The 57,671-nt window shown below is 68.1% G+C and carries 43 protein-coding genes, 3 tRNA genes and 1 pseudogene (2 of these 47 cut by a window edge); 25 read left to right on the top strand and 22 right to left on the bottom strand.

The features are described from left to right. From LCM32_RS07230 to LCM32_RS07220, 3 genes are all read right to left on the bottom strand, one after another. Window positions 1-87, bottom strand: the start of a protein-coding gene (locus LCM32_RS07230; RefSeq protein WP_224820373.1) for a F0F1 ATP synthase subunit epsilon. 375 nt of this gene lie to the left of the window's left edge; the window shows 87 of its 462 coding nt (coding positions 1-87); its start codon is at window positions 85-87; its stop codon lies off the left edge, out of view. Next, window positions 84-1,505: a F0F1 ATP synthase subunit beta gene (atpD, locus tag LCM32_RS07225; RefSeq protein WP_224820372.1), complete on the bottom strand. Its 1,422-nt coding sequence runs from the start codon at window positions 1,503-1,505 to the stop codon at window positions 84-86. Before atpD ends, LCM32_RS07230 begins: the two co-directional genes overlap by 4 nt. Window positions 1,506-1,750: 245 nt before the next feature. Then, window positions 1,751-2,677 carry a c-type cytochrome gene (locus LCM32_RS07220; protein ID WP_224820371.1) on the bottom strand — a complete coding sequence of 309 codons (927 nt, stop codon included), beginning with the start codon at window positions 2,675-2,677 and terminating at the stop codon, window positions 1,751-1,753. Window positions 2,678-2,952: 275 nt separating this feature from the next. Between LCM32_RS07220 and LCM32_RS07215 the strand changes: the two genes are divergently transcribed. Together LCM32_RS07215 and LCM32_RS07210 are read left to right on the top strand one after the other, a co-directional pair. Further along, a complete protein-coding gene (locus LCM32_RS07215; RefSeq protein WP_224820370.1) occupies window positions 2,953-4,050 on the top strand; it encodes an efflux RND transporter periplasmic adaptor subunit in 1,098 nt (365 codons plus the stop codon). Beyond that, window positions 4,047-7,118: an efflux RND transporter permease subunit gene (locus tag LCM32_RS07210; protein ID WP_224820369.1), complete on the top strand. Its 3,072-nt coding sequence runs from the start codon at window positions 4,047-4,049 to the stop codon at window positions 7,116-7,118. Before LCM32_RS07215 ends, LCM32_RS07210 begins: the two co-directional genes overlap by 4 nt. Before the next feature lie 210 nt (window positions 7,119-7,328). On the opposite strand, the gene LCM32_RS07205 is transcribed toward LCM32_RS07210, so the two are convergent. The 6 genes from LCM32_RS07205 to LCM32_RS07180 form a co-directional block, all read right to left on the bottom strand. Next, the gene (locus LCM32_RS07205) at window positions 7,329-8,486 is read right to left on the bottom strand and encodes a cytochrome P450 (protein WP_224820368.1); all 1,158 of its coding nucleotides are present in this window, start codon (window positions 8,484-8,486) and stop codon (window positions 7,329-7,331) included. Continuing rightward, a complete protein-coding gene (locus tag LCM32_RS07200) occupies window positions 8,483-10,882 on the bottom strand; it encodes an AMP-binding protein (protein WP_224820367.1) in 2,400 nt (799 codons plus the stop codon). Before LCM32_RS07200 ends, LCM32_RS07205 begins: the two co-directional genes overlap by 4 nt. Further along, entirely contained in the window at window positions 10,863-12,587 is a 1,725-nt protein-coding gene (locus LCM32_RS07195) for a phytanoyl-CoA dioxygenase family protein (protein WP_224820366.1), read from the bottom strand. Before LCM32_RS07195 ends, LCM32_RS07200 begins: the two co-directional genes overlap by 20 nt. Window positions 12,588-12,590: 3 nt before the next feature. Next, window positions 12,591-12,800, bottom strand: coding sequence for an acyl carrier protein (locus LCM32_RS07190; RefSeq protein ID WP_224820365.1), 210 nt, complete (start codon window positions 12,798-12,800; stop codon window positions 12,591-12,593). Window positions 12,801-12,874: 74 nt separating this feature from the next. Next, window positions 12,875-14,176, bottom strand: coding sequence for a polysaccharide pyruvyl transferase family protein (locus tag LCM32_RS07185; protein WP_224820364.1), 1,302 nt, complete (start codon window positions 14,174-14,176; stop codon window positions 12,875-12,877). Next, window positions 14,173-15,996, bottom strand: a complete 1,824-nt coding sequence (locus tag LCM32_RS07180; protein WP_224820363.1) for a hypothetical protein — start codon at window positions 15,994-15,996, stop codon at window positions 14,173-14,175. Before LCM32_RS07180 ends, LCM32_RS07185 begins: the two co-directional genes overlap by 4 nt. Before the next feature lie 732 nt (window positions 15,997-16,728). On the opposite strand from LCM32_RS07180, the pseudogene LCM32_RS22150 reads away from it, so the two are divergent. The 3 genes and pseudogenes from LCM32_RS22150 to LCM32_RS07165 form a co-directional block, all read left to right on the top strand. Continuing rightward, window positions 16,729-17,019: pseudogene (locus tag LCM32_RS22150) on the top strand (PAN domain-containing protein); the annotation flags it as partial. A 63-nt stretch (window positions 17,020-17,082) separates the two neighbouring features. Beyond that, on the top strand, window positions 17,083-19,011 hold the full coding sequence (locus LCM32_RS07170) for a thiol-activated cytolysin family protein (RefSeq protein WP_224820478.1): 1,929 nt from the start codon (window positions 17,083-17,085) through the stop codon (window positions 19,009-19,011). Beyond that, window positions 19,011-20,672 (top strand): hypothetical protein, encoded by a 1,662-nt coding sequence (locus tag LCM32_RS07165; RefSeq protein ID WP_224820362.1) that lies wholly within the window; start codon window positions 19,011-19,013, stop codon window positions 20,670-20,672. Before LCM32_RS07170 ends, LCM32_RS07165 begins: the two co-directional genes overlap by 1 nt. An 89-nt stretch (window positions 20,673-20,761) precedes the next feature. On the opposite strand, the gene LCM32_RS07160 is transcribed toward LCM32_RS07165, so the two are convergent. Next, window positions 20,762-20,837 (bottom strand) — tRNA-Thr (locus LCM32_RS07160). 236 nt (window positions 20,838-21,073) lie between these two features. Between LCM32_RS07160 and LCM32_RS07155 the strand changes: the two genes are divergently transcribed. Further along, entirely contained in the window at window positions 21,074-21,655 is a 582-nt protein-coding gene (locus tag LCM32_RS07155; RefSeq protein ID WP_224820361.1) for a hypothetical protein, read from the top strand. 76 nt (window positions 21,656-21,731) lie between these two features. Then, window positions 21,732-24,284: a methyl-accepting chemotaxis protein gene (locus tag LCM32_RS07150; RefSeq protein WP_224820360.1), complete on the top strand. Its 2,553-nt coding sequence runs from the start codon at window positions 21,732-21,734 to the stop codon at window positions 24,282-24,284. A 521-nt stretch (window positions 24,285-24,805) separates the two neighbouring features. On the opposite strand, the gene metG is transcribed toward LCM32_RS07150, so the two are convergent. Next, complete coding sequence (gene metG / locus LCM32_RS07145; protein WP_224820359.1) at window positions 24,806-26,518, bottom strand: methionine--tRNA ligase; 1,713 nt, start codon at window positions 26,516-26,518, stop codon at window positions 24,806-24,808. A 168-nt stretch (window positions 26,519-26,686) separates the two neighbouring features. Next, window positions 26,687-27,907, bottom strand: coding sequence for an MFS transporter (locus LCM32_RS07140; RefSeq protein ID WP_224820358.1), 1,221 nt, complete (start codon window positions 27,905-27,907; stop codon window positions 26,687-26,689). A gap of 305 nt (window positions 27,908-28,212) precedes the next feature. Between LCM32_RS07140 and LCM32_RS07135 the strand changes: the two genes are divergently transcribed. Together LCM32_RS07135 and LCM32_RS07130 are read left to right on the top strand one after the other, a co-directional pair. Continuing rightward, on the top strand, window positions 28,213-29,256 hold the full coding sequence (locus tag LCM32_RS07135) for an aldo/keto reductase (protein WP_224820357.1): 1,044 nt from the start codon (window positions 28,213-28,215) through the stop codon (window positions 29,254-29,256). 77 nt (window positions 29,257-29,333) lie between these two features. Further along, on the top strand, window positions 29,334-30,236 hold the full coding sequence (locus LCM32_RS07130) for a DMT family transporter (protein ID WP_224820356.1): 903 nt from the start codon (window positions 29,334-29,336) through the stop codon (window positions 30,234-30,236). Between the two features lie 21 nt (window positions 30,237-30,257). Here LCM32_RS07130 and LCM32_RS07125 read toward each other — a convergent pair whose 3' ends face one another. Next, window positions 30,258-30,950 (bottom strand): NUDIX hydrolase, encoded by a 693-nt coding sequence (locus LCM32_RS07125; RefSeq protein WP_224820355.1) that lies wholly within the window; start codon window positions 30,948-30,950, stop codon window positions 30,258-30,260. Between the two features lie 184 nt (window positions 30,951-31,134). Next, window positions 31,135-31,533, bottom strand: a complete 399-nt coding sequence (locus LCM32_RS07120) for a DUF983 domain-containing protein (protein ID WP_224820477.1) — start codon at window positions 31,531-31,533, stop codon at window positions 31,135-31,137. A 328-nt stretch (window positions 31,534-31,861) separates the two neighbouring features. On the opposite strand from LCM32_RS07120, the gene LCM32_RS07115 reads away from it, so the two are divergent. From LCM32_RS07115 to LCM32_RS07100, 4 genes are all read left to right on the top strand, one after another. Then, window positions 31,862-32,590, top strand: coding sequence for an EF-hand domain-containing protein (locus LCM32_RS07115; protein ID WP_224820354.1), 729 nt, complete (start codon window positions 31,862-31,864; stop codon window positions 32,588-32,590). A gap of 147 nt (window positions 32,591-32,737) precedes the next feature. After that, entirely contained in the window at window positions 32,738-33,337 is a 600-nt protein-coding gene (locus tag LCM32_RS07110; protein WP_224820353.1) for an RNA polymerase sigma factor, read from the top strand. Then, the gene (locus LCM32_RS07105) at window positions 33,330-33,794 is read left to right on the top strand and encodes a hypothetical protein (RefSeq protein WP_224820352.1); all 465 of its coding nucleotides are present in this window, start codon (window positions 33,330-33,332) and stop codon (window positions 33,792-33,794) included. The genes LCM32_RS07110 and LCM32_RS07105 overlap by 8 nt, the downstream gene beginning before the upstream one ends. Window positions 33,795-33,797: 3 nt before the next feature. After that, a complete protein-coding gene (locus tag LCM32_RS07100; RefSeq protein ID WP_224820351.1) occupies window positions 33,798-34,352 on the top strand; it encodes a periplasmic heavy metal sensor in 555 nt (184 codons plus the stop codon). A gap of 260 nt (window positions 34,353-34,612) precedes the next feature. On the opposite strand, the gene LCM32_RS22090 is transcribed toward LCM32_RS07100, so the two are convergent. After that, the gene (locus LCM32_RS22090) at window positions 34,613-36,043 is read right to left on the bottom strand and encodes a diguanylate cyclase (RefSeq protein WP_224820350.1); all 1,431 of its coding nucleotides are present in this window, start codon (window positions 36,041-36,043) and stop codon (window positions 34,613-34,615) included. A gap of 114 nt (window positions 36,044-36,157) precedes the next feature. On the opposite strand from LCM32_RS22090, the gene LCM32_RS07090 reads away from it, so the two are divergent. Then, on the top strand, window positions 36,158-36,436 hold the full coding sequence (locus LCM32_RS07090) for a DUF3572 domain-containing protein (RefSeq protein WP_412070668.1): 279 nt from the start codon (window positions 36,158-36,160) through the stop codon (window positions 36,434-36,436). 137 nt (window positions 36,437-36,573) lie between these two features. Here LCM32_RS07090 and LCM32_RS07085 read toward each other — a convergent pair whose 3' ends face one another. Then, window positions 36,574-37,041, bottom strand: coding sequence for a MarR family winged helix-turn-helix transcriptional regulator (locus tag LCM32_RS07085; RefSeq protein ID WP_224820348.1), 468 nt, complete (start codon window positions 37,039-37,041; stop codon window positions 36,574-36,576). 215 nt (window positions 37,042-37,256) lie between these two features. Here LCM32_RS07085 and LCM32_RS07080 point away from each other — a divergent pair, with 215 nt between their 5' ends. The 4 genes from LCM32_RS07080 (at window position 37,257) to LCM32_RS07065 (ending at window position 41,612) form a co-directional block, all read left to right on the top strand. Next, on the top strand, window positions 37,257-37,949 hold the full coding sequence (locus LCM32_RS07080) for an HAD family hydrolase (RefSeq protein ID WP_224820347.1): 693 nt from the start codon (window positions 37,257-37,259) through the stop codon (window positions 37,947-37,949). Between the two features lie 177 nt (window positions 37,950-38,126). Further along, on the top strand, window positions 38,127-39,923 hold the full coding sequence (locus tag LCM32_RS07075; RefSeq protein WP_224820346.1) for a DUF4153 domain-containing protein: 1,797 nt from the start codon (window positions 38,127-38,129) through the stop codon (window positions 39,921-39,923). 88 nt (window positions 39,924-40,011) lie between these two features. Further along, a complete protein-coding gene (locus LCM32_RS07070) occupies window positions 40,012-40,584 on the top strand; it encodes a heme NO-binding domain-containing protein (protein ID WP_224820345.1) in 573 nt (190 codons plus the stop codon). After that, window positions 40,581-41,612, top strand: a complete 1,032-nt coding sequence (locus LCM32_RS07065) for a GGDEF domain-containing protein (RefSeq protein ID WP_224820344.1) — start codon at window positions 40,581-40,583, stop codon at window positions 41,610-41,612. Before LCM32_RS07070 ends, LCM32_RS07065 begins: the two co-directional genes overlap by 4 nt. 132 nt (window positions 41,613-41,744) lie before the next feature. Here the strand turns inward: LCM32_RS07065 and LCM32_RS07060 are convergent. The 5 genes from LCM32_RS07060 to LCM32_RS07040 all read right to left on the bottom strand — a co-directional run bounded on the left by LCM32_RS07060 (window position 41,745) and on the right by LCM32_RS07040 (window position 48,110). Further along, window positions 41,745-41,819: transfer RNA gene (locus tag LCM32_RS07060), tRNA-Gly, on the bottom strand. A 350-nt stretch (window positions 41,820-42,169) separates the two neighbouring features. Beyond that, window positions 42,170-42,244: transfer RNA gene (locus LCM32_RS07055), tRNA-Gly, on the bottom strand. Window positions 42,245-42,436: 192 nt separating this feature from the next. Next, window positions 42,437-43,039 carry a hypothetical protein gene (locus tag LCM32_RS07050; RefSeq protein ID WP_224820343.1) on the bottom strand — a complete coding sequence of 201 codons (603 nt, stop codon included), beginning with the start codon at window positions 43,037-43,039 and terminating at the stop codon, window positions 42,437-42,439. Window positions 43,040-43,283: 244 nt separating this feature from the next. Next, a complete protein-coding gene (locus LCM32_RS07045; RefSeq protein WP_224820342.1) occupies window positions 43,284-46,727 on the bottom strand; it encodes a pyruvate carboxylase in 3,444 nt (1,147 codons plus the stop codon). A 243-nt stretch (window positions 46,728-46,970) separates the two neighbouring features. Beyond that, window positions 46,971-48,110, bottom strand: a complete 1,140-nt coding sequence (locus LCM32_RS07040; protein ID WP_224820341.1) for an alpha-hydroxy acid oxidase — start codon at window positions 48,108-48,110, stop codon at window positions 46,971-46,973. A 153-nt stretch (window positions 48,111-48,263) separates the two neighbouring features. Between LCM32_RS07040 and LCM32_RS07035 the strand changes: the two genes are divergently transcribed. Both LCM32_RS07035 and LCM32_RS07030 read left to right on the top strand, forming a co-directional pair. Next, the gene (locus LCM32_RS07035) at window positions 48,264-50,630 is read left to right on the top strand and encodes an ATP-dependent helicase (protein ID WP_224820340.1); all 2,367 of its coding nucleotides are present in this window, start codon (window positions 48,264-48,266) and stop codon (window positions 50,628-50,630) included. Between the two features lie 259 nt (window positions 50,631-50,889). Beyond that, window positions 50,890-51,942 (top strand): phosphotriesterase, encoded by a 1,053-nt coding sequence (locus tag LCM32_RS07030; protein ID WP_224820339.1) that lies wholly within the window; start codon window positions 50,890-50,892, stop codon window positions 51,940-51,942. Between the two features lie 986 nt (window positions 51,943-52,928). Here LCM32_RS07030 and LCM32_RS07025 read toward each other — a convergent pair. Next, window positions 52,929-53,144, bottom strand: coding sequence for a DUF1127 domain-containing protein (locus LCM32_RS07025; RefSeq protein ID WP_224820338.1), 216 nt, complete (start codon window positions 53,142-53,144; stop codon window positions 52,929-52,931). Window positions 53,145-53,395: 251 nt separating this feature from the next. Here LCM32_RS07025 and LCM32_RS07020 point away from each other — a divergent pair, with 251 nt between their 5' ends. The 5 genes from LCM32_RS07020 to LCM32_RS07000 form a co-directional block, all read left to right on the top strand. Further along, the gene (locus LCM32_RS07020; RefSeq protein ID WP_224820337.1) at window positions 53,396-54,475 is read left to right on the top strand and encodes an Mrp/NBP35 family ATP-binding protein; all 1,080 of its coding nucleotides are present in this window, start codon (window positions 53,396-53,398) and stop codon (window positions 54,473-54,475) included. 1,231 nt (window positions 54,476-55,706) lie between these two features. After that, window positions 55,707-56,249 (top strand): division/cell wall cluster transcriptional repressor MraZ, encoded by a 543-nt coding sequence (gene mraZ, locus LCM32_RS07015; protein ID WP_224820336.1) that lies wholly within the window; start codon window positions 55,707-55,709, stop codon window positions 56,247-56,249. Between the two features lie 3 nt (window positions 56,250-56,252). Then, window positions 56,253-57,245, top strand: a complete 993-nt coding sequence (gene rsmH / locus LCM32_RS07010; RefSeq protein ID WP_224820335.1) for a 16S rRNA (cytosine(1402)-N(4))-methyltransferase RsmH — start codon at window positions 56,253-56,255, stop codon at window positions 57,243-57,245. Beyond that, window positions 57,242-57,610, top strand: a complete 369-nt coding sequence (locus LCM32_RS07005; RefSeq protein ID WP_224820334.1) for a cell division protein FtsL — start codon at window positions 57,242-57,244, stop codon at window positions 57,608-57,610. The genes rsmH and LCM32_RS07005 overlap by 4 nt, the downstream gene beginning before the upstream one ends. Further along, window positions 57,607-57,671: the start of a peptidoglycan D,D-transpeptidase FtsI family protein gene (locus LCM32_RS07000; protein ID WP_224820333.1), read on the top strand. 1,717 nt of this gene lie beyond the right edge of the window; 65 of the gene's 1,782 nt are visible here — the first part of the coding sequence; its start codon is at window positions 57,607-57,609; its stop codon lies beyond the right edge, outside the window. The genes LCM32_RS07005 and LCM32_RS07000 overlap by 4 nt, the downstream gene beginning before the upstream one ends.

Genomic DNA, 57,671 nt, shown 5'->3' with positions numbered 1-57,671 from the left:
GGCGTCCTCGGCCCGCACCGATAGCACGCCCTCCTCGTCGACGAGGACCTCCATCGGCGTGGTGACGGTGAGGTGCAGCCCGCTCATGCCGCGTCCTTCCCGGCGGCCTGCTTCTCGCGCGCCTCGTCCAGCGTGCCGATCATGTAGAGCGCGCTTTCATCCCAGTCGTCGCACTCTCCGGCGAGGATCGCCTTGCAACCCGCGATCGTGTCCTCCAGCGCGACGGAGCGGCCGGGAATGCCGGTGAAGGCTTCGGTCACCGTGAAGGGCTGGGTCAGGAAGCGCTGCAGGCGGCGGGCCCGCTCGACGATGCGCCGGTCCTCGCTGCCCAGTTCCTCCATGCCGAGGAGGGAAATCACGTCCTGCAGGCCCCGGTAATGTTCGATGGCGCGGCGCACCTCGTTGGCGACGGCCACATGCGCCTCGCCGAGGATCAGCGGGTCGAGCAGGACGGAGGAGGACTCGACCGGGTCGATGGCGGGATACATCCCGTCCGCGGCCATGGCGCGCGACAGCACCACCATGCTGTCCACGTGGGAGGCGATGGTCATCACGGCGGGGTCGGTGAAGTCGTCGGCCGGGACATAGACCGCCTCGATCGCCGTCACCGCGGCATCGCCCGCCGAGGCGATGCGTTCCTGCAGCTCGGCCACCTCGGTCGCCAGCGTCGGCTGGTAGCCCACCCGCGAGGGCAGCCGCCCCAGCAGGCCCGAGACCTCGGCCCCCGCCTGCACGAAGCGGAAGACGTTGTCCATCAGCAGCAGGACATCCTGATGGGCCTCGTCCCGGAAGCTCTCGGCGATGGTCAGGGCGGTGAGGGGCACCCGCCAGCGGGCGCCGGGCGGCTCGTTCATCTGGCCATAGACCAGCACGGTGCGATCCAGCACGCCCGCCGCCGTCATCTCCTGCAGCAGTTCATGCCCCTCGCGGGAGCGTTCGCCCACGCCGGAGAAGACGGAAATGCCGCGGTAGGTGGACACCATGGCGTGGATCAGCTCCATCACCAGCACGGTCTTGCCGACACCGGCCCCGCCGAACATCGCGGCCTTGGAGCCCTTGGCCAGCGGCGTCAGCAGGTCAAAGACCTTGATCCCGGTGTGGAACAGTTCCGCCGTGCCAGACCGGGCCCGGAAGGGCGGCGCGGCGCGGTGGATCGGGCTGCGCTTCACGTCGGCGGGCAGGGCCCCGCCCGCGTCGCCAATACGGCCCGTCACATCCAGCAGACGCCCCAGCACCGCCTCGCCCACGGGCACCTCGACCGGGCCGCCGACCGGCTGCGCCTCGGCGCCCCTACGCAGGCCGTTGGTGGCCTGAAGCGCGATGCCGCGCACGGTATGCGTGTCGAGGTGGGCCTGTATCTCGATCATGACGGCGCTGCCGTCGGGCCCGGCAATCGACACGGCCTCGTTGATCCGGGGCAGCCTCTCCGTGTCGAAACGGACATCCACTACGGCGCCGCGGATCGCGACCACGCGGCCGGTGGTGTCGGGGGTAACAGGTCCCATCCGGTGTCCTCGTAATAGTCAACCGGTTCAGACTAGGGAGATTCGCGAGTGCTGACTTTGCGCCGCATCAATTCCCGCGGACACGAAGCCGTGACGGTGCGTCGTCGCCCGAGGCACGGGGGAGAGTGCCCAAGGATCAATCATCCGGCCACCGGGGCGAGGCGGCAGAGGGGGCAGGCACGGGTACGTGCCCTCGGTGCGGGGCCGGTCTCTCGCCGGCCCCGGCAAGGCTCAAGCGGGCGCGGTCACAGGTCGGGCTTGCCCGGAATCGACCGGAGGTAGAGCACCAGCGCCTCCATGTCCTGCTCCGACAGTCGGCCGAAGTAGCCGTAGGGCATCGGCGGCAGCATCTGCGCCCCGTCGGGCCGCGTGCCGGTGCCGATCATCGTCTTCAGCTCTGCATCGCTGTAGCCCGCCAGCCCGTCCTCGTGGTTGGTCAGGTTCGGCGCGTGGGACACGCCCCATGGCCCGTGGAACTCCATCCCGCCGCGGGCAAAGCCTTCGCCCCAGTCGGGGCCCTGCGGGGTCAGGGGCGAATGGCATTCCATGCAATGCCCCAGCGCGGCGAGGTAGCCGCCATACTCCACCGTCGCCCCGGCGGGCGGCGCGGTAACGGGCGTCTCCAGCGGCGGGCCATAGGCCGGGGGCAGGGGGATGGCATAGGTCGACTGGCCCGGGTCGGCCTCCACCGCCGGGACGGTGCGCAGGTATGCCACGACCGCCGCGAGGTCCTCGTCCGACATGGCCCGGTAGGCGGCAAAGGGCATCGGCGGGCCGATGATGCTGCCGTCGGGGCGGATGCCCTCGCGGATGGCGCGGGCCAGTTCGGCGTCGGACCAGTCCGCGACCCGGCCTGCGGGGGTAATGTTGGGCGCGATGGCGGTGAACATGTCGTTCTTGTCCACCAGCCGGCCCGAGAGGTCCTGTGACATCACCGGGCCTTCGGGGCCCATCGGGGTGTGGCAGTTGCCGCAGCCCATGATCCCCTGCACGAGGGTCGCGCCGCGCTCCGCCGGCGTTTCGGCCCGGGGCGCGGTGGCACTGCCCGCCACGGCGAGGGCCGCCAGCCCGAGCAGCGCGGCAAGCGGTGCGGCGGTCGGGGCTGGTTTGCTGCCCGCCCGGTCTGCGCCAAGGCTCCGACGGGCGGTCTGCGGTCTGAGAAAATCTGTCATCTGAGGGAACTCCGGAACTGGCGACTGAGGCGTTGGCTGGTCCGGGCCGAACTGCTGACCCGCAGGGATCGTAGCAGTGGCATCTAAATTGGGATAGCGGATATGTCTTTTGTCCGTTTCTCCGTGGGGTTGTGCGCCGGGGCCGGGCCGGCCGCCAACTTCCGGGCGCAGGTGATCACGAAATGTCATGCCGGGCAGTCATCTTCGTTTCTTCACTTGCCGGAATTCAGGGCTGTATTCATTCTGCCGCACGGGGAGATACTGAAAGGCATTTGATGAAGCTGTTGCGCATCCTTCTGGGCGTCGTTCTGCTGGCGGGGGCCTCCTACGCCGGGTTCAAGCTGACGGACCAGATGCAGGCGGCCACCTCCCCTGCGGCCCAGGGGCCGCGCGGCCCCCGTGGCCCCGTGCGGGTGATCACCGAACCCGTGCAGCAGCAGACTTTCGTCGAGACGATCGAGGCCGTGGGCTCGGCCCGCGCGCGCCAGTCCGTGACGCTGCAACCCTCTGCCGGGGGGCGGATCGTGCAGGTCCATATCACCCCGGGGCAGGAGGTGCGCCGGGGCGACCTGCTGCTGGAACTGGAAGATGCCGAGGCCCACGCCAGCCTCGCCGCCGCCGAGGCGACCGTCTCGGAGGCGCAGGCCGCCTTCGACCGCCAGCAGCGGCTGGAGCAGAGCGGCAGCAGTTCCGAGGCCGCGCTTCAGGCCGCCCGCGCCACCTTGCTGCGCGCGCAGGCGGAACGCGACCTTGCCCTTGTCACGCTGTCGGACCGCGGGCTCACCGCGCCCTTCGACGGGGTCGTGGGCCTGACTGATGTCTCGCCGGGCCAGATCGTGACCACCGCGACGGAGATCGCCACGCTGGACGATCTCTCGGTGGTCGAAGTGGCCTTCAACGTGCCGGAACGCTACCTGTCGCGGCTCGCGCCGGGGCAGGCGGTCAGCTTCACCACGCCGGCCTGGGCCGAGCAAGCCTTCGAAGGTCGGATCTCGGCGCTCGACACGCGGGTCGATCCCTCGACCCGCTCGATCGCGCTGCGCGCCGAGGTGCCCAACGGTGACCGCCGCCTGCGGCCGGGCATGTTCATGCAGGCCTCGCTGGAGCTGTCGCGCCGCGACGGGCTGGCGGTGCCGGAACGCGCGCTGACCTCTGCCGGCACGCAAAGCTTCATCCACGTGGTCGATGGCGACGTCGCGCGCCGGATCGAGGTGGTGACCGGCATGCAGCGCGGCACGCTGATCGAGGTTACCGGCGACGTGGCCGAGGGGATGCCCGTCATCGTCACCAACCTGCACAGCGTCAGCGACGGCACCGAGGTGGTGGCCGCCGAGGGGATGCAGGCCGCCAGCCTGACCCGCGTGTCGCCGTGAGCCTGCCCGATCTCTCCATCCGCCGCCCGGTTCTGGCCACGGTGCTGAACCTGCTGATCGTGCTGCTGGGGGCCGTCGCCCTGTCGCGGCTGCCGGTGCGCGAATTGCCCCAGACCGAGGCCACGCGGATCACCGTCAGCGTCAGCTATACCGGCGCCTCGCCCGACGTGGTCGACAGTCAGGTCGCCAGCGTCGTCGAGGGGGCGCTCGCCGGGGTCAGCGGCCTGCAGAGCATGGATACCGAGAGCGAGCGCGGCCGCGCCCGCACGGTGCTGGTCTTCGATCCCTCCCGCGATATCGAGAGCGCCGCGAACGATGTGCGCACCGCCGTGGACCGCGCGGCCCGCGACCTGCCGGACGGGGCCGACGCCCCCGTGGTGCGCAAGAACGACGATCAGGGCGACCCGGTGCTGCGGCTCTCCCTCTCGTCCAGCAACATGACCCCGCTGGAGCTGTCGGATTATGCCGACCGCTACATCACCGACCGGCTCGCCCGGCTGCCCGGCGTGGCCAATGCCGCGCTCTACGGCGAGCGGGCGCCCGCGATGCGCATCTGGCTGGACGCCGGGCTGATGGCGGCCCATGGCGTGACCACGGGCGACATCACCTCGGCGCTGCAATCCAACAACATCGAGCTGCCCGCAGGCGAGATCGAGACCGGCGCGCGGCAACTGCAGCTGCTGGCGCGGACCCGGATGACCTCTGCCGCCGAATTCGCCCAGCTGGTGATCCGCGATGGCGGCGAGCGTCCGCTGCGCCTCGGCGACGTGGCCCGGATCGAGCCGGGCCCCTCCAGCAACGAAAGCCTCAACCGCGCCAATGGCGTGACCGGCCTTGGCATCGGTATCCAGCCGCAGGCACAGGCCAATACCGTCTCCATTTCCAAGGCGGTGAAGGCCGAGCTGGACACCATGCGCCCGCTGCTGCCCGCGGGGATGCGGCTGGAGGTGACCTCGGACGAAGCGCTCTTCATCGAGACGACGCTGAACGAGGTCGGGCAGGTCTTCATGGAGGCGGTGCTGCTGGTGACGGCGGTGATCTTCCTCTTCCTCGGCTCTGCGCGGCTCTCCATGGTGCCGGTGGTCACGATCCCGGTGTCGATCCTCGGCGCGGCGCTGGTGATGTCCCTGCTGGGCTTCTCGCTGAACATCCTGACGCTCTTTGCGATGATCCTCGCCATCGGCCTCGTGGTGGATGACGCCATCGTCGTGCTGGAGAATATCCAGCGCCACCGCGCCATGGGCGAGAGCCGGTCCGAGGCCGCCCGGCGCGGCGCCAATCAGGTGAACTTCGCCGTCATCGCCACCACCGCCGTGCTGATCGCGGTCTTCCTGCCGGTCAGCTTCATGGAGGGCCAGATCGGCCAGCTGTTCGCCGAATTCGGCATCGTGCTGGCGGTGGCGGTGTCCGTGTCGGGCTTCGTGGCGCTGACGCTGTCGCCGATGCTGGCGGCGCGGATGATGCCGAGCGACGACCGGCCCAACCTGCTGACCCGCGTCGTGGATGCGGTCATCCATCAGGTCGAGCGCGGGTATCGCGCGGGCCTGCGCGCCGTTCTGAAGGCGCCGGAGATCCTGCTGGCCTTCGCGGGCTTCATCGTGGCGGGCTCCGTCGCGCTCTACCTCGCGCTGCCCAAGGAGGTGACCCCGCCCGAGGATCGCGGCCAGTTCCGCATCTACGTGACCGCCCCGCAGGGGGCGAGCCTCGACTACACCGACACCGCCGTGCGCGAGGTCGAGGCGCTGCTCGATCCGCTGCGCGAACAGGGTGTCGTGGTCAATGTCACCTCCATCGTCGGGCTTTGGGGAGAGCTGCGCCGCGCGCTGCTTTTCGTGAACCTCGTGCCATGGGACCAGCGGGATCAGAGCGTGACCGAGGTCATGGCCGGGCTGCGCGGGCCGCTGTCGCGGATCACCGAGGTCCAGACCGGGATGCGCCCCTCCGGCGGTCTTGGCATCGGCAGCGGGCGCGGCGGGCTGCAGTTCATGCTGGGCGCCCCCGACATCGACCGCGCCGCGGAATGGGCGCAGGAGCTGGCCGTCACGTTGGAGCCCGATCCCGACCTCTCCAACGTCGAGGTGGGCTATGCCGCGAACCAGCCCGGGGCCACGCTGACCGTGGACCGGCTGCGCGCGCAGGACCTTGGCCTTGATGCCGAGACGGTCTCCTCCACCCTGCAGACGCTGGTCGCCTCGCGGACCGTGGGGGAATACACCTCAGACGGGCGGCAGTATCCGGTCGTGCTTCAGGCCGCGCCCGAGGACCGGGACAACCCCGCTGACCTGATGTCGATCCTGCTGCGCAACAGCCGCGGCGACCTGATCCCGCTGTCCTCCGTCGCCACGATCGAAACCGCCGCCACCGTGCCCTCGATCGAGCGCTACGACCGCGTGCATTCCGTCTCGATGGAGGCGGACCTGCCGGCGGGGGCGGACCTTGCGCAGGTCATGGGCCGGGTGGAAAGCGCCGTGGCGGCGCTGCCCGCCGGCGCCACCATTGCCTGGACCGGGCAGGCGGCGGACTTCATCCGCGCCTCGGGCGGGATGACGATGGTCTTCGGCATGGCCATGGCGATCGTCTTCCTCGTGCTGGCGGCGCAGTTTGAAAGCTTCCGCACCCCGCTGGTGATCATGCTGACGGTGCCGCTGGGGCTGGGAGGCGCGGTGCTGACCCTCTGGCTGACCGGGCAGAGCGTGAACATCTTCAGCCAGGTGGGCCTCGTCCTGCTGGTGGGGCTGATGGCCAAGAACGGCATCCTGATGGTGGAATTCTCCAACCAGCTGCGCGAGGAGGGCCATTCCCTGCGCGAAGCGGCCATCGAGGGCGCGGTGACCCGGCTGCGGCCCGTGACCATGACCACGATTGCCACCGTTCTGGGTGCGGTCCCGCTGGCCACCGCCGCAGGCGCGGGCGCCGAGAGCCGGCAGGCCATCGGCCTCGTCATCACGGGCGGGCTCAGCTTTGCCTTCGTGCTGACGCTCTTCGTGACGCCGGTGATCTACATGCTGGTCGAGGGTTTCCTGCCACGGCGGCAGGAGACGGAGGCGGCGACCCAGCCTGCGGAATGATCCGCGCGCGATACCGCTGGCAAAGTCTAACGGGCCCCTGTCTACGAGGGCGCGCACCAAGGGGGCCACAGTGAGTCTGCCTCGCGCCACGGCGCGACGGTGGCGGAATTTGCGTGGCATCGCAGGTGTGCTTGGCGCCGTCGCTACTTCGTCTGATGCCCGGGTCCCCGCGCCCGATGGTCTGACGCCCGGCTGCGAGGCACCCGCGGATCAGCCAAGTGGATGCAGACGCACCGGGGCGGTCTGGTAGCGCGGCCCGATGGCCGTGCGGGCGATGCTGACCTCGCCCACGACCTCGATCCGGCACAGCTCCAGCTGCAGGCGCAGGGCGGTCTCCAGCAGGATCAGGCTGAACCCGGCCGCGGGGCATCGGTGCGGACCGGTGCCGAAGGTGATCTCGCTGCGCAGGGCGCGCTCCGGGTCCAGCACGTCGGGCCTGTCGAAACGGGCCGGGTCGCGATTGGCGCGGGCGATCGAACAGGTGTAGAGCGCGCCCTGCGCGATCTCCTCGCCCCGGGGCAGGGTGAGGTCGTCCTTGGCACGGCCCGGCGCGGTCCGGTCCAGCGCGCCGAAGTGGCGCAGGCTCTCGTGGATGTAATCGCAGATCCGGATCTGGCCCGCCGTCAGCCGCGCCGCAAGGGCCGGGTGTTCGGCCAGGTGGAGCTGCGCGTAGGTCAGGCTGTTGGCCGGCACGAGGAGCGGCGGGATCAGTGACTGCGCCATCAGGAGCAGCGAACTTTGCGGGCTCATCCCCTCCAGCGGTTCGACGGGGACACTGTCGATGATCGGCCGCAGGCCCTCGATCTGGGCGGCGATGGACTGAAAATCCTGCAGCCGCATGTCATCCCGCTGCGCGGTGGCGAAGAGCGCGGACACCGGCTTGAAGACCTGTTCCATCTGCGCCGCATCGAGGCCGATCGCATCGGCGATCACGGCCTTGAGGAAGGGCAGCGAGAGATCGTGGTAAAGATCGCCCCCGCCGCGTTCCATCAGGCCGGTCAGGCGCCGCCGGTATTCGGTCGCCAGCCTCTCCTGCGGCCACAGGCGGCCGAGCCGGGCCAGTATGTGCACCGCCCGGCGGCGTTTCACCGCGTGATCCGCGCCGGTCGAGAGGAAGGGGCTGCTGCTGAGCAGGTCGAGAAGCAGCCCGTGCGGCTGATCGGTGACAGAGAGCATGCGTGCAATCTGTGTCGCCGTCGGCCCGCGGGCAGAGCGCGCCTTGCGCAGGTCCTCGCGCACGCCGTCGTAGCTGGCGATCAGCCGGGTGCGGCCTGCCACGAGGGTCTCGGGGCAGGCGGCGGCCCGTGGCCCTGCCCGTGGCTCGGTCGGGGCGGCGGCCCCGTGGATCGGAGGTGCGGCGCGGGTCATGAGCCGTAGATGATCTCATGCCCGCGGCGCAGGATATGCGCATGGCGGCGCAGCGCCTCGGGCGCCATCAGCTTCTCGGGGCCGACCTCCAGTTCGTAGCGGTCGTGGCTCTTGCCGCAGACGAGCGTCGCTGTCCCGCGGCGCCCGTCCCGCTGGCCATTCCCGGCGGGGATGAACCGCATGGCAAAACCGATCCTGTCGCCGCCGCTGCGGTTCGGCTCTGATCCATGCAGCACGAGGGAATGGTGGATCGACATCTGCCCCGGTGCCAGTTCCAGCGCGACGGTCTGCTCCGGCGCGATCTCGGCGCGGGCGACTTCCTTGCGGCCCAGCATGTTCAGCGCGTCCTCCGGGTGGTCATGCGGCACGACGCTGCGGTGCGTGCCCGGCGCGACCAGCACGCAGCCATTCGCCCGCGTGCTGGGGGTGAGCGCAAGCCAGGCGGTCACCGCCTCGGGGGTTTCCAGCCCCCAGTGGGTGCTGTCCTGATGCCACGAGACATGCAGGTCCCGCGCCGAGGGCTTCCAGATCATGCTGGTCCCGAAGCAGAGCACGTCGGGCCCGAGGATACGGCGCACCGGGTCCACCACGGCGGGCGCATGCACGAGGTCCCAGAGTTCTGGCACCAGCAGGTGCGGCTTGGCCCGCAGGACCGGCGGAAGCTCCCCGCGCAGCCGCGCGAGGCGCTGCACGACGCCAAGCACCTCATCGGTGGCCTCCGGCGTCATCACGGTGAGGGGAGAGATGACGCCCGCCTCGGCAAAGCTCTCCGGGTCGGGGGAGACGCGGGCGGGGGCGCGTCCGGTGGGGGCGGCGGTGGCCCTGATGAGGTCTCGCACGGCAAATCTCCTGATCTTGCCACTGGTCGTGCGTGGCAGTTTCCATGGGGCGAAGGGATGCAGGCTCACCTGCAGGCCGAAGGCCGCGGCCAGACGCGCGGCGACGGCGCGGGTGATCTCGTCCTCTGCGCCGGGTACGAGGCGGCGGCTGTCGATCTCGATCGCGAGGGCGACATCGGCAGAGGGGGTCCCGGCAGGGGTCTCGGGTGCGGGCACGGCGGCGGCGGCGGTGATCCGGGGATCGGTGGCGCGGGCCTCGGCCTCGATCTCGGCCGGGCCGATCGTGCCGCCGCGCAGGGCAAGCGTGTCCTTCAGCCGGTCGAGGATCTGCAGCTGTCCGTCCTCGATCCGCCCAAGGTCCCCGGTGGGCACCATCCGGTGCCCGCCGGCGTCGATGACCTCTTCCGGAAACGGCGCGTGATCCTGCGTCGCTCCGCGCCACAGGCCGATCGCCACATGGGGGCCACCGACAAGGACCTCGCCGGTGCCGGGCACCGGGCTCAGTGGCGTCGGGCGCAGGGTGAGCCGGACCCCTGGGACGGCGCTGCCACAGGTGGCATGGCGCCCGGCGGGCAGGGCAGGGCCCGCGGAGCACAGCAGCGTCGCCTCGGCCAGCCCGTAGCAGGAGACGAGGGCAGAGCGCCGGAACCCGGCCGGCGCGAGGGCCGTGGAAAAGGCCTCGACCGTGCTCATCCGCGTCGGCTCGGCTCCGATGAAGGCACTGGAGAGGGCCGAAAGGTCGAGACCCTCACAGAGGGCGGGGCTGAGCCTGCGCAGGCTGAGCGCATAGCCGAAATCCGGGGCGGCCGTGTAGTTGGCGCGATGGTCGCTGAGCGCCTTCAGCCAGCGGTAGGGACGGCGCAGGAAGGCGTTGGGGGGCATCTGCACCATGGTTGCCCCGGCAAAGAGCGGCGTCAGCAGCGTGCCGAAAAGCCCCATGTCGTGGCTGTGGGGCAGCCACGTCACGGTGACGGTGCCGGGCCCGGCGCCGGAACAGTCGCGGATCATGGCAAGGTTGGCGGCGACATTGGCATGGGACAGGACGATGCCGCGCGGTTCGGCGGTGGAGCCGGAGGAAAACTGGATGACTGCCGGGGCATCGGGCGCGGGGCCGTCGGGCGACCCGCTGTCGCGGGCCTCGGCCAGCAGCTCCGCGACCGTGAGGCAGGGCACACCGGCGCGGCGCAGGGCCGGGTGCTGCGCCACCGAGGGGGCACAGAGGATCGCCGCCGGGCGCAGCGCTGCAAGCGCGCTTTCGACCCGGCGCAGGGGCCCGGCACCCACGGGCATCGGCAAGGGCGTGGCGATCGCACCGGCGCGGAAGAGCCCCAGAAGTGCTACAGGCAGTTCCGGCCCGGGGTCGAGCAGCAGCGCCACGGGACGGCCCGTCAACCCGCGCCGGGCAAGGGCACGGGCCAGCTGCAGGCCCTGCGCCGCAAGTGCGCCATAGCTCAGCCGCGCGCCGACCTCCTCGCCGTTGGGCAGGAAGCGCAGGGCCTCTGCCCCGGGGGCGGCGTCGGCCGCCTGAAGGATGCGGTCATGTATCAGCAGTGTCATGGGCCTCTGCCGTGCTGCTGGCCGCGTGTTCGTCGATCTCGCGCCGGATGATCGTGTTGAACTTGCGCAGGATCGTCCCGTGCCGGCGCAGGGCCTCCGGGTCCATCAGGCTGCGCGGGGCCTGCTCCATGACGAAGCCGCCGAGGTCGCGCCCGTTCACGAGGGTGGCATAGCTCTGGTCGTTCTTCAGGCCCTTCAGGTCACCGGCGATGTAACGGATCGCAAAGCCCATCCGGCGCAGGCTGCCGGTGTTGGGGCGCGAGCCGTGGATGAGCCGCTGGTGGTGGATCGACATCTCGCCGGGCTGAAGCGGCACGTCGACCACCGTCGCCTCGTCGACCGCGTCGCAGAGCACCTCTCCGCCGCCCAGCATGTTGGCGGGGTCCTGTGCATCGCGGTGGCGCATCTGCGCCCCATGGCTGCCGGGCACGACACGCAGGCAGCCGTTCTCCCCGATGGAGGGGGTGAACGCGATCCAGGCGGTGAGGGCATCGGGGCGTTCCAGCCCCCAGTAGGTCGAATCCTGATGCCAGTGCACGTGGTCGGCGGTCCCGGGGGCCTTGTCGAAGAAGCTGCTGCCCCAGCACAGGACATCCTCGCCCAGCAGGGCGGTTACGGGGCCGACGATGTCGGGATGATGCACGAGGTCCCAGAGTTCGGGGATCAGCAGGTGCGCCTTCATGTTGAGCGCAGGCGGCAGGCGGCCGCCCCGGGCGGCGCCCAGCTTGTCCACGAGGGCGCGCAGGGCATCGACGCGGGCGGTGTCGAGGATGCGCAGCGGCGCGATGTAGCCGTCGCGGGCGTAGCGCTGGCGCAGGGTGTCGGGGTTGGGCTGTTGCATGGGCTTGCTGGCCTTTCTGCGCTGGATATGTCCGATGTCGCGCACCGGCTGGAACGGGACGCCCCGCAGGCGGTAGTAGCTGCGGCTGGCCTCTTTCACGCCCTGCGCGGCCTGCACCTGATCCGAGGTGGAGACGCCGCCGTGGAACTGGTGGAAGGTGCCTTCGCCCACCAGCCGCACCAGCTGCGTGCCGGGATGGGCGCAGGCCCGCACCAGCATGTCGGGATTGGCGAATTCCCCGCCGGGGGCCGAGAAGGCGGGGTCGTAGCCACCAAGCGCCTGCCACAGCGCGGCGGGCAGGAAGAGCGCATTGCTTTCCAGCAGCGGCGCGGTCGGCTGTGGCTGGGTTTCGCAGACGGCGATGTCGAAGAGGTCATAGCCGTTGTCGGGCCAGCCGATGGACGCAAGCAGCGCATCCTCGACCGCCTGATCGTAGCCGATCTGCGAGGCCATGTACTGCCGCTGCGGCCCCAGCTGCCAGTTCAGCGGCGCGATCACCGGCATCGGATGACGTGCCGCTGCATCCGTCACGGCCTGAAGCAGGCCGGGCGAAGCCAGCCGCGCGCCATCGATCCAGACCCCGATCAGGGGCGCCCGGGCGAGGGCGAGGCCCGCGTTGATCGCGGCGACGGGCGAGGGCTGGGGCGCCTCCATCGTCAGCACGGTCAGGTCGAGGCCGAGGGCGGCTTGATCCGCGGCCGCGACCGGCGGGGTGGAGCCATTGTCCACCACGATCACCTGAAGCCGCGCCGGGGTGCCGCGCCACTGCTGGTAGCTCTCGGAGAGCGACAGCAGCGTGCGCGGCAACTCGCGCTGCATCTGGTGCGCGACGATGACGACGCAGAGATCGCGGGACGCGGTCAAGGTTCAGTCCTTGCGGCCGAAGGCGGCGGAGAAGAGGTCGATCGAGGGGTTGTCGACCAGCAGCATCGGTTCGATCTGGACGCCGAATTCCTCCTCCATGATGCCCGCCATCACCACGGCCTCGATGGAATCCATCCCGAAGCTGTCAAAGCGGTCGGCGGTGTTGATGCCCGCGGGGTCGAGCGACAGCAGCTGTGCGATGTAGGTCACCATCCACTGCTTCAGTTCGGTTTCGGAAAGGGGGATTTGGGGCGTGGGGATTTCGGTGACGGGAGCGTCGGCTTGGGTCAAGGCTGGATACCTCTGATGGTGGCGTTGAAAGGCGATGTCAGCCAGGCCGGTCCGGACCGGCTGACGCAAAGCGCGATGTAGCGGCGCAGGAAATCGCTGCGGCTGGCGGCGGTGGGGCCCGCGCTGTCGAGGGCGGCACGCATCTCCTGCCAGTGACGGTCGAGTGCGTCGAAGACCGCCGGGGGCAGGGGGCGCGTCTGCGGCCCCGCCAGCAGCTGCGCCGCATGGTCGAAGGCCGCGGCCCAGTCGAGCGACTTGTCGCTCAGCCGGTCGAGGTGGCGCAGGTAGCCGTCGAACTTGCCATAGGCGGGGCGGGCGACCAGGGCGCCGGGCACGCCATAGGAGCTGGCAGCGATGTAGCCGTGCAGCGAGGCGCCGACATAGAGACGGGCATGGGCAAGGACGGAGGCGATCTCCCGCAGGCTCAGCGCCTGATTGAGGACGACCTGCGGCCCGGTCATATGCTGCGCCACGGACTGCGCGGTCAGGGCGTCGTGATGGGCGTCACCCACGGCGATGAGCACGGGCAGAAGCTGATGCGCCTGCGCGAAGGCGTCGATCAGGCGGGCCAGCCCCTCGGGCCCGAGGCCGGACAGGCTGCGGTCGCGGACATGGATCGCGAGCAGGGGCCGGTCTTCGGGCACCGCATGGCGGCTGCGGAAGGCGGCCAGTTCCGGGGCGAGGCTGGCGGCCGTCCAGATGCGCGAGATCTCGGCGACCGGATCGGGCACGATCCGCGCCGTGGGCAGCTCGGAGGGCCGCAGGAAGGCCGCGCTGCCCGCATCGCGCAGGGAGAGGTAATCCGCCGCGTCGGTGACCGCATCCAGCGTGGCCTGCTGCCGCCCGGAGAAGGGGAAGGGCACGCCCGGCGCATTCCAGACCACGGGCACGCCGCGCAGGGCGGCGGCGACGGTGGCGCCCATCCAGCAATCCAGAAGCTCGGCCCGGTTGTCCGTCTCGCCCTCCGCGCGGTTCAGCTTGACGAAGCGGGAGACCGGGAAGCCATGCACGATGTAACCGCCCCCGATCATCACGGCGTCGACGTCCTGCGCGGGATCGAAGAGCGCCTCCACCGGGCGGGGTGCTGGCAGGCCGAGCCCCGGGTCGCTGTCCGTGGGCGCGTGGGTCACGACCTTGTAGCCATGATTGGCCAGCCGGTGCGCGGCAAGCACCGGGAACAGCAGGTCGCCGAAGTTCTGCATGTCGAAGGCACCGCAGACGGCAACCGTCCGCAGGGTGTCCTTGGCGTCTCGGGCGCTCGGGCGCGCCGCGGTTGTTTCGCTGGGGACGAAGGTCATGCCGGGGCCGTCTCCAGCAGGCTGTCGAGCAGTTCGCCGAAGCTGCCGTCAAGGATCATCGGGGCGAGCGAGTTGTGCGCCCCGACACCCTCGGTGGGCCGCAGGGTGACACCGGCGCAACCGGCAAGGCGCTGCGCATGGTGCAGATCGACCGGCGCGTCGGCACCATGGAAGAGCAGGCTGCGGGTCGCGGTTCGCCCGGGCCATGCGGCGCACAGGTCGGTGCCCTCGGGCAGCATCTGGCGGATCGCGGGCGCGGCGCGTTCCAGCAGCAGGTCCCGGGGCGCGTCGGGGCCCGGAACGAGGGTGGTCTTGGCCGAGAAGGCGAGGCTGACCTCGGCGCCGAGCGCCAGCCCGAAGCGCAGCGCCGTGAAGCCGCCGAGCGACGCGCCAAGGGTCCAGAGGTGCGGTGCCTGCGCGATCATCGGCTGCGCGCGCAGATGGGCCACGACCGCCTCGAACCTGTCGCCGCAGCCCGGCGCGCCCTTGGAAAAGAGCTGGTTGGAGGCATCGTGGCAATAGAGCACGTCGATCCCGCGCTCAGCCAGATAACTGTCGAAGACCCGCACGGGAAGCTCTCCGAAAAGCCGCTCGACCGCCGGGAAGCAGAGCAGCACGGCCCGGGCCCCGGGGCTGCGGGCCGCGTGGAACGGAAGTTCGGGCCAGTTCTGCGCCAGCCGGGGGCTGAGACGCAGCCGGTCCGCGGTGACCAATTCGGTCAGCGGGGAGTGGTCCGTGCCACGCTCGGCGATCTGGCGGGCAAGGTCGAGGCGCCCGGCGATCAGGGCCAGCTTGACCAGCGTCCGGGCGGCGGTGCGGTCGCTGGCCCGGGCGGGATCGACGCGCGGCGCCTGATCCTGCGCGATACGGCCGCAGGTTGCCTCGGGAAACGGGATCTGAAGGGCCGTCTGCAGCAGGTGGTTGGACAGCGGCGCCGCTGCGATCGCGTCCCAGAAGGCTGCCTCGGCCGCGTCGAGCCCCGATGAGCGCCAGATCAGCCGCAGGCGCAGCGCCTGGCTGTAGTCGTTCGCGGCGGTGGAGGCGCAGAGCCGCTCGGCCTCGGCAAGCGCGGCGGTCACACCTTGCCCGCCCCTGCGGTGCCGGACCAGCGCCTCGGTGGCCTGTGCGGCGAGGGCGGGAGAAACGCGGATCGCCTTCGCCCCGTAGGCCGGACGCGTCAGCGCCTCGAAGATCGGCAGGGCCTGCGCGTCCCGTCCCGCCCGGCACAGGGCACTGGCGTAGCGGTAGGCCATCTGCGGCAGTAAGTCCGCGCTGCCTGCCGCGTCGGCGTGGCGCAGGAGGAACGCAGTGCAGTCCACACTCCGGCCAAGGCTGTCGAGGCTGCGGGCATAGCTCATGGCGACCGCGGGCGGGCAGGGTTGCCGCTCGTCGACGCTTTCGAAGGCCCGGACGGCCTCTGCCGGGCGGTCGCACATCACATGCCAGTGGCATAGGAGCCACGCCCAGAGGTGGGCGGCCTGCGGGAACCTGTCGAAGGCCTCTCCCTCCGGCGGGGGCACATCACGTCCGAGCGCCTTGGCAAGACGGAGCCCGGGTACGAGCTTGTCGAAGACCTCCTCGGCCGGCAGGTCGGACCACGCCCGGATGCGGGTCTGGAGCTGCGACGGCTGAAGCTTTTGCCGGCCTTTCGGACCAAGCGGCAGGCCCTGAGACTGGCACAACGTGGCCACAAGCTCCGGCTGGCCGAGCGCTGCAAGCGCACGTCCAGCGGCGATCAGCTTCGGCTCTTTCCAATCCGCGAGACAAGCAATGACGTCCGCGTTTCCCTTTGCGTCCGAGGGGACGACAACATTCTTCACACACAGTCTCCACAAGGCTAAACGGGCCCAAGCATACAACTTATACGTGCGTCTCCGGAGGTTCTGGCGCACGTTCCTCTGATGATGTCCGATTTTTCGCTGGCGTTTCGATGACGTAAAAGTAGCTCGTATCGAAACTTTTGAATTTAAAATTAGCTATTTACGGTCTGTTTTTAATATCCGTGATTTCAGCATGTATCAACCCGTCTCATCAGGGGGGACGCCTTTAGGGAGAGTGAGGGCTCGGCTGTCATGGGCCGCGAGATGGCAGTATCGGAGCCTGAACTCCGGGGGCGACGCACGGCAGGCGGAGGGGCTATTGCAGCGGTCCTAAGGCCAATCACCTTTGTGGGCTTGGGGTTCGGGATGGATCGGCAGGCACCTAGCGCAGATCGCTCCGGCCCTTCCGATGGCGGACTGCGCTGCGCGGTTCTCCGCCGCGCCGCACGGGCGAGGCCGCTCAGACCACGCGGACAGTGGTGTTCACTTGGTCGTGAACGGGGGGCTCCGATGCCGTTCGCTGACCGTGCCCGGCGGACCTGCGGAACTGATTCGACCTCGGGCAAAACCGCCCTCGGGGCAGGCGGCGACACGCGATGCTGGTGTCCTGCCGGGGCGATCTCTCGACGCCGGAAACGTTCCAATCGAGATAATTAAAGTTGATTAATCACGTGTTTTTCGCCCACGCTGAATGCAGTTTGAAGTGCCGATTTCTGTTTCTGGAGTTTTGTAATGTATTTTCAATTCATTGCGCGTCGGGGAATCGTTCCGGGGCGGTTCTTCAATAGATCAGCAGCCGTTCTTTTCGCTGCGGTCTTGCCGTCTCTCGTGCAAGCGCAGAGCAACGACGATCCGCGGATGGCTGGCTACGAGCTGCGCGAAGGTTATATTTTACAGGGTCCGATCGTCCGCACTACCGCTGATGTTGCCAGCGTCGAAGCCTGCGCTGAGATTTGTACGGCAAGCCGGAATTGCAATTCATTCACTTATACACATGACGGGGTTTGCGAGGAAAAGACGGAGGCCCGCTTCAGAACCGATCCGTTCGGAGGCTACGTCAGCGCGATTGCCATTAACCCGAAGGAGATGATTACCCTTGGGCCCTACGAGGTGCTCGACGATCGCCGGTTCGTCGGAGAGAAGCTCGGCACGCGCGCCGGGCTGCAATCGACGGCGGAATGCGCGGCGGTCTGTTCGGCCGATCGGTCCTGCGAGGGGTTCTCCAAGCTCACCAATGGGACCTGCGAACTTTGGGGCGACGCGCGGTTTGCGCCTGAAAAGGCGCCGGAGATCGTCAGCGGACGCGTGCGCAGCGTTGCCCTGACGGACAACCGCAGTGCGCCGAAACCCAAACGTGATCCGCTGGCAAAGCCCACCCGGACCGCGACCAAGGACATGCTCTGCGTCACCCGCAGCGCGCGCATCTCCGACAGTTTCGAGAACCACTATGTCGGTCGCAAACCGGCGCTGGATACGGCGCTCTGGCCCGGGGCGCTGTTCTACATGGATGATGTGACGACTGGCAGCTTCGCCGGGGTCAGCAATCCCTCGCGCCAGAATCTGACCATCCTCGCCCGCTTCAACGAGCGAACCAGTGGCACGGGGTCCTCGGCCGAACCCTTCGTGCCCAACGACCCGCAGGCCCACAAGGTGCCGCAACTCTCCTACACCACGGGCGGCACGCTCGAAGAGGTGAACCAGGCGATGCAGAAGATTGTCGCGGACAACAGCCGAAACGGCAGCATCGACACAGATTTCAACACCTTCGAAGTGACCTCCGATGTGCAGCTGAATTTGGCGCTCAAGGGGGGCGGGTCCTACAATGGTCTGGAGATGAGCACCGAGTTCGGCTTCTCCAGCAATGAGAACACGCACAAGCAGGTCGCGCAGCTTTTGCAGAAATACTACAGCCTGAGTGTGGACCGGTCCCAGATCGACCCGGGCCTTCAGGGCTGGATCGACGACCCGGAGGCCGCGGCCAATATCGCCGCTCTGCAGGCGGATAAGGGGCCGCTCGTCTACGTGGAAACGGTGGTCTATGGCCGGGCGATCTATTTCTCGCTGGAGCATTCGCGCTCGGACGTGGAAGTGGATGCCGCGTTGAACGCTGTCTACGAAAGCAAGACCGTGAGCGCCTCGGCCGACTTGAAGTCGCAGTACAAGAAGGCCCTGGGCACGGAGCGGATGCATGTGGTGTCGATCGGGGGCACCTCCGAGGACGGCGTGATCAACTCGCTCGACGAGTTCAAGGAAATGGTGGGCAAGCCGACCGGCCCCGTCGGGCTTGGCGCGCCGATCGCCTATGTGCTCAGGTTCGTCGAAAATCACGAACTGGCCGTGGTGAACGTCGCCACCGAGTATCCGCAGCGCGACTGCGTGCGGCTGCGCAACAAGATCCGGTTCGACGTGCCCTATATCACCGTTGACGTGGCCGATGACGAGGGTTCCGGTGCGAACAACGCCATCGAGGTCGAGGCGCTCGCCTTCGTGCGGGCCGAGTATGACACCTATCCCAGCGATGACCCGAACCAGCCCGTCGTCCGCAAGACCCCGTGGAAGAAACTCCATATCGGCAATGCGGCCGAGGGCGGCGAGTTTCCCTTGGGGCGTGAGGGCTTCGTCCCCGTCGGGCGCAACGTTGATTTCGAGGTGCCGGACGATCCTGTCACCAAGGACGAGAACGAGGCCCTGACGGCGCGGATCCGGGTTGTCTGGGGGCAGGGGGCCGCGCTCTTCGGCGAGGATATGCAGAACCCGGGCGCGCTGACCTCGGGCAAGCCCGAGATGCCCCTTGGGTTCGTCTACGAGATCGACAATGGCCGCACCCATCCGACCAACTCCGATGACATGATGCTCGGGAAGAACGCGCAGGATACCGAGCGCGAGGTGACGCTCAATGGGTTCAAGCTGCTGCCCAATCAGGAGGGGCGCCCGGCCGAGCAATACCCGTCCTTCGCCTTCCAGGGCGGTGGCAATGCCATCCGCATCCACTACAACCTGACATCGGTCGACTGATGCGGGGGGCGATCTACGCGATTGTCGCGGCTGTCGGTCTCTGCGTCGCATCGCCCGCCGGGGCGGAGGAGGGGCGGCTCTCCGAGCTTCTGGGAGAGTGCGCAGCAGACAAGACAAGCCCCGGGCTGCTTACGGTCAACGACATTCCCCTGCTGGGGTTCAGGGTCGGCCATTCCTCCAATGGGCGCGATGGGGTGTTTTTCCTGAGGGTCGATACGGCCCCGCATGCGACCTACACGGTCAAGTTCATGGAAGGTCTCGATCCCGGGGTGGCGGTCGCGCGAAAGCTCCTGACCCTCGCGCAGATCCCTCACGACAGGCTGCGGGCCGTATCTACCGATGCGGTGGCCGTGCAGACGATCGCGCAACGGCTTCGGGTCGCTGCGAAGCAGCGGCGCTACATGTTGCCGCAAACCAGCCCGGAAGACCAAGAGAAACGCCGGCAAGAGATCGACTTAAAGCTTGACGAGGTGCTCGGGGCTCCGGCCTTCAAGACATTGCTGATCACCGATCTGGTGCCCGCTGCACAGGGCCTGGGGGATCTCCAGAGGCTATTGGCGGTCGAGCAAGACACACCGACGGATGACAAAGTGTTGGAGCACGCCGGATTTGTCCTCGCGCTCAAAGCCCTGTCGATGGAAGAAAACCAGAGGATGCTGGGCGCGCTTTTTGTGCTCGACGTGTTTCTGGGAAATCCCGATCGGCTGGTGCCCGGTCATCTCAATCTGGGCAACCTGATGGTGACGGAACCGAAACCGGGGATCTACTGTCTGTCAGCCATCGACAACGATGCCTACGCCCCTGATCCTGAATATGTCGCCATCGAGACATATCTGCCGGATAAAATCCTCACGATGGCGTCGATGGATCCGGCGAGCAAGGTCCGCGTCGGTCCTGTCCCGCAGTCAGAGTACTACAGATATCTGCTCGAGGCGGGGCAAGGCTACATTCTCCCTTATGTCTATGAATTCACCGGTCCTGTGACCGCCTTCGATCCGGCCCGTCATGCTGGAGCCGTGGAGTATGTACCCTGTTACAATCCCGCTAAAGCCGCTGCGCGACCTTTCGGGCTTATGCCGCGGGAACTGGCAGCCGAGTTTCGGGCGTCGATTGAGGAGGTGATGAGTGACTCGCTGGCAGAGCTAAGATCGCGACAAAAAATGGAAGACGAGGGGATGAACCGTTGCAGCCTCGATTTCCTCATCAGTATTCCCCACAAGAGTATTCCCCTCAAGATTGAGGTGCCGGACGATCTGGCTGGGTTTCACGATATCAAACTCAACTGGGAGGCGTTTGAACGCAACATGCTGGAGGGGGCCGATGCGGCGGTTGAATGGCTCATGTCGTTCAACCGCAAACCGAAAAAAATGCTCAATGCTCTCTTCGAGGATGCGCCCCGGACGCTTTTCAATCCCGTGTCCGAGATGGGGTTGCTGCTACGCTACTACCACATCGAGGAACGGCTGAAGGTGAGCAACACGGATCAGAGCTTCGATGCGGACTTGGTCAGGAAACGCGTGATGGACCACAACTCCATGAAGAAGATGAAGGGGTTCAGCGGCTATATTCAGCCTTTCGAGTTAGCGCAGGCGTTCCGGATCACCAACCGGGCAGGGCAGCCGGGCGGTCTCACCGACGATGCAAGGTACGCTCCGCAATAGAGGCCACGGGGTGTCGGCGGCGCTGCCCGGCGTCATGGCCGTGGGCCATCGGGCTGCGAGGCTGATCTTGCTGGATTTTTCGCTGAAATTGGTGCCGGCAGAGGGACTTGAACCCCCGACCCCGAGATTACAAATCACGTGCTCTACCAGCTGAGCTATACCGGCGGTCCCGGCGACGTAGCACTGCCGCAGCGGAGAAACAAGCGCCAACGCATCCGGCGCAGGCGAAACAATCGTGGGGCGCAGGTCCGACCGGCCTTGCGGCTGCCGATGGGCGGCCAAGGCGGGCGCTCAGCCGGGCGCTGTGCCTAAAATGCCCCGCAATCCCGGCTGGATTAATCGAGTCGTAAGTCTTCACGGCAATCTTGGCCCCGAACCGGAAACAGGATCGGAGCCAGACCGTGATACGACGCCTCCTAAGCGCCGGGGCCTTCGGGCTCGTGGCCTTCGCCGCCCAGACCGCCCATGCCGGGCAATACGACGCGCTCATGCGCAGCTATGTCGAAACCGAGGTGAGCGATTGGGTCACCGATCCGATCCTGATCAGCGCGGTGCGCGATCAGAACCGGCGCACGCTGGGTTACGGGCAGACGGAAATCGACGCGCTGGAGGCCGACTGGGCCGCACAGGCGGGGCAGAGCGAGCAGCCGCTGATCCGGGAGGTTATCACCGGTGCGGCGGCCAACTTCCTGCGCGATCAGATCGCGGCCTCCGGCGGGATCATCGCGGAAGTGATCCTGATGGACCGGCTGGGCCTCAACGTGGCCGCCAGCGGCGAGACGAGCGATTACTGGCAGGGGGACGAGGCCAAGTACCTGGAAACCTTCCCGCATGGGGCCGGGGCGATGCACCTCGGTGAGGTGGAATTCGACGAAAGCGTTCAGGGGTATGTCGGGCAGGTCTCCATCACCCTCGCGGATCCCGGCAGCCATCAGCCGATCGGGGCCATCAGCATCGCCCTCAACGCGGAAATGCTGTTCTGAACCAGCACCGGGCCGCCTGCCGGTGGCCCGGGATGTCTAGCATGGGCCTCCGGGTCCCGGTCTGCGGGGGCAGAGCATGGACGACAAGACGACCACACGGCGCCGCTGGCGCTTCCTGCGCAGCACCTTCGTGACCGGTACGCTGATCACCGCGGTCTGCGTGCTGCTGGTGGTGACCACGACGGAAGTGATCTCGACACACAGGATCAATGCGGTGATCCGCGAAAGCGTCGCCAACCGGGCGCTGGAGACGACGCGTCTCCTCGCGCGCCAGCTGGGCGGCGTGATCAAGTTTGCCAACCCCGGGCCGCTGCAGGAGGCGCTCGACTCGCTCAACCTCGAGACGGAAGGCGATATGGCCGGCGGTCTCGCCCTCACGGCGGATGGGCAGGTCCTCTACGCGGCGCAGGCGCCTGGCTTCGACCAGGCCCTGGTCGAAGAGGCGGCGCGTGTTGCCCTGCTGACTGGCGAGGCCGAAAGCGCAGACGGCGGGCTGATCCGCGCGATGCCGATCCAGTTCGGCCCCGCCGGGGCGATGGTCGGCGTGCTGGCCCTGCAATGGTCCCCCGCGCGCCAGCTGATGCTCGCGGCGGAGCAGAGGACCCGCTCCGCCCTTGTCGCCGGTCTGGTCTTTCTCGTCTCTCTTGTCGGCGTCGCGACCTTCCAGTGGGCCTGGATGTCGCGGCCGCTGCTGCAGGTGGCCCGCGCCATGCGCGCCATCGCGGCGGAGGAGTTCGACGCGCCCGTGCCGTCGGTGCGGCGCCGGGACGAGATCGGCACCATCGGCCGCACGCTCGACCGGTTCCGCCAGGCCTTGCTGGACGCGAAGGACACACAGCGCGACGCGGCCTTCAAGAGCGCGGCGATCGGGGGCACCAGCGCGCCGATCATGCTGCTGGGGCCCGACTGGACGATCCTCTATGCCAACAGCTCCTGTCGCGCGCTGCTGGGCGACCTTCGCGGCTTCCTGCGCAAATCCTGGCCCGGCTTCTCGCCAGACGATCTGGCGGCCAAGCCCTTCGACCAGTTTCCCGGCCTGCGGGACCTCGTCGCGGATGTGAAGAAGGGGCGGCAGAGCCTGCCGGCGACCTGCGTCGCCCGCTGGGAAAATGCCCGGTTGAGGATCACGGTCGACGGGGTGCGCGACGCAGAGGGCCAGATCATCGGCCATGTGGCGGAATGGGCCGAGGTCTCGGCGGAGGAGATGAACGGCACTGTCCTGCGCGCAATCGACCTTCAGCAGCTGCGGGTCGATATCCTGCCGCCCGGCGACATCTCCTTTGCCAACAAGATGTTCCTCGATGTGACCGGCTTCCGCGAGGGGCAGGTGACCAATGCGCGTGACCTGTTCCGGGGCGAAGGGTTCTCCGAGGCCGAGCACGAGCGGATGATCGCGCGCATCAAGGGCGGCGAGTCGGTCTCGGGCTTCTTCGAGGTGCGCTGCCCGGATGGGCGGTTCTGCATGGTGATCGGCACCTTCTCCCCGATCATGGATGACAGCGGGGAGATCGAGCGGACGATCTTCCTTGGCACCGACATGACCGAGTCGCGCCGCCGGATCCAGGAGGTGGAGGCAGAACAGGAAGCCGCGGCGCGGCGTCAGCACGACGTGGTGGAGGCCCTGCGCGTCGCCCTCGGGCGGCTGGCCGAAGGCGATCTGACGGCCAGCATCACCACGCGGTTCCCGGAGGAATACGAACCGCTGCGCCAGAACTACAACCAGGCGCTGGATGCCCTGCACGAAGCCATGATCGCCGTGGTCCAGAACGCGGGGTCGATCTCCTCCGAGGCCGGGGAGATCACCAATGCCGCCGATGACCTCGCCCGCCGTACGGAGAAGCAGGCCGCCACGCTGGAAGAGACGGCCGCCGCCCTCGACGAGCTCACGGCCTCGGTGAAATCCGCCGCGGAAGGCGCGGACGATGCCAGCCGCATGGCGACCAGCGCCCAGTCCAACGCAGAGACCGGCGGGGATGTTGCGCGGCAGGCGGTCACGGCCATGGATGCAATCCGGGCGTCGAGCCAGGAGATCTCGAAGATCACCAGCGTGATCGACGATATTGCCTTCCAGACCAATCTTCTCGCGCTCAATGCCGGTGTCGAGGCGGCGCGCGCAGGGGAGGCGGGGCGCGGTTTCGCGGTTGTCGCGACAGAAGTCCGCGCCCTTGCGCAAAGATCCTCCGACGCCGCGCGGGAAATCAACGAGCTGATCTCGGCCAGTGGCACTCACGTGAAATCCGGCGTGGATCTCGTCAACCGGACCGGGGATGCCCTGGGCTCGATCGTGACCTCCGTCGCCGATATCTCCAAGCGGGTCTCGATCATCGCGACCTCGGCACGGGAGCAATCCGCGGGGCTGCACGAGATCAACACCGCGATGAACGAACTCGACCAGGTGACACAGCAGAATGCCGCGATGTTCGAGGAAACCAATGCGGCCAGCCATGCGCTGACCAGCGAAGCGGGTTCCCTGGTCGCCGCTGCGGAACGCTTCCAGCTCCGGGAGGGCACAGTGGATCGACCCGATCGGCACGAGCCCCGCAAGGCCGCGCCAGCGAAAGGCCGTCAGGCCGTCAACGCCCCGGCGCCGCTGCCCGATCGCAGCCAGGAAGGGTGGGACGAATTCTGAAAACCCGGGCCTTTTGGGCGTCGGGAGGGAATTTTTTGGCACTGGGAGGGGAAATGTGCAGAAGAGGGCGTATGATGCCGACCCGGCGCGCTTGCCAACCAGCTCCCCGGGAGCGCCGTGCGCTCGAGGCGCGGTGGCCCTCTCTCCGGTGGTCGGGGTCGGGGCGGTAGCTTCCTCAGTGAGGGCGGTGACACCCGCGGTGAGTGCAAGGGCTGCTAGGGGGAATGCTGCGCGCCCACCTTGAGGGCGTTGGTTCCCGCGGTGAGTGCACTGGATGCAGCGGGGAGTACCGTAAAGCCCACGTCGAGGGCATTTGGCTCCCGCGGCGAGCGCGATGGCTGCGGCGGGGAATACCGTGACGCCCACGCTGAGGACCCTTGTCTCCCGTGTTGAGCGCGATGGCTGCCACGGGAAGGGGCGTGGCGCTCACGGTAAGCGCAATGGCCTCCACTGGATCAATAGCCCTCACGGGATCACTGGACCCCGTGGGGAGGGGAGTGGCCCCCGCCGGGAGACCGGACTTAGCTGCGGATGCCAGCGAAGCGGGTTTGCCAGTCCTCGCGCTCTTCATCCGTGATCTTGCGGAAGAGGTTTTCGGGCACCGTGAAGGCATGGCCTTCGGGCAGGGCGGCGAGCGCCTCTGCAGCGGAGGTGGGCCAGCTGCGGTCTTCGACCTTGAGCGCATCGAACAGCGTGTCCGCGGCATCGGGAATGAAGGGGGCCGAGATCACCGCGTAGAGCCGGATCAGGTTCAGCGACAGACGCACGATGGCCGCGGCCTGCGCCGGGTCTTCCTTGAAGGCGGCCCAGGGGGCGGCGCTTTGCAGGTACTCGTTCCCGGCGACCCAGAGGGCGCGCAGCTCCTGCGCCGACTTGCGGACCTCCATCGCCTCCATGTGCGCCGTGTAGGCGGCGAGGCGGCGGTCGATCTCGGCGATCAGGGCCTCCTCGGCGGGGCCGTAGCTGCCGCCCTCGGGCACCACTTCGCCGAACTTCGAGCGGCAGAACTTGGTCACGCGACTGACGAAGTTGCCAAGCACGTCGGCCAGGTCCTTATTCACCGAGGTCTGGAAATTCTCCCAGGTGAACTCGCTGTCGGAGCTTTCGGGCGCATGGGACAGCAGCCACCAGCGCCAGTAGTCCGACGGCAGCACCTCCAGCGCCTGGTCCATGAAGACGCCGCGCCCGCGCGAGGTGGAGAACTGGCCGCCCTCGTAGTTCAGGTAGTTGAACGACTTGATGTAGTCGACCAGCTTCCAGGGCTCGCCGGAGCCGAGGATCGTGGCCGGGAAGGACAGCGTGTGGAAGGGCACGTTATCCTTGCCCATGAACTGGGTGTAGGTCACGTCGTCGGCGCCCTTGTCGGTGCGCCACCAGCGTTCCCAGTCGGCACCCTTGCCGGCATCGACCCATTCCTGGCTGCAGGCGATGTATTCGATCGGCGCGTCGAACCAGACGTAGAAGACCTTGCCCTCCATCCCCGGCCAGTCGGCATCGCCCTTCTTGACCGGCACGCCCCAGTCGAGGTCGCGGGTGATGCCGCGGTCCTGCAGGCCGTCGCCATCATTCAGCCACTTCTTGGCGATCGAGGTGGTCAGCACGGGCCAGTCGGTCTTGCCGTCGATCCAGGCTTCCAGCTCGTCCTTCATGGCGGACTGGCGCAGGTACAGGTGCTTGGTCTCGCGCATTTCCAGATCGGTGGCCCCCGAAATGGTGGAATGCGGGTTGATCAGGTCGACCGGGTCGAGCTGCTTGGTGCAATTGTCGCATTGATCGCCGCGGGCACTGTCGAAGCCGCAGTTCGGGCAGGTGCCCTCGATGTAGCGGTCCGGCAGGTAGCGCCCGTCGGTGGGCGAATACATCTGCGTCTCGGAGACCTCGCGGATCAGGCCGCGTTCGGCCAGGACACCGGCGAAATGCTGGGTCAGCAGTTGGTTTTGCTGCGAGGAGGATCGGCCGAAGTGGTCGAAGGACAGGCAGAAGCCCTCAGCGATCTTGGCCTGCACCTCGTGCATCTCGGCGCAATAGTCGGCCACCGGCTTGCCGGCCTTGGCGGCGGCCAGTTCGGCGGGCGTGCCGTGCTCATCCGTGGCGCAGAGGAAGAGCACCTCGTGCCCGCGCCCGCGCTGGTAGCGCGCGAAGAGATCGGCGGGCAGCTGGCTGCCGACGAGATTGCCGAGGTGCTTGATCCCGTTGATGTAAGGGATCGCCGAAGTGATGAGATGCCGGGCCATGACATTCCTCTTTCCGCTGGATTGGACCCCCCAATACAGATCGGGGCGGGTGAGTGCCAGAGGCAAGCGCGCCTCGGCCTGGCGCCATGCTGTTCTGGCCATGATTTGTGGGCCGTGACGGAAGAGGCGCGCCCCGAAAGTCGTCCCCCGAAACGTCGCGCCGGGGCGTCAGTCCCGGGGCGTGCGCCCGCGCCGGGTCAGCCGCCCGATCACGAAGGAGGTGCGCGGCGACCAGACGTAGCGGGTGCGGACCGCGGCGGGGCGCACCCTCATCCGGCCGAGGGTGAAGGCCAGCAGCCCCAGATGCCCGGCCGCCACCATGGCAAAGAGCGCATTGGGCCCGAAGGCTGTGATCAGCACCGAGGCGAGGTAGGGCGCGACAATGGCCCCCACGGCATAGAAGAAGAGCAGCGCGGCGGAAAGCTCGACGCGCTGGTCGTCGCCGGCAAAGTCATGGGCATGGGCGGCGGCCACGGAATAAACCGGGAAGGAGGCCATGCCAAAGACGAAGGCGTTCACCAGCGCCGCCTGGGGCGTGGTGGCGGTCAACGCGGTGGCGATGCAGGAGAGGATCGTCGCCACCGAGATGCCGGTCAGAACCCAGCGGCGGTCGAAGCGGTCGGCGAGCAGACCCACGGGATATTGCACGAGCGCCCCGCCGAGGATGAAGAGCGCGAGGAACCACGCGATCTGCTGCGCATCGAGGCCGACTTCCTGCCCGTAGATCGGGCCGATCATCCGGAAGGTCGCGCCCGACAGGGCCGAGACGACGACGGCCACGGTGGCGAGGGGGGAACATTCCCACGACAGCATCGGGCGCAGGCGCGGTGCGCTCGACATGGCGGGCTGGGGCGCGTTGGAGAGCGTGAGCGGGATCAGCGTCGCGCAGCACAGCAGTGCCAGCACGTTGTAGGAGACGTAGGAGGCGGGCTCCAGCACGCCGATCATCAACTGCGCCGAAAGCGAGGCCCCCATGTCCGCGATCCGGTAGAGGCCGGTTACGCGGCCCCGGGTCTCCTTGGTGGAGCGCGCCATGAGCCAGCCCTCGATCACCGTATAGCAGCCCGCGACGCAGAGCCCCGAGGCGACCCGGAACAGCGCCCAGAACCACGGGTCGTGGATCAGCGCATGGGCAAGGATGCCGATGGCGCCCATGGCGGTGAAGGCCGCGAAGGCGCGGGAGTGACCGACCCGCCCCATCAGGCGCGGCGCCCACCAGCAGCCCACGAAGAAGCCGAGGAAATGCGCCGAGCCGAGCAGGCCGATCTGGCCGCGGGAAAAGCCGAGCGCCAGCCCCGAAAGCGCGTCCAGCGGCCCGACGCCCCCGGAGGAGAGTTGCAGCAGCATGACGGACAGGAACAGCGGGGCGAGGGTCAGCAGGAATCGCATGGCGCCCTCGTCATGCGCCGTTGCCGGTGGGACTGCCTGCCGTTTTGCGACCTTTATGGGGTCGAATTCGTGCTCTCGTCGCGTCAGGGCCGGGCGTGGCATGGGCATCCGCACGGCGCGCTGCGGGCGGGGCGGGCGGCGTCCGGGGCAGAGGCCCCGCCGTTTCGCGGCGCAAGGGCGGGACTTCGCCCCGTGGGGGTGACAATCGGAAAAGAATTCGTAAGGTTCGCGCGATAAGCGGGGAAGCGTCAGGCCGTCCGGGTCTGTCTTGTGCCCCCGGGCACCAGCCACAGGACGACACTCGCATGCGGAAAACCCAGCTTGGCCGGACCGGTATCTCGGTCAGCAACTATTGCCTTGGCTCCATGACCTGGGGCAACCAGACCGAAACGGAAGACGCGCATCGCCAGATCGACAGCGCGCTGGCCGCCGGGATCGACTTCATCGATACGGCGGAGATGTATCCGGTGAACCCGGTGCGCGCCTCCACCGTGGGCCGGACGGAACGGGTGATCGGCCTCTGGCTGGAAAAGACCGGCAAGCGCGGCGACGTGGTGATCGCCTCCAAGCACAGCGGCGGCGGCAACCGCAACATCCGCGACGGCGCGCCGATCACTGCCAAGAGCATCCCGACCGTTGTCGAAGGCTCGCTGCGCCGGCTCAAGACCGATTACATCGACCTCTACCAGTTCCACTGGCCGAACCGGGGCTCCTACCACTTCCGCCAGATCTGGGACTACGACCCCTCGGGCCAGAACCGTGAAGAGACCATGGCCCATATGGTCGAGACGCTGGAGGCGCTCCAGAAGGAGGTCGACCGTGGCACGATCCGGGCCTTCGGCCTGTCGAACGAAAGCGCATGGGGCACGACGCAATGGGCGCGCCTCGCCGAGGCGGGCCACGGCCCCCGCGTGGCGACGATCCAGAACGAATATTCGCTGCTCTGCCGCCAGTTCGACAGCGATCTGGCCGAGGCTTGCCTGAACGAGGACGTGGGCCTGCTGGCCTATTCGCCGCTCGCCGCCGGCCTGCTGACGGGCAAGTATCAGGGCGGCGCGGTGCCCGAGGCCAGCCGCATGTCGCTGGTTCCCGAACTGGGCGGCCGCAAGACCGAGCGGGTCTTCCCCGCGGTGGATGCCTACCTCGCCGTGGCGAAGGCCCATGGCCTCGACCCCGTGCACATGGCGCTGGCCTGGTGCGCGCAGCGGCCCTTCATGGCCTCGGTCATCTTCGGCGCCACCACCCAGCCGCAGCTGGATCATATTCTGGCCGGTCTCGAGCTACACCTCTCTGACGAGGTGATGAAAGAACTCGACACCGTGCATCGGTCCCACCCGATGCCCTTCTGAGCGGCGCGGCCCCTGCGGGGGCCATAGACGTCGCGCGGTGCCGGGGCAGGTCCCCGGCCGATACAAGGCGCACAGATATGCCAAGCTGGATTTGGTTCACCCTCGGCGCGGTCTCCTTCCAGACCGTGCGCTTCATGCTGCAAAAACAGCTCAGCCAGGTGGCGCTGGGCGCGGGCGGGGCGACCTTTGCGCGCTTCCTCTATTCCGCGCCGGTGGTGCTGGCCGGGCTGCTGATCTGGGTCGGCAGCACGGGCCGCGACTGGCCCGCGCTCACGGCGGCCTTCTGGCCCTACGTGCTGGCCGGGGGGCTGGCACAGATCTTCGCCACGCTTTCCATGGTGGCACTGTTCAAGACCCGCCATTTCGCCGTCGGGATCACCTTCAAGAAGACCGAAACGCTGCTGACCGTCTTCGTGGGCCTCATCGTGCTGGGCGAGACGATCAGCCTCGCAGGCTTTGCCGCGATCCTGCTGGGCATGGTGGGCGTGCTGATCCTCTCTGACAGCGGCGGGGTCGAGGTGCGCGGGCTGCGCCGGTTCTGGAACCGGGCCGCGGGGCTCGGGCTGCTCTCCGGCCTGCTGCTGGCGATGTCCGGGGTCTTCTACCGGGGTGCAACGCTTCAGGTGCAGACCGAGGACAGCATGCTGCGCGCGATCCTCACGCTTGCGGCGGTGGGGATGTCGCAGCTCATCGGCATGGGCGGCTGGATGGCGCTTTATGACCGGGGCGAGTTGGTGCGCGTCACCCGGGCGTGGAAGACCGCAGGATGGATCGGCCTGACCTCCATGGCGGGCTCGATCTGCTGGTTCAACGCCTTCACCCTGCAGACCGCGGCCTATGTGAACGCGGTCGGGCAGGTGGAGGTCGTGCTGTCGCTGCTCGCCTCCGTGCTCTTCTTCCACGAGAAGCTGAGCGCGCGGGAGTACTGGGGCATCGCCCTGATCAGCGCCAGCGTGCTGGGGCTGATCCTGCTGCTCTAGCCCCGGCGCGGTGCCGCGGGATCAGTCCTGCGGCATCGGGCGGCCATGGAGCCGCTGGAACGTCTGCTCCTCGTCCCGGTTCGAGAAGAAGGGGACGGAGGCCGGCGGGCTGGGATCGGCGGCGCGCTGCGCGATCTCGGCCAGCACCACCTGCGTGATGAAGGGCAGCTTGAACTGGCGCACCTCGCTCAGCGGGATCCACTGGAGGTGTTCCAGCTCCTCGTCGTTATCGCCGAAATCGTCGAGGTCATTGGCCACCTCGCCCGCATCCACGAGGAAGAACCGCGCATCGAAGCGGCGCGGGCGGCCCGGCGGGGTGATGGCGCGGAAGACGAATTGCAACGCCGAAGCCGAGGGCTGGAAGCCCGCCTGCGCAAAGCCCTGCCAGTCGTCGGGGGCCCCGTCCCATGTGCCGGGCTGGCCGAGGATCAGGCCGGTTTCCTCCCAAAGCTCGCGGATCGCGGCGGCGGGCAGGATCTGCGCCATCTCGGGGGCGACGCCTTCGCTGATCCGCCCGGCGCAGAGCGCGGGCAGGGGCGCGGCCAGCGGGATTTCCGCATCGCCCGGGTCCACGGCACCGCCGGGAAACACGAACATCGAGGGCATGAAGGCGGCCTTGGAGCCGCGCTGCCCCATCAGGACACGGGGCGTGGTGGCGCGGTCGCGCAGGACGATCACCGTGGCGGCGTCGCGGATGGCTGTCTTGTCGGTCATGGTTGGTCTGGTCCTCCGCCCGGCAGCCTAGGGGCGGGCGGAGGGCTTGCCAAGCGGAACCACCCGTCAGTCGGGCGGAGGCGGGCTGATGCATCTGCGCCGGGCCAGTGTCGGACCGGTGTCGGGCCAGTGTCCGGCCCATGCTGTGCCAATGGCGGGCCTGCTTCGGCCCGGGGCGCGCCGGTCAGTCGGTGCCGAACCCGTGCATCATGCGCGCCCATTGCAGGGCGACGATCGCCCCCTTGAGGCGCGGCAGCAGGTAGAGAGACAGCGCCACGGTGCCCAACCCGAAGATGGTAAAGAGCACCAGCGGTTCGGGCCGCCATGTGGTGAAGACCACCAGCAGCAGCGGCGCCATCAGGTGCCCGACGATGAGGATCGTCAGGTAGGCCGGGCCGTCATCGGCGCGGTGGTGGCAATATTCCTCGCGGCAGACCGGGCAATGGTCGCGCACGGTGAGGTAGCCCTTCATCAGCGGGCCCTGTCCGCAATTCGGGCAGCGGCGGCGCCAGCCTTTCCACACGGAAGGCCAGAGAGGACGCTCGTCGGCCTGGGGCGCCGCCTGAGGGGTGGTGTCGCACATCATGTTCGTCTCGCTCGTCCGGGAGGCGCCGGGGGAGGGGCCCGGCCGATGCCTCCGTCGTTCAGATCAGACAGGTGGTATAGCAGCTTTGGCCGGATGGGCCTCCCGGGCGTTTGGACGCAGGCGGGGCAAATGGGCGCTATGTCGCAGGCTGGCGCGTTTCGCGGATCATATTCAAAAAATCTATGTTTTAATCTCAATGGGTTGCGGTCTTTGTGCGATTTTTCCGCCTGTTCGGCGACGGAAGCGCCGGGCCGCCCCGTATCAGTTTTCAGAAGCGGCTAGAAAGGCCGGTTCGCCCAGCAGTCAACACATTGGAGACACCAATATGAAACGCGCAACTCTTCTGGCAGGTGCCGCTCTCATCGCGCTCGGCGCTGCCACGGCGGGGGCTTATGCCCAGGACGCCAACGGGCCGCGCGAGGGCAAGGGCCCCCGGTTCGACATGTCGCAGATCGACACCGACGGCGACGGAAAAATCTCGACCGAGGAACGTGAGGCGCACCGCGCTGCCCGTTTCGCAGAGATCGACGCCAACGGCGACGGCTCGGTCGATCAGGACGAAATCCTGGCGCATATGGAAACCAAGCGTCAGGAGCGCATGGCCGATCGTGCGGCCAAGATGATCGAATGCCGTGACGGGGATAGCGACGGCAAGCTGACCATGGACGAGATGATGCCGAAACCCGGCGCCGATCTCTTCGCCTCGCTGGACGCCGATGGCGACGGCGCGATCTCGGAGGACGAATTCGCCAAGATGGCGGAGATGCGCCCCGAGCGCGGCCCGAAGGGCGATCGTGCGCAGGACCATGGCAACCGCATGGAGCGGAAGATGGACCAGCGCGGCCCCAAGGGCGACCGCGAGCACGCCGAGCGTGGCGAGCACGGTCACCGCAAGGGCGATCATGGCCCGCGTGCAGCCCGCATGGGTGAGCGCGGCATGTTCGGCGGCCCGCGCATGGGCATGATGGGCGATTGCGGTGCCCCGCAGGGCGCCGCGCCGCAGGCCGGTGAGGCGCCGATGCCGCCGGCTGGCGAGGCCAAGCCCGCCGAGTGATCCCCGTGAAGGGATCGGCCGGGATGCGTCCCCATCGCGCCCCGGCCAACGACCCGGGTCCTTCGGGACCCGGGTACGCCAAAGACCGCCCGGGCAGGGTCGCTCCCGATTGCCACGCCCGGATGAACAGGATACGCCGCGGACCATATGACCGATATGCCCCTCGACGCCCTTTCCACGCTGTCGGACGATGCGCTTCTGGTGCTCTTCTCGAACGGCGATCCGGCAGCGGCCCAGCTGCTGACCCGGCGCCTTGCGCCGCGGGTGCTGGCCCATGCCGCCCGGCTTCTGGGTGGCGACCGGGCCGAGGCCGAGGACGTGGCGCAGGAGGCCATGCTGCGGCTCTGGCGGATCGCGCCGGAGTGGCGGCAGGGCGAGGCGCAGGTCACCACCTGGCTCTACCGGGTGACGGCCAACCTCTGCACGGACCGGCTGCGGCGGTCGGGGCGTCGTCGCTATGCCACGCTCGACCAGGTGCCGGAGCCGGAGGACGACGCGGCCACCCCCGCCGAGGCCATGGAGGCCCGCGAGCGGGAGGAGGCGCTTCAGCAGGCGCTGGACGAGCTGCCAGAGCGGCAGCGGCAGGCCGTGGTGCTGAGACATATCGAAGGGCTCGGCAATCCCGAGATTGCCGAGATCATGGACATCTCGACCGAGGCGGTCGAGAGTTTGACGGCCCGGGGGAAACGGGCGCTGGCCAAGGCGCTTGCCGGGCGCAGGGATGAACTGGGGTACGACGATGGCTGACAAGACGCAGGACGACGATCTCGATCTCTTCTTTGCCGCGGCCCGGAAGGGCGACCGCGCCCGCTACGGCGCGGGGGCGGACAGCCTCTCGGCGCAGGGCGCGGACGTGCCCACGGGCATGGAGGCCTTCCTTGCCCGGATCGAGGCCGATGCCTTTGCCGCGCAGGCGGCGCTTCAGGCTCCGGCCCCGGTCGCCACATCCGAGGAGGCCCCCGCCCGCGAGGGCTGGCTGGCGCAGCTCTGGTCCGCCATCGGCGGCTGGCCGTCACTGGCCGGTCTGGCCACGGCAACAGTGGCCGGCGTCTGGATCGGGATCAGCCCGCCCGCGGCGCTTTCGGCGCAGGCGGCCGTGCTGACCGGCCAGTCGAGCGCGACCTCGGGCCTCGAAAGCGACCTCTACCTCGTGGACCTGATGCCGGGTCTTTATGACGAGCTTACCTCCGCCACGGACGGATAGGACATGACCGAACAGACCCCGAAAACCTCCGGCACCGGCAAGAGCGCCCCGCGGATGCGGCCCTGGCTGCGCGTCGTTCTGGTGGTCTCCCTGGCGCTGAACCTCGCCGTGGTGGGGATCGTGGCCGGGACGGCGTTCAACCACGAGCGCCGCCCGCCGCCGCGTCCGCCGCGTCTGGATCAGATCGCCGGCCCGCTGACCTTCGCGCTGACGGAGGAGGACCGGAAGGCGATCGGCAAGGAGATCTTCGCGGAATATCGCAAGCAGGGCCGGCCCTCGCGCGAGGCGATCCGCGAGGAATATCAGGGCGTGATCGACGCGCTGCGCACGACGCCCTTCGATCCGACCGCGGTGGAGCAGAGCCTCGAGCGGCAGCGCGTCGTCGCGAACGAGCGGGCCGAACTGGGGCACCGCCTGTTGGTGCAACATCTGTCGGACCTGACCGAGGCGGACCGGGCGGCCTTTGCAGACCGGCTGGAGGAAGGGCTGAACCGTTTCCGCGAGGGGCGGCCCCCGCCCCGGGACCGTGACGGGCGCCTGCCGCTGAAGCACCGCTGACCCGCAGGGGCGCAGGCCGCCCCGGAGCATGAGACATCGTGAACGCCCCCGGCCTGTCCGCGGGCGTTTTCGGTTTCGGTCAAGGCGGGCCGTCCGGGGACAGGGCGCGGGGATCCTGTCGAAGCGACCGCTCCGCAGGGGGGCGGGGCAGTCGGTCTTTTCCGATGGAGCTTTATAGCCGGGCTGTCTGGCAGGGCATTCTGCGGGAGCTTGCTGGCCGCGCATCCTGTCCAAGCGGGGGCTTCGGACCGGGAGGCGGCTCAGCGGCCAGCGGCCTGGGGCCGGGGTCCCACGAAACAGGGCGTATCGTCGAAGAGCACGCGGTCGCGTCCGGCTGCCTTCGCGGCATAGAGCGCGCGGTCGGCCCGGGCAAGCAGCCGGTCGACCGCGCAGCCGTCTTCGCCGTCGGCCCCCGTCGCGAGGGTGATGCCGAGCGAGATCGTGCAGTGGAGCGGCGCCGCCTGCCCGGGCAGGTGGATCGGGGTTTCCGCCACCCGGCGGCGCAGCCGTTCCGAGGCGATGGCCGCCTCGGCCCGGCCAGCGTCCGGCATCAGGATCAGGAATTCCTCGCCGCCGATCCGCGCCACCGTGTCCGCCGCGCGCAGGTTGTCACGCAGTAGGTCCGCCACCGCGACAAGCGCGATGTCGCCCCCGGCGTGCCCGAAGCGGTCGTTCACGGACTTGAAGTGGTCGATGTCGGCCACGATCACCGCGAAGTGGGTGCCCGAAAGCGCGGCCCCCGCGGCCAGCTTGTGCAGGTGGGGCAGGGCATAGCGCCGGTTGTAGAGCCCGGTCAGCGCATCGGTGACAGAGGCGCGCATCCCGTCCGCCAGCCGCCGGCGCAGCGCCTCGGCCGTACGCTTGCGCCGCATCAGGACGCCAAGCCGCAAGAGCATCTCTGCCGGGTCGAAGCCGTCCGACATCAGCGCGCCCGCCCCGAGATCGAGCGCATCGCCCGCCGCCGGGTTGTCCGGTTCGCGGGTGACGACCAGCACCTCCGCGTGGCGGGTGTCCTCGCGCGAGCGGATGTCGGAGATCAGCACGGTCACCTGTTTCGGCTCCACCGCGTCGAGGTCGATCACGAAGATCTCGCCCGTGGCCATGGGGGCGGCCCACCGCAGCGCCTCGGACATGGAGAGGGGCTGGTAGGCGTGGGGCGCGCGTTGCGACAGCGCGGCCTGCCAGACGACCGCGGTGGCCCGGTCCTGTGCCACGATGGTCACCTGCGCCGGGCGCGGGGCCGGGCGGAACTCCTCGGCGGTTTCGGCCATGCCCAGCATGACGCCGGTGGCATCGCGCAGGCGCAGTTCCTCGGCCGCGGCGCGGGCGCGGAGCAATCCGCGCATCCGGGCATAGAACCGGCCCTCCGCCTCTGTCCGCGGGGCCACGTCGTCGGCCCCGGCCTCCAGCAGGCGGACGCGGCTCAGGCTGTCGGTTGCATGGGTGAGCATGACCACCGCCGCATGGCGCCCGGCGGGGCTTGCGCGGATCTCGGTCAGCAGGTCGGCGGCGGGGCGGCACAGGCCGCCATCGGTCAGGACGATCAGGTCGGGGGGCGGGCCGTCGCGCAGCGCCTGCAGGGCCGCATCGGCGCTGTCCGCCTCGACCACGTCGGGATAGGTCATCGACAGCCGCGCCTTCAGGCCAAGCCGCGACATCGTTGACCCGTCGATGATGAGCACCTTTTCCACTGTGACCTCTGGACTTCCGGTGTCCCCCTGCACGAGACAGTTTCTGTTGAGACTGGTTAAGAAATCCTTTCTCACTGCCGGGACATCTGCGCGAGGGAGAGTGATTCCATGTCCATGACCAGAGAAGCAGCAGAGACCCTTGCCCTGCAATGCCTGGGGTGGCTGGCGGGGCGCGAGGACCTGATGGGGGTCTTCCTCGGCGCGTCGGGGGCCTCGGCCGATGACCTGCGCGCGCAGGCCCAGAACCCGGAGTTCCTGGGCTCGGTCCTCGACTTCGTGCTGATGGACGACGCCTGGGTGGTGCAGTTTTGTGATGCGGCCGGAGTGGCTTATCACCTGCCGATGACCGCGCGGGCGATGCTGCCCGGGGGCGAACAGGTCCACTGGACCTGACCGGGGCGCGCCGGCCGCCGGGCCGGGGACAGGGCGTGCGGAAGGGCTGTCGCCAGGGTGCAGCGGTCGGCGAAGCCTTGCCAGTGAGCCTTCCTGCCGGAGGGCGGCCGGAGCGATCGGAGGTCCTGACGGGCCGGTCAGAGACCGGGCAGGGTGCGATCCTCGTCGCGTGACAGCAGCCCCAGCAGGCGTTTCAGCTCCGCCTCTTCCTCCGGGCTCAGGCAATCCGACATGGCCTGCGCATTGAGCCGCGCGAAGGGCGTGCCCTGGGCCACGGCATCGCGGCCGGCCTGAGTCAGGCTCACCTGCCGGGTGCGGCGATCGTCTTCGCCCGTGACCCGCGCCAGCAGGCCTTTGCCTTCCAACTGCCGGAGCGCGCGCGAGGTGGCCGTGCGGTCGATCCCGACGAAATCGGCAAGATCCGAGGGCTGGGTCAGCTCTTCGTTCGCCACGCCCAGCAGGAGACACCACGTCAGCCGGGTCAGGCCGATGGTGCGCAGCATGTCGTCGAACCGGCGCTCCTGGATCCGGGAGGCCATGGAGAGACGATAGCCGAGGGACTCGTGCAGGCGGTATGGGGGCAGGGGGGAATGCGGATCGGTCATGGCGCAAGAGCGCCCGCGCGGGGCCGTCTTGTCAAGCCGGTCGTAGGGTTCACGCCCTGAAGGGCCGTCCTGCGGCTGGGGCTTCGGGGACGCAGAGCCGCGGTTTTCGGCCCCGGGGGCGCGTCAGGTGGACCGCCCGCCTTGCCATTCCGGGGCCGGGCGACCAAGGTCCGCGGCGACGCACGGCATCAGACAGGCATGACACAGGCAGGGCCATGATCGACGGAATTCTCTTCGACAAGGACGGGACGCTCTTTGATTTCGAAGCCACGTGGAGCCATTGGGCCGCGGAGGTGCTGGCAGAGCTTTCGGCGGGGGATACGGCGCTCGAACACCGCATGGCCGAGCGGCTCGACTTCGACCTTGGCGGCAAGCGCTTCCGCCCCACCAGCGTGGTGATCGCGGGCACCGGCGGCGAGGTGACGGACCTGCTGGCCGATCTCGTCCCCGAGCTGGGGCGCGACCGTCTGGAAACCTATCTATTGGACCGGGCTGCAGAGGCCCCGCAGGTGCCGCCGGTGCCGCTTGCGCCGCTGCTCGACGGGCTGCGGGCGCGGGGGCTGGAACTGGGGGTCATGACCAATGACGCCGAACGCGCCGCGCGCGCCCACCTCGGCCGGGAAGGGGTGCTCGACCGGTTCCGCGCCGTGATCGGCTTCGACTCGGGCTATGGCGGCAAACCGGCCCCCACGCCGCTGCTGGCCTTCGCCGAGATTGCCGGGCTGGACCCTGCGCGGGTCGTCATGGTGGGCGACAGCCTTCACGATCTCGTGGCTGGTCAGGCCGCGGGGATGCGCCGTGTCGCCGTGCTGACGGGCATGGCCGTGGCCGAGGAACTGGCACCGCATGCCGAGGTGGTCCTGCCGGATATCGGCCATCTGCCTGCCTGGCTGGACGCACAGGGCTGAGGCTGCCCGCGCGCAGGTACGGGGAGGGCTGAGGCCACCGGCACGCCCACGCGGAGCAGGGCGGTCGATGGCGCTTCCCCTCCGCTGCACGCTGCGCGCCCCTGCGCGCAGGTCCACCGGCTGGCTTGTGGTCTCCCCCGGCGCGGGGGGCTAGACTGGCGCCTCCGGAGGTGCCCCATGTCCCTGTCGCCCGATCCCCAAAGCCAGACCCCGACCCAACCGCCCACCGAGGCCCGCGAGGGCACGCATCTGGCGATGGCCCTTGTCGGCCTCGCCGCGGGGCTTTCCTTCTGGATCCTCGCCGAAGTGCTGCCCGACGTGATCGGCACCGGGCGGCTGCTGCTCTGGCTGGCCTGCGTGGCGCTTGCCGGTTTTGCCGCCTTCCTTGCGCTCTCGGGGCCTGCGCGGATGCGGCAGGCGGGGCTGGCCGCGCTGATCCTCGCGCTGCCGCTCTCGGGCCTCGTGCTGCTGGCGAGCCTGCGCTACGACGATCCCCGCGCCTTCGTGCAGAGTGGCTATTGGTTCGGCGCCTATCTGATCGTGCTCTACCCGGGCATGAGTTTCCTGGCCGCCGCCTTTGCCCGGCCCGGGGGCGCCTCCGATCCGGCGCTGCTCTTCGATGCGGCCTGGACCATCCTGCTGCGCCTGCTGGTCGGCGTGGCCTTCGCCGCGCTTGTCTGGGGGGTCGTGCTGCTGTCGGGGGAGCTCTTCCAACTGGTCGGCATCGGCGTGATCGACTGGCTGCTGGACCGGGACGCGGTGCCTTGGGCGCTGACCGGGCTGGCGCTGGGGCTGGGGCTTTCCGTCGCCCATGACCTGCGGGCCTACCTCTCGCCATTGCCCGCGCTCCGGCTGCTGCGCCTGCTGGCGCCGGTGCTGCTGGTGGTGATCGCGGTCTTCCTGCTGGCGCTGCCGTTGCGGGGGCTTGGCGGGCTCTTTGGCCGGCTGTCGCCCGCACTCCTGCTGATGGCCGTGGCCGCCGGGGCGGTGACGGTGATCTCCGCCGCCGCGGACCGCGATCCGGCGGGCGAGGGCCGGGCATTCCTGCTGCGGCGCTCTGCCATGGGGCTGTCGCTGCTGCTGGTGCCGCTGACCGGGCTGGCGGTTTGGGCGATTGCGCTCAGGGTAGCGCAGTACGGCTGGACGCCGACGCGGCTGGCGGGGCTGCTCTGTGCCCTGCTGCTGGCGGCCTACGGGCTGATCTATGCCGGGGCGGTGCTGCGCGGGACCTGGGGCGCGGGCGTGCGGCAGGGGAACCGCTGGCTGGCGCTTGCGGTGATGGGTGTTGCGGTGCTCTGGCTCAGCCCGCTTCTCAACGCCGAGGCGCTTTCGGCCCGGTCACAGGCCGCCCGCCTTCTTAAGGCCGAGACGCTGGAGCCCGACATGCCGCTGGCCGAACTGGCCTTCGACTGGGGCCGCCCCGGCCGCGCGGCGCTGGAGCGGATCGTGGCCGCGCGCGGCGCGGATGACCCCCTCGGCGCACGGATCGCCGCAGTGCTGGCCGCCCCGGATCGCCGCGACGCCTTGGCCCTGCAACGGGGCGCCGACCGCGAGGCCCGTCTGGCGCAGCTGGAGGACATTTTGCCGCTGCGCCCGGAGGGCACCCGCCTGCCGGAAGGCGTTCTGGACCGGTCCGGGGAGTGGCAGATCGACAGCTGGGCGGAGGCCTGCAACCGGCGCGATCCGGCAGGGCGGCCGGGCTGCGTGCTGATCGAGGTGCCGTTCCAGCCCGATCTCGCGCAGCCGCAATACGCGATGCTCACCGACACGGGCACCGGTATCCTTGCCCTGCGCTACGTGCTGGAGGACGGGCAGCTGAAGGTCCGCGGGCCGCTGCTCCTCGCCGGGGAGGGCGGGCAGCCGGGGCTGACCCGGGCGGACCTTGCCGCGGCGCAGGACGGTGGCTTTGCCATCACGCCGCTGCAACGCAATGCGCTGACCCTCGGCGGGCGGCAGCTGGTTCCCAACAATTGAAGATATTGGGCCAATCTTAAGGTCCGCGCGCGATGCTGCTGCCAAGACGCCCCGGGGCCTAACCGGTCCCGGGCAGCTAGGGGGCGCGATGCACGGCCTGATCAACACGGCGATACAGGTGTTCCTGCAGGACAGCTACGGCCCGGAGGTCTGGGCCGAGGTGCTGATGCGCGCCGATGCCGGGGTCTCGGGGTTCGAGGCGATGCTGCACTACGAGGACGTGGTCACCGACCGGCTGTTGCAGGCGGCGGCGGTCACGCTGGCGCGCCCGCAGGCCACGGTGCTGGAGGATCTGGGCACTTACCTCGTCAGCCATCCGAACATGGCCGGGCTGCGCCGCCTGCTGCGATTCGCGGGCGTCGAATACGAGGATTTCCTGAACTCCCTCGACGATCTGCCCGACCGGGCGCGCCTCGCCGTGCCGGAGCTTGACCTGCCCCGGATGGAGTTGCGGCAGGTCACGCCCTGCCGCTTCACCCTGGCCTGTGCCGGTGGGCCCAAGGGGTTTTCCTGGGTCATGGTCGGCGTGCTTCGCGCCATGGCCGATGATTACGGCGCCCTCGTTACGCTGGACCAGGTCGGCGCCACGATCGAGATCCGGCTGGTTGAACGCGATTTCGCGGAAGGGCGGGCCTTCGATCTGGGCGCGCGCACCGGATGAGCGGCGGGCTTCAGACCTTCGGCCCCCATGGTCCGGCCCTCAGCGCCGACGGGCTCTGCGATCTGCGCGCGGTCTTCGACCTGCTCTGCCCGATGCATGTGGTGCTGGATGAAACCGGCCATATCCGCCACGTCGGCCCCACGATCCAGAAACTCTGGCCCGGCCAGTCCCTGGCGGGCAGCCGGTTCCTCGAGGTGTTCGAACTGGCGCGGCCCCGGGCGGTTACCTCGATGCAGGGGCTGATGGCGGCGGCGGGGCGCAAGCTGCACCTCGGGATGCGGGCGGCGCCCCGGACGGCGCTCAAGGGCATCCTCTTGCCGCTGGAGGCGGGCGGCGCGGTGGTGAACCTCTCCTTCGGTCTGTCGGTGCAGGAGGCGGTGCGCGCGCATCACCTGACGGGGGCGGATTTCCCGCCCACGGACCTGACGGTCGAACTTCTCTACCTGCTGGAAGCGAATGCCATGGTCACAGAGGCGTTCACCCAGCTCAGCCTTCGCCTGCAGGGGGCGATGATCGCGGCGGAGGAACAGGCCTTCACCGATACGCTCACCGGGCTCAAGAACCGCCGCGCGATGGATCACGTGCTGGCCCGCGCAGTGGCGCAGGGGCAGCCCTTCGCGCTGATGCATGTGGACCTCGACTACTTCAAGGACGTGAACGATTCCCTCGGCCATGCGGCGGGGGACCATGTCCTGCAGCATGTGGCCCGCAAGATGCTGGAGGTCACCCGGGACGAGGATACGGTCGCGCGGATCGGCGGGGATGAGTTCGTCCTGATCCTCAACAACCTGCAATCGCGACGCCGGATCGAGGAGATCGCGCGCACCCTTCTTGACCGGCTGCAGGAGCCGATCCCCTACCAGGGGCGGCCCTGCCGCATCGCTGCTTCCATCGGGACGGTCCTGTCGAGCGAATACGACAGCCCGGACGTGGAGCGGCTGATGAAGGATAGCGATGCCGCGCTTTATACCGCCAAGCGGGGCGGGCGCGCACAGCATGTCTTTGCCTCGCACAGCGTCGAGGGGTGAGGTGCAAGTATCTGATTTGCTGGGGGAATTTGGCGCGTTGCGGTTCGGATGGACCCTCTGTCCCGGCAGACAAACGGATGTCTCTACCGGCCCCGGCGGAACCGCTACCAATTTTTCAAGATGGAGAGAAATTGGAGCGGGCGATGAGATTCGAACTCACGACCCTTACCTTGGCAAGGTAATGCTCTACCCCTGAGCTACGCCCGCGTCCTTGGGTGAGGCACGATTTATTGGCTCGGGCGGCTGGCCGCAAGAGGAAAATGCAGCTCATTTCCAAATTGCCGTTTCGTCATCTTCGGGAGGTGGATCGGGCCGCTCCGGCGACGCCAATCGGCGGCAGGAGAGCGGTCCCGGCGGACAGATGTCTTGGCGTGGGAAGGGGCACGCGGGAGGCAGGTTCGGGCGCGTCCAGCCATGGCGGCAGACCAAAGCCGAACCGCCGCGGCAGACCGAGGGCAGGATCAAAAGCGGGGGATGGGATGACGGCGCAGGGCGCCGGATGAGCGCCACTGGCGCCCCAAGGACAATCCGCTACCGATTTCATTTTGAAGAGAAATTGGAGCGGGCGATGAGATTCGAACTCACGACCCTTACCTTGGCAAGGTAATGCTCTACCCCTGAGCTACGCCCGCGTCCTTGGGTGAGGGATCATCTATAAGGGCGGGCGGCGGGCTGCAAGAGGAAAATGCACGCGGTCGGGAATTTTGTCCGGGGCATCTTCACGACGCCGCATTGGCGTGGTCCGGGCCCTCCCGAACGGCCCGCAGGAGGCCGCCACAGTTGGTGGCGTGGCCCAGCGTGCAGCACGGGGGGCTGACGAAGCGTCAGGCGTGCGAGCCGGTTCCGGGCGCGCCGGCGTGGCATTCGGGCAGCGAGGAGGGGACCCACTCCAACGTGTCGACGAGAGAGATCGCGGCGGTCCGGAGGTGGCGGCGCAGATGATCGTGATCCCGGGGGCTGGCCTCGGGTGCGCGCGCGGGAAGCGCCAGGTCCGGCCCGGCGGAGAGGACGCAGCCCTCGGCGGGCAGATCACCGGGGAAGTGGAGCCCGACAACGATGCTGTCGCGCGGACCTTCCCCGTGGCCGTGGCCGTGGCCGTGACCGTGGAGGCGCAGGGCGCGCAGGGCAAAGCTCTGCCCGTCGGCCGCCGTCACCGTGCAGCGCGGATCGAGCGTCAACGTCGCCCCGGGGCGACAGGTCAGCGCGTCCAGCTTCAGCGGTTCGGTCAGGATGAGGGCGGGCTGGCGCACGTCCCCCGTGGGGCCAAGCGGCAGGGGCCCCTGCCGCGCGGTGCGGATCATGACCCGCGCCATCGCCATATGCGCGCTGACGAGGCTGAAGCCTGTGGTGTTGCCGAGGTCCCGCCGGCCCGGCTCCGCCATGCGGAGCGCGCTCAGCGGGAGGATGCCGAGACTGTGAACTGCCATTTTCTGCCCTTTCGACGGCTTTGCGTCGTTTTCTTTCTGAATCGCACGGGATGATTCGCGGCCGCAAGATTCAATTCCGGTCAGCCGGGCCAAAGGGGGCACATCCCGCGGCGACACGGTATCGCAGGGCTGTCAAACGAAGGTTAATTGGGCAGGGCAGGGGCGGCCGGCGCAGCTTGTGGCCGGGCAGGGAGGCGCCCGGGGGGTGCCCCGGGCGCGCGGGATGGCCCCGGGGGGCCGTCCGTCACTCGAATTCGACCAGAAGGTCCTTGGCGTCGATCTGGGCGCCCGGCATCACATGCACCGCCTTGATCACCGCGTCGCGGTCGGCGTGCAGGCCGGTCTCCATCTTCATGGCCTCGATGGTCAGCAGCAGGTCGCCTTCCTTGACGCTTTGGCCGGCCGAGACGCCGATGGAGGCCACGACACCCGGCATGGGCGCTGCCACATGGTTCGGGTTGCCCGGATCGGCCTTGGGGGCGGCGGCCTTGGCGCCGGTGGCCTTGCGGTCGGGCACGCGCACCACGCGGGGCTGGCCGTTCAGCTCGAAGAAGACCCGGACCTCGCCGTTTTCCTGCGTGTCGCCCACGGTGACGAGGCGGATCTCCAGCGTCTTGCCCGGGTCGATCTCGGCGGTGATCTCCTCCTCGGGCTCCATGCCATAGAAGAAGGTATGGGTGGGCAGGGTCCGCACCGGGCCATAGATCGCGTGGCGCTTGCCGTAATCCTCGAAGACCTTGGGATACATGAGGTAGGAGTTCAGATCCTCGTCGTCGATCTCGGCGCCGTCCAGCTTGTCGCTGATCTCGCGGCGCTTTTCTTCCAGATCGACGGGCGGCAGGTGCTTGCCGGGCCGCTCAAGGTTGGGCGCCTCGCCCTTCAGCACCTTCTTCACGATGGCCTCGGGGAAGCCGCCCGGCGGCTGGCCGAGGTTGCCGCGCATCATGTCGATGACCGAATCCGGGAAGGAGACGTCCTTGGCCGGGTTCTCGACATCCGCGCGGGTCAGGCCCTGGCTGACCATCATCAGCGCCATGTCCCCCACGACCTTGGAGGAGGGCGTGACCTTCACGATGTCGCCGAACATCTGGTTCACGTCGGCATAGGTTTCCGCCACCTCGTGCCAGCGTTCCTCCAGCCCCATGGAGCGTGCCTGCGCCTTGAGGTTGGTGAACTGCCCGCCCGGCATTTCGTGCAGGTAGACCTCGGAGGCGGGGGCCTGCATGCCGGATTCGAACGCCGCGTATTGGCCGCGGACCGCTTCCCAGTAGTTCGAGATCTCGCGCACGGCGGCGATGTCGATGGTGGAGGCGCGGGGCGAATGTTGTAGCGCCGCGAGGATCGAGCCGAAGGTCGGCTGCGAGGTGTTGCCCGAGAGGCTGTCCATCGCCGCATCCACACAGTCGACCCCCTTGGAGGCCGCCATGAGGATCGTCGCGATAGATGCGCCAGAGGTGTCGTGGGTGTGGAAGTGGATCGGCAGGTCCACCGCATCCTTCAGCGCGGGGAAAAGCACCTCGGCCACGGGGGCGGTCATGACACCCGCCATGTCCTTGATGCCGAGGACATGGGCGCCGGCGGCCTCCAGTTCCTTGGCCATCTTCACGTAGTAGGCGATGTCATACTTGGCCCGCGCCGGGTCCAGCGCGTCGCCGGTGTAGCAGATCGTGCCCTCGCAGACCTTGCCGCTGGCGCCGACCGCATCCATCGCGACGCGCATGTTCTCGACCCAGTTCAGGCTGTCGAAGACGCGGAAGACATCGACGCCGGTGGCCGCTGCCTGCCGCACGAACTCGGCCACGACATTGTCGGGGTAGTTGGTGTAGCCCACGCCGTTGGAGGCGCGCAGCAGCATCTGCGTCATGATGTTGGGCATCTTGGCACGGATGTCGCGCAGGCGCTGCCACGGGTCTTCCTGCAGGAAGCGGAAGGCCACGTCGAAGGTGGCGCCGCCCCAGCATTCGACCGAGAAGAGCTGTGGCATGTTGGTGGCATAGGCGGGCGCGACCTTGATCATGTCGATCGAGCGCATCCGCGTGGCCAGCAGCGACTGGTGGCCGTCGCGCATGGTGGTGTCGGTGAAGAGCAGTTCCTTCTGCTCTTTCATCCACTTGGCCACGGCCTCGGGGCCTTCGGCGTCCAGCAGGGTGCGGCTGCCGGGCGGGGGCGTCTCGGACCGCAGTTCGGGCATCCGCGGCGGCTTGAGGTCGGCGGCGGGCTTGGGACGGCCCTGCACCTCGGGGTGGCCGTTCACGGTGATATCCGCGATGTAGGTCAGCACCTTGGTGCCCCGGTCAAGGCGCGGGGCAAAGTCGAAGAGCTCGGGCGTCGTGTCGATGAACTTGGTGGTGTATTCGTTCGACAGGAAGGTCGGGTGTTTCAGCAGGTTCTCGACAAAGGCGATGTTGGTGCTGACGCCCCGGATGCGGAATTCGCGCAGGGCGCGGTCCATCCGGGCGATGGCCTTCTCGGGGGTCTGGGCATGGGCCGTGACCTTCACCAGCAGGCTGTCGTAGTAGCGCGTGATCACCCCGCCCGCATAGGCCGTGCCGCCGTCGAGGCGAATGCCCATCCCGGTGGCCGAGCGATAGGCGGTCAGGCGGCCATAGTCGGGGATGAAGTTGTTCTGCGGATCCTCGGTGGTGATCCGGGTCTGCAGCGCATGGCCGTTCAGGCGCACGTCGCCCTGGCTGGCCTTGCCGGTGGCCTCGGCCAGCGTCTTGCCCTCGGCAATGAGGATCTGCGCCTGCACGATGTCGATGCCGGTGACTTCCTCGGTGACGGTGTGTTCCACCTGCACGCGGGGGTTCACCTCGATGAAGTAGAACTGGTCCGTCTCCATATCCATCAGGAATTCGACGGTGCCAGCGCATTCATAGTTCACATGGGCGCAGATCTTGCGGCCCAACTCGCAGATCTCGGCCCGCTGGGCCTCGGTCAGGTAGGGGGCAGGGGCGCGTTCCACGACCTTCTGGTTGCGGCGCTGGACGGAACAGTCCCGCTCGTAGAGGTGATAGATCTGCCCGTGGGTGTCGCCGAGGATCTGCACCTCGACGTGGCGGGCGCGGGTGATCATCTTCTCGAGGTAGCCCTCGCCATTGCCAAAGGCGGCCTCCGCCTCGCGGCGGCCTTCCATCACCTTCTCGGGCAGTTCCTTGGCGTTGGTGATCGGGCGCATGCCCCGGCCACCGCCGCCCCAGCTGGCCTTGAGCATCAGCGGGAAGCCGATCTCCTCGGCCTCCTTGGTGATCGCGGCCATGTCATCGCCCAGCACTTCCGTCGCGGGGATCACCGGCACGCCCGCGGCAATCGCCACCTTGCGGGCCGAGGCCTTGTCGCCAAGGGCGCGCATCGTGGCGGCCTTGGGGCCGATGAAGGTGATGCCCGCGGCATCGCAGGCATCGACGAAATCAGGGTTCTCGGAGAGCAGACCATAGCCCGGATGGATCGCATCGGCGCCCGACATCTTGGCCACGCGGATGATCTCGGGGATCGACAGATAGGCCGCGACGGGGCCCATGCCCTCGCCGATGCGGTAGGCCTCGTCCGCCTTGAAACGGTGGAGGCCCAGCTTGTCCTCCTCGGCGAAGACGGCAACCGTCTTCTTCCCCATCTCGTTCGCCGCACGCATGATGCGAATGGCGATTTCCCCGCGGTTGGCGATGAGAATTTTCCGGAATTCCGGCATGTGGTCGTGCTCCTTCCCTGACCGGGGTGCATGTCTCCTCTCACCCCGGCACTTGTGTGACCGAGAGGAAACGACATGCCGCGCCGCAGCGCAAGGAATGTTTTGCAAATTGCAAACTTTGCAGTTTGCTCAGGAAACTTTGCAAACTTGGCCGGTAAGGGGCTGTTAGCGCTACAGAATGCCAAGGCGAAGGGCAGGCCGGGGCGCGGGCGATGCCCCGCCCTGGCAGGAGAGGTCAGGGCCTCAGATCGCGGGGAACAGAACCTTGCCCCGGGCCTCGGCGGGGCGGGAAATTCCCATTTGCAGCAGGCAGGCCAGCAGGTCCTCGCGCAGGAGGTGCGCCACGTGGTCCACGCCGGTCTGTCCGAAGGCCGCAGCCCCCCAGAGCCAGCCACGCCCCAGCATGACCATGTCCGCGCCAAGGGCCACGGCCTTCAGCACGTCGAGGCCGGACTGGATGCCACCATCCAGCAGCACCGGGTAATCCGGCCCGAGGGCCGCGCGGATGCCGGGCAGCGCCTCGGCAGAGCCCGGGGCGGCATCGAACTGACGACCGCCATGATTCGACACCCAGATCCCGTCACAGCCAAGGTCACGCAGCATCACCGCGTCCTCGGGGATCAGCACCCCCTTGGCGACCATCTTGCCCGGCCATGCCTCGCGGATGCGCTTGAAGAACTCCACGTCCACGGCGCGGTGGCGGCCCAGCCCCACCTTACCGTCGGCGCCCACTTCCTTGGGGTATTTGTCCAGCGCCCGCACCCGGGGCATCCCCAGAGGCGCCATCGCCAGGGCCCAGGCCGGGCGCATGGCGACGTGGGACAGCAGCCGGGGCGTGATCACCGGCGGCGTCTTGACCCCGCCGCGCCGCTGCCGTTCGCGCCGGGACGCGCCGGGCGTGTCCACGGTCAGCACCAGCGTGTGGAAGCCCGCGGCCTGCGCCCGCTTCAGCAGGTCGAGCGATTCCTCCAGCTTTTCCGGCGGGTAGAGCTGGAACCAACCCTGCTCGCCGATGTCGCCCGCCACGTCCTCGGGCGAGGCGGCGGCCACGGTGGACAGGCCGAAGGGCAGGTTCCGCTTCACGCAGGTCCGCGCCAGCAGGTATTCCGCCTTGGGCCAGAAGAGCCCCGCCATCCCCACAGGGGAGACGCCGAAGGGCATGTCATAGGTCCGTCCCATGAGGTTGACCGAAAGGTCTGCCTTGGGCGCGCCCTTCAGCACTGCGGGCCGCAGGACGACCTCCTCCAGCGCCTTGCGCGAACGCCGCACCGCATGTTCATCACCGGTGCCGCTGTCGAGGTATTCCCATGCGAAATGGGGGATGCGCCGCTGCGCCCGGCGGCGCAGGTCAGCGAGAGAGGGGTAATCGTTATCCAGATCCATGGCGCGACACTGCTGCGGCCCGCGGGGAAGGGCAAGAGGCGGCGTGCGGCAGAGGGCCGGCCACGCTGCCCGTGCCCTGCTGAGGTCGAGGAAAATAAGAACATCCCGTGAACAGCCCTTCCACCCGCTGCACCCAATTGCTAGATTGCGGGCATGAGCAGCCCTGACGAATTCGACGCCTTCGACAATGCGGCCGATCCCGCGCCGCGCGTGCCCCTCTCGCAGCGGGCCGTCGCCGCGCGCCCCGCGCCCTACCTCGACGATCTGAACGCCGCGCAGCGCGAGGCGGTGGAGACGCTGGATGGCCCCGTGCTGATGCTGGCCGGCGCCGGCACCGGCAAGACCAAGGCGCTGACCTCGCGTATTGCCCACCTGCTGACGCAGGGCAGGGCGCGCCCGAACGAGATCCTCGCCGTGACCTTCACCAACAAGGCCGCGCGCGAGATGAAGGACCGGGTGAGCCGCCTGCTGGGGCAGAGCGTCGAGGGCATGCCCTGGCTCGGCACCTTCCACGCGATCTGCGTCAAGCTGCTGCGCCGCCACGCCGAACTCGCCGGGCTGAAGTCCAACTTCACCATCCTCGACACCGACGATCAGCTGCGCCTGCTCAAGCAGCTGGTGCAGGCCGAGGGGATCGACGACAAGCGTTGGCCCGCGCGCCAGCTGGCCAATGTCATCGACGGCTGGAAGAACCGGGCGCTGACGCCCTCCAAGGTGCCCACCGGCGATGCGGCGGCCTACAACGGCAAGGGCGTGAAGCTCTACGCCGCCTACCAGCAACGCCTGCGGGAGCTGAACGCCTGCGACTTCGGCGACCTGCTGCTGCATATGGTCACGATCTTTCAGGCCCACCCGGACGTGCTGGCGCAGTACCAGCGCTGGTTCAAGTACATCCTCGTGGACGAATACCAGGATACCAACGTGGCCCAGTACCTCTGGCTGCGGCTGCTGGCGGGCGGGCACAAGAACATCTGCTGCGTGGGCGACGACGACCAGTCGATCTATGGCTGGCGCGGCGCCGAGGTGGGCAACATCCTGCGCTTCGAGAAGGATTTCCCCGGCGCCCACGTCGTCCGGCTGGAACAGAACTACCGCTCCACCGCCCATATCCTCGCGGCCGCCTCCGGGGTCATCAAGGGCAACGAGGGCCGTCTCGGCAAGACGCTCTGGACCGAGGCCGACGGCGGCGAGAAGGTCCGCCTCATCGGTCACTGGGACGGCGAGGAAGAGGCCCGCTGGATCGGCGAGGAAATCGAGGCGATGCAGCGCGGCACCCGCGGCCAGCGGCCCTACAGCCTCGACGACATGGCGATTCTCGTGCGCGCCTCGCACCAGATGCGCGCCTTCGAGGACCGGTTCCTGACAATCGGTCTGCCCTATCGCGTCATCGGCGGCCCGCGCTTCTACGAGCGGCTCGAGATTCGCGACGCAATGGCCTACTTCCGCCTCGTGGTCAGCCCCGCCGACGACCTCGCCTTCGAGCGGATCGTGAACACGCCCAAGCGGGGTCTCGGCGACAAGGCGCAGCAGAAGATCCAGGTCGCCGCCCGCGCCAATGGCGTGCCGCTGGTCGAAGGCGCCCGCCTGCTGTTGGAGCAGAAGGGCCTCACCGGCAAGGGGGCGGCACAGCTGCAACTGCTGGTGGACAACCTGCAGCGCTGGGGCCGCATGGTGGGCGAGGCCAGCCTCAGCCACATCGAACTGGCAGAGCAGATCCTCGACGAATCCGGCTACACAGAGATGTGGCAGAACGACAAGACGCCCGAGGCGCCGGGCCGGCTGGAGAACCTCAAGGAACTGGTCAAGGCACTGGAAAGTTTTGAGAACCTCGAAGGCTTCCTCGAACATGTCGCCCTGATCATGGACAACGAGCAGGAAACCGACGGCGCCAAGGTCTCGATCATGACGCTGCACGGGGCCAAGGGCCTCGAATTCCCCGCGGTCTTCCTGCCGGGCTGGGAGGACGGGCTCTTTCCCTCGCAGCGCTCGATGGACGAATCCGGTCTCAAGGGGCTCGAGGAGGAGCGCCGCCTCGCCTATGTGGGCATCACCCGGGCCGAGGAGGTCTGCACGATCTCCTTCGCCGGCAACCGCCGCGTCTTCGGCCAGTGGCAATCCGCGCTGCCCTCGCGCTTCATCGACGAACTGCCCGAGGACCATGTGGAGGTGCTCACCCCGCCCGGCCTCTACGGCGGCGGCTTCGGTGCCGCGGCACAGCCCGCCTCCACCCTCCACGACCGCGCGGCCGAGGCGAATGTCTACAATTCCCCGGGATGGAAGCGGATGCAGTCCCGCGCCGCCGAACGCCCGATTTCCCAGCCGCGCGAAAGCCGCAGCCCGGTGATCGACCTCACCGCCACCTCCAGCCACACGGTGGGCGAACGGGTCTTCCACCAGAAGTTCGGCTACGGCGCGATTCTCTCCATCGAGGGCGACAAGCTCGAGATCGCCTTCGAAAAGGCCGGCACCAAGAAGGTCGTGGCCAAGTTCGTCATGTCTTCTGACGACATCCCCTTCTGAGACCCACCCGCCCGTCTCATCCACTGTTCCGAAATATCCTCGGGGGTGAATTGCGGGCAAAGCCCGCAAGAGGGGGCAGACAGCCCCCTCTCGCCGTCCCTGCGTCCCACGCAGGGGCAGGCCATGGGCTGCTCCGCCCAAACCGCGGGCGTCTTTGCCCCGCTCCCCCCATAGCGCGCCCGGATCCCTCCCGATCACTGGTCATCCCGCGACCTCCGGCACAGGGTGGCCTCAGCACCTGACAGGGTAGAGGACCCCCATGCCCCATCCCGACCACGCCACATTGCAGGGCAAGATCCAGACCGTCACCGGGCTGATCGCGCCGGAGGACCTCGGTCTCACCTTGATGCACGAACATCTCCTCTGGGACTTGCGCGCCCTCGATGACCGCGGGCCCGAGGCCGCCACGGGGCCTGAGCTTTCGCTCGCAACCTATTGGGATCAGCACACGTTCCGCCCGCGCACCAATGGCAACATGATGCAGCGCGACGTGGACGTGGCGATCGAGGAGGTCGGGCATTTCACCCGCGCGGGCGGCAGCGCCATCGTCGAGGTCACGATCGGTGACATCGGCCCGGACCCGGAGGGGCTCGTGAAGATCGCCCGGGCCACCGGCGCCCAGATCGTCATGGGCTGCGGTCACTACGTCCAGCGCTACCAGGACCCGACCAATGCCACCCGCGACATCGACAGTTTCGCCGCCGAGATGGTGGGCAACATCCGCGAGGGCACCTGGGGCACGGATGTCCGTGCTGGTATCCTGGGCGAGATCGGCTGTGGCGAACCCTGGACAGAGCAGGAGAAGCGCGTGCTGGCCGGTGCCGCCGTGGCCCAGCAGGAGACCGGGGCCGCGCTGACGATCCACCCCTCCCGCCACGGGGCCACGCCGCTGGAGATCCTAGCCCACGCTGTCGCCCATGGCGCCGATCCCACGCGGGTGATCATGGATCACATGGAGCGAACGCTCTTCGATCTCGACGATTTCCAGCGCCTGGCCGAGACCGGCTGCGTGCTGGAGTTCGACCTCTTCGGTTGGGAGACGGCCTATTACAACGGTCTCTCGGACATCGACCTGCCCAATGACGGCGGCCGGGTGCGGATCATCCGCGAGTTGATCGCGCACGGCCACGGCGACCAGATCGTGCTGAGCCATGATGTCTGCATGAAAACACGGATGCGCCGCTATGGCGGGCCGGGCTATGGCCATATCCCCGAGCGTGTCGTGCCCTTGATGCTGCGGCGCGGGATCACCCAGGCGCAGATCGACGCGATGCTGATCCACACGCCCCGGCGGCTGTTGACGATCGTCTGACCTCCTCGCTCCCTGCAAGCGCGCATGGCGCCGGTCCGCTCCGGCGCCCGTCGAGCTGCGCGTGTCACGCCCATCCTGAAATCGATGTCCTGAAAACGAAAAAACGGCGGTGCCAGGGAGGAGGAGAGGCACCGCCGTTCATTTTACGACATCCCAGGGAGGAGGAGAGGGACGTCGATCCGGTCAGGCCTTGCGGCCCTATGTGGGTTGCAGCGTCGGCGATGCCAGGGAGGAGGAGAGGCATCACCGACTGTGCAACGTAGCGCTCAGGGAGGAGGAGAGAGCGCTCCGTATTACTGTGGGGCACTTGGCCCCGAAGAGGTTGCAGTGTCGGCGATGCCAGGGAGGAGGAGAGGCATCACCGACTGTGCAACGTAGCGCTCAGGGAGGAGGAGAGAGCGCTCCGTATTCGTGTGGGGCACTTGGCCCCGAAGAGGTTGCAGTGTCGGTGATGCCAGGGAGGAGGAGAGGCATCACCGACTGTGCAACGTAGCGCTCAGGGAGGAGGAGAGAGCGCTCCGTATTCATGTGGGGCGCTTGGCCCCGAAGAGGTTGCAGCGTCGGCGATGCCAGGGAGGAGGAGAGGCATCACCGACTGTGCAACGTAGCGTCCAGGGAGGAGGAGAGGACGCTCCGTATTCGTGTGGGGCGCTTGGCCCCGAAAGGGTTGCAGCGCCGACGGTGCCAGGGAGGAGGAGAGGCACCGCCGACTTTGCAACGTCGCGCTCAGGGAGGAGGAGAGAGCGCGCCGTATTCCGTGGGGCGTTCAGCCCCGAAAATCTTTGGCAAGGAAGCGGCGGCGCCAGGGAGGAGGAGAGGCGCCGCCGTCTTGCCAACACCGGTCCAGGGAGGAGGAGAGGACCGGCGTATGTCTTGGGCCGTTCAGGCCCGGTATCTGGTGTGCGGTGGCGCCAGGGAGGAGGAGCGGCGCCACCGCAAGCTCACAGAAGACCCAGGGAGGAGGAGAGGGCCTTCTGATCTCTGAATTACATCGTCCGGTAGGCTTCCTCGTAGGCCACCGAGCGGATCATCGAACGGTTCATGCCGAGATCGCTGAGTTCGCGGTTCGACAGGGCGGACAGTTCCGACACGCAGCGGCGGAAGGTCCGGTAGCGGCGCAGACGGGTCGCAATGCCGTCCACCATGCGACCCAGCGGGCCGGTGGCGCCATCTGCGGTGCGGGTGCTGGTCATCGTGGTCATCGTCTTTGCCTTTCCAATCGCGCTGGCCTAAGTCTTCGCTTCGAGACGTCAGCGGCGCCGTTCGCTTCGTTGAGACCAACATAAGGAAATGCTGCAGTTGCACAATGGATGAAGCGGCAACGCTGCCATGCAGAAAATGCATATGCTGTACTGACCTAACGGCACTTGATTTTAAAGGGTTTTTTCTTCTTCACGGCCGGGCGGCGTAAAAATACATCGGCGACGGATGCAAGTTTTGGAAGGGTAGCGCGATGAGCATCACACGAGATGAAATTGTTAACGCCCTCGGGCGACTCCCTCTCCCGGACGGCGGGACGCTGGTGTCCCGGGATATGGTGCGGGCGCTGACCGTTGAGGCGGGCGTGGTCCGCTTCGTGATCGAGGCCCCTTCGGCCGAGGCCGCGCGGGCCATGGCGCCGCTGCGCGAGGCGGTCGAGGTGGCCCTGAAGCGGCTCGAGGGTGTGAAGGAGGTCTCTGTCGTCCTCACCGCGCCGACCGCGGAGGCAGGGCAGGCGTCGAAGCCCGCGCCCAGCCTCAAGATCGGCGGCCATCCCAAACCGCAGAGCGGGCCGATGAAGCCCTCGGGCGTGGATCGCATCCTGGCTGTCGCCTCGGGCAAGGGCGGCGTGGGCAAATCCACCGTCTCCTCCAACCTCGCGGTGGCGCTGGCGAAGCAGGGCCGCAAGGTCGGCCTGCTGGATGCAGATATATATGGTCCCTCGCAGCCCAAGATGATGGGCGTGAATCGGCGCCCGGCCTCGCCCGATGGCAAGACGATCGAACCGCTGCACGCCCATGGCGTCACGCTCATGTCCATCGGCTTCATGATGGAAGAGAACAAGGCCATCGTCTGGCGCGGTCCAATGCTGATGGGCGCGCTGCAACAGCTGATCTCGCAGGTGGCCTGGGGCGATCTCGACGTTCTTATTGTAGATCTGCCGCCGGGGACGGGTGACGTGCAGCTGACGCTCTGCCAGCGGACGGCGCTTTCCGGGGCGCTCGTCGTGTCGACGCCGCAGGACGTGGCGCTGCTGGATGCGATCAAGGCGATCGACATGTTCAACACCCTGAAGACGCCCGTGCTGGGGCTGGTGGAGAATATGTCGACCTTTATCTGTCCGCACTGCGGCGGCGAATCCCATCCCTTCGGGCATGGCGGCGTGGCCGCAGAGGCCCAGAAGATGGGGCTGCCCTTCCTTGGGTCGCTGCCGCTCGACCTCGACACGCGGCTGGCGGGCGACAGCGGCACGCCGATTGCTGCGGGCGATGGCCCCGTGGCCGAGGCCTTCGCGACGCTGGCCAAGCGGCTGGTCGACGGCGGGATGGCCTGACGCCCACGCCCCCGGCTGTCCCATCTTGTCCCACAAAGCCCCCGTCCGGACCGCCGGGCGGGGGCTTTCTTATGGGGGCCGCGTCCGAGTGGGGCCTCTTATAGAGTGTCTGCGCCCTGATCCGCGGGGCGCGGAGGGCGCGGTTCACATGAAATCCCATATCCGCCCACAGTCTCCCCGGCCGTGCCGGGCGCAGGGCCGCCGGGCTGTGTGTCGCTTGGCGGGGCGGGGTGGGACCTGATGGGATGGCGCCGCGCCTACGCCAGTTCTTCTGCGCGGGGGAGGGGCGCGCCCGCACCGATAGCCGTGCCGTCTGGCCTGCCGTCAACCCGGGACGCGGGCAGGGATGGGCACTGGATGGGATCGCATGGGACGGGGCATGGGATCGGGTGGGACGGGCTGGTCCTAAGGGTGTTTCCCGCGATTTCCCGTCGCTTCGCCCCGAAAACCCGGAGAACCCGCCGTCCAGACCCGCCGAAAGGGCCCGTTTGGGCCCGGCATGGGATTGCATGGGACAAACCATGGGATCTGATGGGACACAGCTGGTCCGATTTGGGTCCTGGGCGGTTTTTGGCTGGGACTCTCGCGCGATTCACGGCAGAACCCCCCTCAATCGCGCGGAATCACGGCGCCGTGATTCGTCACGATTCCCCGTGATTGGGGCCGCGCACCGCGAAAATGTTGAAGATCGGGTTGCTGCGTGCCCCGATTTTGCCCCTCATCCGAAAAAAAATCGCACTTCGACTGGGATCGCATGGGCCGTCATGGACCGGCCTCTGGGCCGCAATATGCGGTGGGTTTGTCGAAAATGCGCACAACATCGGCCACATTGTGGCGCGTCGGTGCAAGGCGGGCAGGGCGCGTCAGACCGGTTTGGCCCATCTTGGCCCAATTATTCCCCTTGATCGCCATGTGATCCCATGTCATCCCTTTCTCACGAGCAGAAGAAAGCGGAACTAAAGAAAAGGGTCAAAGAACCCTAACAAGACTTCCCAAGGCAGTGAGTAATACAGGCACCCCCCTTTCTTCGTAAAACCAAGGAGATCCGGCGCGCGAGCGAGCAGCATAACCCCCCCCAAGGAGCGCGCGCAGTCGGACGCACCCGGAGACGGGATGAGGGACGGCGGTTAGGACTATGGCAGCAGTCCTAACCGCCGTTTTTCGTTTCAAAGCATGCCGTCCGGGCAGGAAAACAGTCAAGGGGGGAACAGGATGAGGACCTCGGTCGAACGTGACCCGCAGGCGTTTCATAGGCGAAGAGCATCTCAAGGTGGATGCGAAGGGGCGGATGTCTATCCCGGCCCCGTTTCGTCGTGTGCTGGACGCGGGTGATCCCGACCGGGAAAGCGGCTCCATGCCGTCCATGGTCATCGTGCAGGAAGACACCCGCAAGGACTGCCTTCAGTGCTACACGGTCGAGGCCATGCAAGAGATCCAGGAGATGGTCGAAGAGATGCCCCTCGGCTCTGACGAGCAGAAGGTGATGGAGCAGATCTACTTCATGGGCGCGACCGAGCTGACCATCGACGACACGGGCCGCATCGTCCTCAGCGCCAAGCTGCGCGACAAGATCGGCGTCACGCCGAACTCCGAACTGGTGCTGGCGGGCGCGGGCAAGAACTTCCGCATCTGGCGCCCCGAGGCCTACCAGGCCGAGCAGGTGGATACGGTGAAGGAGTGGCTGGACGCACAGCCCAAGGACTTCGATCCGCGCAGCCTGCTTCAGGAAATGCAGAAACAGCGCCGGCAGCGAGACGCCGGCGGAGAGGCCTGATCCATGACCGGCGGTTCCAATGCCCCCTCCGCCCCCCACATTCCCGTCCTGCTGCGCCCGCTCCTGAAGGAAGTGGGCGAGGTCAGCGGCACGTGGATCGACGGCACGCTGGGGGCAGGGGGCTATACCCGCGGGTTGCTGGAGGCGGGCGCCGACCTCGTCATCGGGATCGATCAGGATCCGCTGGCCATCGGCATGGCGGCAGAGTGGGGTGCGCCCTACGGCGATCGGCTGATGGTCGTGCAGGACAATTTCGCCAACATGGATGACCACGCCGAGCAGGTGCAGGGCGTCGTGCTCGACCTTGGCGTGTCCTCGATGCAGCTCGATCTGGCCGAGCGCGGGTTTTCCTTCCTGCGCGACGGGCCGCTCGACATGCGGATGAGCCAGCAGGGGCTGACTGCCGCGGACATCGTGAACGGGGCCGAGGAAACGGATATCGCCGACATCCTCTTTCTCTATGGCGAGGAACGCGCCAGCCGCCGCATCGCCAAGAACATCGTGAAGGCCCGCGCCGCCGCGCCGTTCGAGACGACGCTGCAACTGGCCGAGGTGATCGAGAAGAGCCTGCCACGCCCCAAGCCCGGCCAGTCCCATCCCGCCACCCGCAGTTTTCAGGCGCTGCGCATTGCGGTGAACGATGAATACGGCGCCCTCGCCGCCGGGCTGGAGGCCGCCGAGCGCGTCCTCGCCCCGGGCGGCAAGCTGGCGGTCGTCACCTTCCACTCGGTCGAGGACCGGATGGTCAAACGCTTCTTCCAGCAGCGTGGCGGCAAGTCGGGATCGGCCAACCGTTTTGCGCCGCAGATGGAGCAGGAGGCCCCGGCCTTCCGTATCCTGACCCGCAAGGCGGCGGGCCCGGACGAGGAAGAGCTGGAACAGAACCCGCGGGCCCGCAGCGCCCGCCTGCGGGTGGGGGAACGGACCGATGCGCCGGCTGGCGCAGTGGACCGGGGCGCATTGGGAATGCCCGTGTTCAAGGGGAAACTGCCATGAGAACGATGCTTTACGTCCTCTCCGCCCTTGCCGTCATCGGCCTGGCCTTCTGGGCCTACCGCGAGAATTACACGACCCAGCAGGCGATCGAGGAGACCGAGGACCTGCAGGATGCCATCGGCAGCGCCCGGGCCAAGCTGAACGTGCTGAAGGCCGAATGGGCCTACCTGAACCGCCCCGACCGCCTGCGCGAGCTGGCCGAGATCAACTTCGAGCGGCTCGGCCTGCAGGCCCTCCGCCCCGACCAGTTCGGCCGCGTGGCCGAGGTCCGCTTCCGCAGCGCCGAAACCTCCCGCGCGCTTGCCGTGACCGGCGCGATCGACGTCTTCTCGGGGAATCTCAAAAGCGGGGGGCAGAAGCCATGATCCGCACGCCGCTCCGCCCGCTGGCCCGCATCCTCGACGCCCGTGCCAAGGGCGAGAACCC

Origin of the sequence: Pseudooceanicola nanhaiensis (genome assembly GCF_020171315.1) — a bacterium.
Taxonomy (GTDB): domain Bacteria; phylum Pseudomonadota; class Alphaproteobacteria; order Rhodobacterales; family Rhodobacteraceae; genus Pseudooceanicola; species Pseudooceanicola nanhaiensis_A.
Note: the sequence above shows the minus strand (reverse complement) of the source record. Positions and strands in the feature narration are given on the sequence as shown.

Coding starts and splice junctions, on each gene's coding strand:
- LCM32_RS07020 (WP_224820337.1), top strand. CDS start 53,396: ATGAGCATCACACGAGATGAAATTGTTAACGCCCTCGGGCGACTCCCT.
- LCM32_RS07220 (WP_224820371.1), bottom strand. CDS start 2,677: ATGACAGATTTTCTCAGACCGCAGACCGCCCGTCGGAGCCTTGGCGCA.
- rsmH (WP_224820335.1), top strand. CDS start 56,253: ATGACCGGCGGTTCCAATGCCCCCTCCGCCCCCCACATTCCCGTCCTG.
- LCM32_RS07150 (WP_224820360.1), top strand. CDS start 21,732: ATGGACGACAAGACGACCACACGGCGCCGCTGGCGCTTCCTGCGCAGC.
- LCM32_RS07085 (WP_224820348.1), bottom strand. CDS start 37,041: ATGACCGATCCGCATTCCCCCCTGCCCCCATACCGCCTGCACGAGTCC.
- LCM32_RS07105 (WP_224820352.1), top strand. CDS start 33,330: ATGGCTGACAAGACGCAGGACGACGATCTCGATCTCTTCTTTGCCGCG.
- LCM32_RS07115 (WP_224820354.1), top strand. CDS start 31,862: ATGAAACGCGCAACTCTTCTGGCAGGTGCCGCTCTCATCGCGCTCGGC.
- LCM32_RS07135 (WP_224820357.1), top strand. CDS start 28,213: ATGCGGAAAACCCAGCTTGGCCGGACCGGTATCTCGGTCAGCAACTAT.
- metG (WP_224820359.1), bottom strand. CDS start 26,518: ATGGCCCGGCATCTCATCACTTCGGCGATCCCTTACATCAACGGGATC.
- LCM32_RS07165 (WP_224820362.1), top strand. CDS start 19,011: ATGCGGGGGGCGATCTACGCGATTGTCGCGGCTGTCGGTCTCTGCGTC.
- LCM32_RS07200 (WP_224820367.1), bottom strand. CDS start 10,882: ATGACACTGCTGATACATGACCGCATCCTTCAGGCGGCCGACGCCGCC.
- LCM32_RS07065 (WP_224820344.1), top strand. CDS start 40,581: ATGAGCGGCGGGCTTCAGACCTTCGGCCCCCATGGTCCGGCCCTCAGC.
- LCM32_RS07110 (WP_224820353.1), top strand. CDS start 32,738: ATGACCGATATGCCCCTCGACGCCCTTTCCACGCTGTCGGACGATGCG.
- LCM32_RS07005 (WP_224820334.1), top strand. CDS start 57,242: ATGAGAACGATGCTTTACGTCCTCTCCGCCCTTGCCGTCATCGGCCTG.
- LCM32_RS07190 (WP_224820365.1), bottom strand. CDS start 12,800: ATGGTGACCTACATCGCACAGCTGCTGTCGCTCGACCCCGCGGGCATC.
- LCM32_RS07120 (WP_224820477.1), bottom strand. CDS start 31,533: ATGTGCGACACCACCCCTCAGGCGGCGCCCCAGGCCGACGAGCGTCCT.
- LCM32_RS07100 (WP_224820351.1), top strand. CDS start 33,798: ATGACCGAACAGACCCCGAAAACCTCCGGCACCGGCAAGAGCGCCCCG.
- LCM32_RS07185 (WP_224820364.1), bottom strand. CDS start 14,176: ATGACCTTCGTCCCCAGCGAAACAACCGCGGCGCGCCCGAGCGCCCGA.
- LCM32_RS07035 (WP_224820340.1), top strand. CDS start 48,264: ATGAGCAGCCCTGACGAATTCGACGCCTTCGACAATGCGGCCGATCCC.
- LCM32_RS07130 (WP_224820356.1), top strand. CDS start 29,334: ATGCCAAGCTGGATTTGGTTCACCCTCGGCGCGGTCTCCTTCCAGACC.
- LCM32_RS07070 (WP_224820345.1), top strand. CDS start 40,012: ATGCACGGCCTGATCAACACGGCGATACAGGTGTTCCTGCAGGACAGC.
- LCM32_RS07045 (WP_224820342.1), bottom strand. CDS start 46,727: ATGCCGGAATTCCGGAAAATTCTCATCGCCAACCGCGGGGAAATCGCC.
- LCM32_RS07125 (WP_224820355.1), bottom strand. CDS start 30,950: ATGACCGACAAGACAGCCATCCGCGACGCCGCCACGGTGATCGTCCTG.
- LCM32_RS07075 (WP_224820346.1), top strand. CDS start 38,127: ATGTCCCTGTCGCCCGATCCCCAAAGCCAGACCCCGACCCAACCGCCC.
- LCM32_RS07140 (WP_224820358.1), bottom strand. CDS start 27,907: ATGCGATTCCTGCTGACCCTCGCCCCGCTGTTCCTGTCCGTCATGCTG.
- LCM32_RS07215 (WP_224820370.1), top strand. CDS start 2,953: ATGAAGCTGTTGCGCATCCTTCTGGGCGTCGTTCTGCTGGCGGGGGCC.
- LCM32_RS07090 (WP_412070668.1), top strand. CDS start 36,158: ATGACCAGAGAAGCAGCAGAGACCCTTGCCCTGCAATGCCTGGGGTGG.
- LCM32_RS07030 (WP_224820339.1), top strand. CDS start 50,890: ATGCCCCATCCCGACCACGCCACATTGCAGGGCAAGATCCAGACCGTC.
- LCM32_RS07025 (WP_224820338.1), bottom strand. CDS start 53,144: ATGACCACGATGACCAGCACCCGCACCGCAGATGGCGCCACCGGCCCG.
- LCM32_RS07040 (WP_224820341.1), bottom strand. CDS start 48,110: ATGGATCTGGATAACGATTACCCCTCTCTCGCTGACCTGCGCCGCCGG.
- LCM32_RS07170 (WP_224820478.1), top strand. CDS start 17,083: ATGATTACCCTTGGGCCCTACGAGGTGCTCGACGATCGCCGGTTCGTC.
- LCM32_RS07205 (WP_224820368.1), bottom strand. CDS start 8,486: ATGACCCGCGCCGCACCTCCGATCCACGGGGCCGCCGCCCCGACCGAG.
- LCM32_RS07080 (WP_224820347.1), top strand. CDS start 37,257: ATGATCGACGGAATTCTCTTCGACAAGGACGGGACGCTCTTTGATTTC.
- atpD (WP_224820372.1), bottom strand. CDS start 1,505: ATGGGACCTGTTACCCCCGACACCACCGGCCGCGTGGTCGCGATCCGC.
- LCM32_RS07050 (WP_224820343.1), bottom strand. CDS start 43,039: ATGGCAGTTCACAGTCTCGGCATCCTCCCGCTGAGCGCGCTCCGCATG.